We start from the raw sequence: 53,628 nt of genomic DNA, 5'->3' as shown, positions 1-53,628 counted from the left end.
CAGGTATGGGTGGTTTCCCTAGAATAGATATACCAGTTATCCATAACCTTAATTTCTAATACTTTATATTCGAATGTGGATGATAATAGATAAGATTAACCCTTGAATTACCTGTTAAAGTCATCTTATCTATTGCCATCTATTAACTTGTACCAACTTTCTTACATAACATCATTTATTCATAGCAAACCAATAGTGACTAGAGCTATATCTTTTATTGATGTACATTTTAGTTAATTTAAAATAATTATTAACTTAGGAGGATTTTAATTTTAGTAAGGGGGGATCATAAAGGAGTTAAGAGCTAGAGGTGTACATAACAGCGCAGATAAGGTTGAACAGCAATACCAATATATAACTCTAGCTAAATAGCAAAAACCCTAGCAGGGGAGCTAGGGCAGGGGATGGGGTATTAAGAATTGTTGATTCTATTAATGACGAATGACTTCTTCGAATGACCTTAGTCTAACACAGGAACTCGTGTATATGTGTTACGGAATTATGAACAATGGACAAGCTTTCGATTGTCGGAATATTCGGGAATCTATCATCATAACAACAATGTTAATCCATGAAAGTGGTGAATTTCTCGAAAGTGAGCCTTTAATTCTGCCAGCTCATCAGGCAAGGAGAGGCGGAGGGAAAGAATTTAATGCTCAAGGAGCAGGTTCAGCAATCACATATGCACGTCGTTATAGTTTATCAGCCATGTTAGGAATCGCATCAGAAAGCGATGACGATGGGAATGGTGCCAGTCAGAAAGGCAATAACAGACAAGGGCAAAATAAACAACAGAATAACAATAACGGTAAAGCATCTGAAAAGCAGTTAAAAATGATACACGCAAAAATAGCGCACATTTCAGCTTTAACAAAGACGGAAAAACAGACTATTGAAGATACATTGAAAGGCAACATTGGAACTGACAATTTAGAGGATGTTGTAGGAAGTTTCGATTACAAAGCAAAGAGCACAGCAGAGCAATTCCTAGCGAAGCCTAGCGTCATAACGACATACGCAGTGGATTTTTATAAGAATCAAAGACAAAGAATCGATTGGTTTGAAGCTAACAATCGTAATGAAGCGGAAGCTGTAGCGAAAGGAAAACATGGCTATAAAATACAAATCGTGAAAATTTACGTTTCTGACAGATCACTTAAAGAAATTATGGCGCTAGATTAGGAGTGGGAAAAATGTCTTTAAATCGTTGGTTAACTGGTGAGGAACGTGCAAGAGCAGTAGCTAGGAGGAAACATGAGCGAGCAAGACAGGTTAATAGAACGATTGATAGGCATGTATTTAAATTACCTGATGGCCGTGATTTATACGAAGGGTCATGCGAGGAACTAAGACTGTTATTGAAAGGAGATGAAGAAAGTAATGGCCGTAACAAGTTGCAATTACACGTACTGGGAAGATGCAATTAAGGAGTTTTACAGAAAGCAAGAAGCAGAAAGAGGTAATAAATTTAAAAGTCAAACTTGAGTTAAAAGCAGAAAAAGAAGGATTAACGTATGAAGGTTTAATAAGAAAAACATTGTTTGATTTAGTTAATGAATAGGCAAGTGATTTATAACAAAAGCGTTATTTTAAAATTAAAGAGCGCCCAAGGGAGCGCTCTTCGATCAAGACAATATTGAAAAATGCTCAGTAATATATGTAATCTTTTTAGCTTTGTAAGATTAATCAAAAGTTTTTCGACTTGTTTTTGGATGGTATTACATTTTGTTCTATTTTTTCGTAAATATTAAGTAATTGTTTGATGAATGTAATTTTCGGTGTTAACCAATATGAAAATAGTGCTGAAATAATTCCTATCAAAGCTCCTGTTATGACATCGAAAGGATAATGAACTCCTACCCAAATACGAGAAATAGCTACGCAGAATGCAAGTACAAGCCATAACCATCTAGCCTTTTTACGAACAAGCCAGAATGAAAAACAAATTGAAAAAAATAGAATCGTATGGTCGCTAGGAAATGAATTATCTACTGCATGATCGACAAGGTTATTAACATTAGGTAATACTGCAAATGGTTGATAATTCAAATGCAAATTCCCTGCTAATTTTCCAATTATTTCAGCAGTTACGAAAGCAACTATTGCTTGAATAATCATCATTTTGTTTTTTCTAGATTGAGTAAACCAATAAGCCATAATAATTAAACCTAAAAAATACACCATATATTCCGCCAAAAATACCATAGTTGAGTTTAGGGATGAATATTGCTTCCCTAAATCATTGATAGCTCGAAAAGCATCAATATTTAATTGAGAAAAAGACATTTTTAAATCGCTCCTTATTGTGTGTCCATAACTTTATTATGTGAAAAAGTTTTTAACTGAGGCTTAACGGTTTCTTAATTAATTCTTAGTTATTTCTTAACAATTCTTGTTTGTGTATAAGGAAAATTATAGTAAAGAGGTTATAGTGAAAAAATTGATTTTAGTGACATTAGTATTACAAAACTGTAAGGATTAGCTCATTAAAGATTTTTAATAAAATAGTTATTTGAATAAAAACTGAAACCGACATTTGAAATATTAATTGTATCTTGATATGTGTACGTAACTTCTGCAGAGCTGGGCATATCGATAAATATAGGGGTATGTACCAATTGTAATTTCGAGGACTATTCGTCTGAACAGCTTCGTACCCGTCACGGTCGGAAATTAAGATCCAACTGTGACGGATATCTGACTTATATTATTGAGGAAACAGGCCGGAAGGATGCTACGGTATTGTTGTAGGGTTCCAGACGGACCTGCGCGCTTACCCCAGCATTTGCGAGTGCAGTCACCGCATTCAAGATAGCAGTTCTGCTACCAGATATGAAGGCTGTGCTATAGTTCACGAATAGGGGATGAATGGGATGTTGATTGAGAACTTCTTGATGATAAATTGTTTTCATCGTGATGTTTTGGGGATGAACGGGGTGTTGATTTGGAATTACTTGATGATAAATTGTTTTCATCGTGACGTTCGCTGTCAGCGTGAAGCCTTCTGTAGTGATGCCAGTCAGCGAAGTCCCATTAAATGAAGTGAGTTTGACTGTAAGCATGTTACGCTTTTTTATATTTATTCCTCCTTTATTATTAGACTCAATTTATTTTATGCTTGTCCAGCAATTTAGTGTAGACACTTGCATCATAATAAGTTGAAAGATTTATGAGATTATATTTTAACAAGGCGTGGGGATTAAAAGCAGGAAGCTGAACAAAAACGCTATTTGAATAAAGGCTAGTGAACCAGTTTTTAACACTCACTGAAATTAAGAATCATAACATACTTTGTAATAATTTATATGGAAGTGAGTTGAATAATAATGTTTTATTCATATTTTGATATCCGAGCTAGAATGCGTCCGTACGGTACGGCGGGTATTACGTATAGCGGAGCACAAAGCACAATTCACGCTGTTCAACAAGCGTTACAAGCACAGCAGCAAATGCAGCAAGGTATACAACCATACTATTCATCTATGGAATATTATTACCCAATGCATCAGATTACGCCATACGGTATTTCTTTTTCAACAGTTCCATATGGAACTGTATACAATTTATAAAAATTTCAATTTGTATGTATTTGAAACACAAAAAGAGCACTTCATAAAAGTGCTCTCGTGACGAGATCATTTTTTTAAAAGAAAGGAATCACCATATGATATGAAGCTTTTCTGAAATGCGCTTGGGTGATTAATTTGTATTCATAAAAAAGAGCAGCTAGCAAAAGCTAACTGCTCATCTCCAAGGGGGAACAAGGAGAAAATCTAATGTCATATACATTATTGGCAGAATATTCGGTTTTATTCAAGAGAGAGAGAAAGAAATGAGAGAAGTTGAAATTAAGTTTCGTGGCAAGCCGATTGAAGATTATGGTGATACAAAATGGTTTTACGGTAATGCAGTTATAAATTACGAAGATAAACTAGCTTATATCGAAGCGGTAGGTCAAGGGTTCGTTCTGGTTGAATGGGAAACAGTTGGTCAATTTACAGGATTCACAGATTCATATAGTAATGAAAGTTATGAAGGCGATATCGTAGAGTATGGTGGGTGGTTTTACATCATTAAATGGGACGAAGAGGAAACAGGGTTTTATATGCATGATAAAAACAATTATGACGATGATCATTTAAGAATGATTGATATAAGTGTTGGTGAAATTATGGATAATATCTATGATAATCAAAACTTAATAAAATAATCCTTTGAATAAAAATGGGACAAGGAAACCGCGGTATGGCTTTCGAGAAGCTTATCAATCTATCGAATGAAAAATGTATCAACGCGAGGGAGTGGCGCTTATAAACAAGCGTCCGACTCCTGTGAAGGTATTAAAAATGGTTTATGGCCGTGTGAAAGAAGGTTATTACGTTGCAATGATCATATATTCAGAGTAAATAAAAGCATCCATAACGGGTGCTTTTTTCTTTGTTATATAGAAATTATATATTAAACCAGTGAACATTCTAATAAGACAAGCATATGATGAATCGTGGGGCGAGTTATCATATGAGGTGAAACTTGGAGCGCCATACTTATTTGTTGAAGGGTACCTAATGATGGGTACTCTTTTTATTTTGCACTTTTTAATAAGGACAAGCATATATTGGAGTATGGGGTAGCCCCACTTCATATATTTGAGCACCTGCAATCGTAAGGTGCTCTTTATTTTGTACAAAATGGACATTTGAATAGGAGGATGAATGCTGGAATTAACATTAGAAGGATTAGAACAGTGTTTTAATGAAGCGGCAAGTGAAGGCGCGGAATATGTGGCAGTTCAAATTGAGATGGATGGATTTCCAAGTGATGAAATTATTATTAATGACAACGATAATATCACCTCTAAATTAGCGTATTATAAGAAAACTTATAATGAGGAATTAGAACATAGATATGCTCCAGGTATTCGAATTGTAGGTTTCGCACATGGATATTCATTTTTAAACATTGAACATAAGTTAGGATTACTTGAGAAGAACAATGACTAAACCAATAGCAATTATCGTAGGCGCTGCCGTAATCTAGGTGGCGTCTTGTTTGTTGTTAAGGGATGAAATAGACTTGCAATTTGAAGATTAAATAATAATATTATTACTTTAAAATGCAGAAATTAGACTAGTAAACAAGCTGTTTTTGTTTTTTAGCATAGAATATGATGAATCCTAGAGTTAAGAGGAGGTAATTATATTATGGGATGTAATTGTAATTTCAGACGTTCCCGAGATTGTGATAGATTTTGGGATGATTTAATGTTCTGCAGACGCAGACATAGAGATTGTGATGACCGTTGTTGTAGACGTGACCGCGACTGTGATTGTGATGAATGTCGTCGTAGACGTAATCATGATCGTGACTGTGATTGTGATAAGCGTAAGGATTGGTAAAGTCCTTTGAATGAGTGCGTTTCTTCACAGCACTCTTTTTTTGTTTATGGGTTTTCTAAATTTATACTTATTAAATACGAAGAATGTAGTTGCAATTTGATTTAAGAACTAACAAAACAAACGAACACAACGAACGAAAATAAATGTCTTACTTACCTGTCTAAAAGTTGATACTTTTAGACGGTATCAGGGGGATGATTTTATGGAATTGGTGGGATATGCACGAGTTAGTACAAGAGAGCAAGAGCTAGGATTGCAAATTGAAAAGCTAGAAACATATGGTTGTACAAAAATATTCACTGAAAAGCAGAGCGGAGCGAAAAGTGATCGAGAAGAATTAAAGAAAGCATTAGAATATTTGCGTTCAGGTGATAAATTGGTTGTATACAAGATAGACCGATTAGCACGTTCTACTTTTGATTTGCAAAGGATTGTAAAAGAATTAAAGGAACGAGATATATCAGTTGTATTTATAAAAGAGCAAATTGATTTTTCTACACCTTCAGGAAAACTTATATTTACAATGCTGGGTGCCATTGCTGAATTTGAAAGAGACTTAATCAATGAGCGTACAGCAGAAGGAAGAGAAAGAGCGATAGCACAAGGGAAATATATGGGACGTAAAGGTCAAGATGAAAAACAAGTGAAACAAGCTATGAACTTATTTTTTAATAGGAAAGAAAATGGCCTGAGTGTAAATGATATTTCCAAAATGACTGGAGTTCCGCGTTCTACTATTTATGCAAAAGCAAAAGAATTTAAGTAGCGAATCCGCTGCTTTTTTATTTTGCATAGAAAAAGGAACCATAGTAGGCTCCCTAATTTGATTCAGAAGTTGTGTAGTTTTTCTTGATAATATCTTTTATGTTGATAATTAAGGATATAAGGAATCCAGCAGCTAGGATAGCGTTTAACCAGTAATATGTATTCCCTGATGTGAACTTTTTATAAAAAGAATCGACATTATAATATAATAAGCCTGCTGAAAGGACGGTAGAAATTACTAACGTACCAAAACTTTTCATATTTTTCACTCCGTTTCTAAAGATTAAGATTCTTACAAAAATTATACAGGGAAATTTATAGATTTAAAATATTTTATGAAAGAATTACCATATGGAGGGGTTATGACGAATTTCTTCCTACTAATTTTACTAATAATTAGAATGATTCATGTTTCATCGGAGTTAAAAACACTTTAAATTCAAACAAGTTGAAGCTCCCTGTGTATTCTTATTTATGCTAATTTAAGATGCATAAAGGTATCTATTTTTCGTGTTATATTGCTTTAAAAGGATTTACCTTACTCTTTCTCAAAATCCAATCAAACAACCAGAAATGCCCTTAGAATCGAAATTCATTTTTAAATTTTCAGAATAATCATTACGATTGTTGCGGTAATATTACAAATAGAGTATCCATGCATTCTCATTAAATAAAAATGAGCCTTACTAATATAAAAAATACAAAATTTTCTTTTTGGGGTATTTGCTTTTCTTAGCTTGATAGCGATGTGGTTTCGCCACATCGCTATCAAATTGAAAAATCTGTTTTTCCCAAAAAAGATAAAAATAAATTTCGGTGCTATAAAAGTACAAGATGTCAATTTAGGGGGTACTTTAAAATCTTAGCCGGATGGACATGGAGTATCGCTAGCATTTCGTAATCCACCCATGCTAGGCAAAAAATACAATGAGCTTCCCATATGGGGAGCTCATTTACATAATTATCGTTAGTGGAAGTCATTTTGAAATTCTACATGGGAACTTTTTCTTTGTTCCGACGAATAAGCCACCAAGCCAAAGCGAGAAGTAGTATGAGGAGCGGAATGGCTTGAATAAAGAGAAACCCTTTCCAAAAATCAAGTCTAGTACTGTCTGGAGGATCTGTTGCCATCACTCCTATAAAAAGTGCCAATGGACTTGTAAGTAAATTTATCCCTAAACCGACCATTACGAATGAAAGATTTTTCTCCCTAATTTTTCGTATCCCAGCCATAATAAACATAAATATGGCAGTACCAATTATAAGAAGCAGAACCCCATAATAAAATACCATATACTCCATCATATCCCTCCGTGGCTTTCATTGTACCAATAATATGGGGTGACTTGCTATATATCTATTAAGCTGAAATTTAGTTTGTTCATATAAAGAAAACCGGTTGCATGAGGAGAAGAAAGGATATAAGGAATCCTTTTATGCTTTGTCCTTTTTAAAAAAATCCTTGATCATTTTAGCGTCTTTAATGTTCACTGTCACACCTTCTACTTTATCTTTCTTCTCATCTTTAGCGATTGTAATGTTCTCCTTATTATCAACCCACACAAGAAATTCCTCTTTTGAGTCATCTTTATATGTAACGGTTATAGTAGAATGTGCAGATTGTTTCTTTTTTTGATCTAATGTGATTGTTTTAGGTGTTCCATTTTGAACGGCCGAAGTGATAGATTTTATCATTTCTTCATTGTCTGTTTGAGATTTGGAAGTAGTATTATTTGTTGTTTTAAGTATTTCAATGTCTGTAATATTTGCGGAGTTTAATTGAAAGGTATTTTGTGTATGTTCTTGCTTAACTTGTGAATCCTTATTTGTATTCGAGGTGCTTGTACAACCAATTAAGCTGAAAGATAGAACGGTTAGAGCACATACATAAGTGATTTTTTTCATTTTATCTCCTCCTTTAATTTAATTATAACAATTTTCTGTTAATTTAGGTAGTTATTGTAAGGAGTAATGTGTGATGTTTTACATTTAAAAATAATAGTGGAAAATTACACTGTTATTTCTCTATCAAAATCAAAATAATTTTTTCATATTTTATGTTTAACATTTTGAAAATGGGTGTACTACATATAATATAACAAATAATTCATTTTAGAGGAGGAAGTTAAAGATGGAAACGAAATATAGTAAACCTTTTGTATATTAATTTATTACGGAGAAAGAGGTCATGAATGCAGCGAATGATCTAGTGAAGAAAGGAATAGACCAAAAAGATATTTATGTATTAACACATGAGAAAGAAAGGACAGATAGAATCGCAGACAATGCAGACGTGAATACAATTGGGATAAAAGAGGAAGGACTTGGGACAAGTATTATTAACGTCTTTCAAAAAACGGGAGATCAGTTAAGAAATAAGATGCAAGAGTTAGGGCTTAATGAGGAAGAAGCTAACTTTTATGAAGAAAAGCTGGATGAAGGGAAAATCTTGTTATTCGTTAAGGATTTAGAAAGAGTCGGTGAATGGTTACAAGAAAGAAGATGCACGTATTCTATTTAAATTCATACTATTTAAATCTAAAAATCTATTACGAAAAGGAGATTGGAAATATGAGCGAGAGCGGGCTAAAAGAACAAATTACTGGTAAAGTTGAAAAGAAAAAGGGACAAGTAAAAGAAGGAATTGGTGAAGTTACAGAAGATAGAGAGTTGAAAAATGAAGGGAAGTGGGAAAAGACGAAGGGAACTATAAAAGAAAAAGTCGGAAAAGTGAAACAAAAGATAAGTGATGAATTGGATAACAAAGAATGATACATGTTTATCAAGCTTTGGTTAAACACCAAAGCTTGATAAATCCATTATAAAAATATATAGGAGGTCTAATTGTGGGACTTATTATTACGTGTATTGTAGGTGGACTTATTGGTATGCTAGCTGGAATGATTACAGGAAAAGACTTTCCTTTAGGTATAGTTGGTAATGTTATTGCTGGATTAATCGGATCGTGGGTAGGTAGTGCATTATTTGGTCACTGGGGTCCTGAATGGGGAGGTATTTTTATTCTTCCAGCGTTATTAGGTGCAATCGTCTGTATTTTAATTGTTACATTCTTCTCTAGAATGCTACGGAAAGCGTAAGTATTATAATGAATAGTAATCTTAAGTTTATTATATATAGCTATGAAGTTAATAAACTGATAAATATACATAAAAAAGCATCCAATTAGAATAATTTGGATGCTTTTTTTATGTAATCTGCATAGGAAAGAGTGGGAGATGAAGACCCCCACTGATTAAAGTTTCACTTTATATTAAACCATCGTTACTCTTTTACAATTATTTATCCTTACGACCTGCCTTGGTTCTATATGGGATAAGTCCTCGCTATTACCTATATCCACTACAATTGTATTCGTTAGTATGTTAATAATGGAACCAACTAATTTTGTAGCATGATCGTGTCGATAAGAAAATTGAACGAAATCTCCCTTTTTAAAGTTGTGCTCTTCCATAGATAGATCCCCCTAAAAATAATGTTTATACATTATACATACACAAATTTATAAGGTTTAAACATTTGGTAGTCTTTTTTTAGTGTTAAGCTGAGAAAGGTGTAGAAAATTTATTTATAATTAAAATAAAAAAATATGTTTAAAACTAATTTTTATGGGTAATTAACATAGTAGAAGTTTGAGATAAGGGGGCGGAAATGATGAATTTGGCAATTCATATTTTGCAAAATGATTTAGGTTATACGGTACAACTTAATGGTGAGATTGATGCGTATACGGCATCAGATTTGAAAAATAAGATCATGCCTATTGCAAGTGAGAAAGAGGTTCATATTGTAGTAGATTTTAATAAGGTAGATTATATGGATAGTACTGGTTTAGGCGTTTTTATAGCTTTATTAAAAGCAGTTAAGAAAAATGATGGAAAACTAGAGTTTATTGGTGTATCTAAAAGGTTAAAGAGATTATTTGATATTACAGGGTTAACAGAAATATTAAATTTGAATTCCGATTTTGAAAAAGTAGAAAGAAGGTGACTAGGGATGATGGAGAAATTTGAAACGATAGAAATGAAAATTCCTGCAAAAGCAGAATATGTGGCTATTATTCGCTTAACGATGGCTGGTGTTGCGAATCGAATGGGTTTTGCTTATGACGATATAGAAGATATGAAAATTGCTATTAGTGAAGCATGTACAAACATTGTACAACATGCATATAAAGAAGATGATGGAGAAATTACAATTATCTTTGGTCTATATGAAGATCGATTAGAAATTATGGTTGCGGATAATGGGGTTAGCTTTGATTTTACCGCCTTAAAAAGTAAAGTTGGTCCGTATGATATTAATAAACCAGTAGAGAACTTGCCGGAAAATGGTTTAGGTTTATATTTAATAAATACGTTAATGGATGATATACAAATCATGCATGATGAGGGCATGACAGTTTTAATGACAAAATATATACAAAGAGAGCAGGTGGAGAATGATGGAAATCCAATCTCAACCTACGAATCTTACTAAAGAAGATGTTATTAAATTAATTGCAGAATTTCAACAAAACCAATGTGATGAAGCACAGGAAAGGTTAGTTGATCATTATAAAAATCTCGTTTATTCCATTGCATATCGCTATTCGAAAGGCGGGCCGATGCATGAGGATATTATACAAGTAGGGATGTTAGGGCTCTTAGGCGCAATAAGAAGGTATGATTATTCGATAGGGAATGCTTTTGAGCCGTTTGCAATACCTACGATAGTAGGAGAAATAAAGAAGTATTTACGTGATAAAACTTGGGGGATTCATGTTCCAAGGCGAATTAAAGATTTGGGCGGGAAAATTAAACTTGCGATAGAGGAACTAACAGATCATTTGCAACGTTCACCGAAGATTATAGAGATTGCGGATCATTTAGGACTATCCGAAGAGGAAGTTCTAGAAATTATGGATGCTAAAAATAATTATCGAGTATCTTCCTTAGATGATGTAGTGGAAAATTCATCTGATGGAAGTTCGGTAGCGAGAATTGAATCTGTAGGTGAAGTAGAGCAAGGATATGAACAGACAGAAAGACGTCTCATTTTAGAGGATATTTTTAACGTATTAAATGAGACAGAAAAGAGTGTTATTCATTATATATTTGGAGAAAATCTAAATCAAAAGGATACAGGGGAACGGTTAGGTATTTCACAAATGCACGTTTCTCGTATAAAAAGACAAGCGATAAGTAAATTGAAGCAAGCGGCGTTTTTAGATACATAAAAATTTCAAATAATTATGTTTAAAACATGAGAAAAGGGGTACTTATTAAGTATAGGAGGAGATATGAAAATGTCACACGATGTGAAAGAACTAATCGAAGGATTGAATGAAGATTTAGCAGGAGAATACTCAGCGATTATTATGTATAACCATAATGCAGCTACAGTTTCTGGTATATATAGACAAGTGTTAAAACCTTTCTTTGAATCTGAAATTAGCGATGAACAAGGACATGCCCTATATTTAGCGGAGAAAATTAAGACGTTAGGTGGTACACCTACTACGATCCCTTTACCAGTGAAACAAGTAGAAGATGTTAGAGAAATGTTAGAATACGCTAGACAATCAGAATATGAAACAATTAAGCGTTATGAAACGAGAAAAGAACAGGCAGCGAAATTAAATATGACAGAGTTAGTTGTAAAGTTAGAAGATATGATTGCAGATGAAACAAATCATATGGAAGAATTGGATCGTCTTTTAAATGATAAAGCAATGGTGCTAAATTAAAAGTGGAAATTTATAGAGTGAAAGAACAAACTCTCATTTCTGGGGGTTTGTTCTTTTGCTGTATAAAAAATGTGTTTGAGTAGGAAATTTTCATTTTATAACTGAGTATGTAATACTAGAAAAATAGAAAATGATAATAGATTTACATTTTAAATAAGAAAAGGGGAAATAACTTGTGTCCATTTTAATTGTCGATGATAATCCGGTTAACATCTTTGTAATTGAAAAAATTTTAAAACAAGCCGGATATCAGGATCTTGTAGCGCTTAATTCTGCACAAGAGCTTTTCGAATACATTCATTTTGGAAAAGATTCTTCCAGGCATAATGAAATAGATTTAATTCTATTAGATATCATGATGCCTGAAATTGATGGACTTGAAGTTTGTAGGCGATTACAAAAAGAGGAGAAGTTTAAAGATATTCCTATTATTTTTGTAACAGCTTTAGAAGATGCGAATAAATTAGCTGAGGCTCTTGATATGGGGGCAATGGATTATATTACGAAACCTATAAATAAAGTTGAATTGTTAGCTCGTATGCGTGTAGCATTACGCTTGAAATCGGAATTAAATTGGCATAAAGAACAAGAAGAAAATCTTCGGAATGAACTAGATTTAGCTACACAAGTACAAAGAAACTTATTAAGTAGCCCATTAAGAGAAGAGCATATAAAAATTGAAGCAAGTTACTTACCTTCATTCAAACTAGCTGGAGATATGTATTATTGGTATAAAATCGATGAAAATCGCTACGGTATTATATTATTAGATGTGATGGGACATGGTATATCTGCTTCATTAGTTTGTATGTTTATTTCTTCTGTATTACGTGAAACGATTAAATGTTTAATTGATCCAGAACTCGTCATTAAAGAATTAAATAAATATATGACCCTTTTACATAATGACAATGATAATATTCCATATTATTTTACGGCGATATACTTAGTTGTTAATACAGAAGATAGAACGATTGAATATGTGAATGCAGGACATCCTTCTGGATATGTTTTAGTTGATGAAATAAATGTAGTTGAACTAGATCGCGGGAGTTGTGCGGTAGGGTTTTTTGATGAAATAAAAGTTGAAAAGACAGTTATACCTTTTGAGAAGAACGCTCAAATAGTATTGTTTACAGATGGTGTACTTGAAGCAATTGCAAATGATGAATTTGAGTCTGAAGAGAAATTACGTACTTTTACAGGAAGAAAATGGGGAGATTTAGAAGGAGAGATAGAAGGGTTTTACAAGGAAGAACAGAAACAAGCACAATCAGATGATATGTGTCTAATTATGATACAAACGAATGCGAAATAAAAAGCGTATGAAATNNATTTCATACGCTTTTTATTTTATTTTTTGATAGATTTGTTCTTTAGGATTAAATTGGATATAATGCGGCATTATATTTGAAAAACGAAGAGTTTCTTTATTCCCTAAACATAAAAATCCATTGTGACCTAAACTTTCATAAAATAGTTGCTGTACTTGGTTTTGAAGTTTACTTGTAAAGTAAATCAAAACGTTACGGCAAAGTATAATGTGAAATTCGTTAAAAGATTGATCAGTTACTAAATTATGTTGTGCAAAAATGATGTTTTGTAACAGTGAAGGATTAAAATAAGCAAAACGATTATCTGTTGAATAATAGTTAGAAAATGCTTTTGTACCGCCAGCTTGTAAATAGTTTTTCGTATAAGTTTGCATTTTATTTAACGGAAGAATACCTTGTTTTGCCTTTTCTAACACATTTGTATTCATATCTGTTGCGTAAATAACAGCTTTTTCACTTAATCCTTCTTCGTGAAGTAAGATGGACATTGATAATACTTCTTCACCAGTTGCACATCCAGCATGCCAAATTCTAATTTCAGGATGCTTTTTTAATTCAGGAATAACATGCTCTCTTAGCGCCTTAAAAAAGATAGGGTTACGGAACATCTCAGTTACATTAATCGAGAAATCATTTAATAACTGTTCTAAAACCCCTTCCTCATGAATTACTTTTTCAATTAATTTTGAAATGGTAGGGATATTAGAGAGCTGCATTCGATTACAAATCCGTCTATAAATAGATGTGCGAGCATATTGGCGAAAATCAAATCCTGATAGTTTAAATACCGCTTCCAATAGTAATTCAATTTCTAAGTTCGTAAGCTTATCCGTATCTACTGATGGATCAAAATTATAATACTTATTTTCCACTTAAACTAAACCTCACTTATTTTATTAACCATACACTCATTACCGAATAGAGTTGATGTAAATTTAATGGTTTACTTATATAATCTGAAGCGCCAGCAGATAAACATTTTTCTTTATCATTTGGCATTGCTTTAGCAGTTAATGCGATAATAGGTAGTTCATGTAACCCTAAGTTCATTCGGATATTTTCCATCGTTTCGTAACCGTCCATATTCGGCATCATAATATCCATTAAAATAAGGTCAATATTTGTATTGCTTTTTAGTATTTCTAAACACTCTATGCCGTTTTGTGCAGTAATAATGTTGGCATGTTGTTTTTTTAATGCATTTTGTAATGCAAATATATTTCGATGATCATCATCGACAATTAAAATGGTTTTCTCTTGGAAGACGTTATTTGTTTCTGGAGTAACGATAGTTTCCTCAACAACTTCAGCAGGAATAACGTCTTCTATCGTTGCTGCGACTTCTAAATTGGATACCTGTATATCATGTAATCCATTTGGAAGGTTAGGAATATATACCGTGAAAGTACTGCCTTCTCCTAATGTACTCTCTAACGTAATCCAACCACCTAATAATCTAGCAAACTCTTTACAAATAGATAAACCTAATCCTGTACCACCATATTTTCGAATCGTTGCTCCATCTGCCTGTTGAAAGGCTTCGAAAATAAGTTGATGCTGTTCTTTAGCGATACCAATACCAGTATCTTTTACTGAAATTGTAATCCAATCTTTACTGATAGACTGCATATCATGACTCAAATTGGTTGTTTCTATCGAATCGAAATGTAAAGAAACGGATCCTTTTTCCGTGAATTTAAATGCATTGGATAATAAGTTTTTAATAATTTGTTCAATCCGTTTTGCATCTGTATAAAATAAATCAGGAATCGTATTACTTTGTTCAATAGTAAATTCGACATTTTTTTGTGCAGCTATATGTAAGAAGTTTTGCTGCATATTTGCTGCCATGTCACTTATGTTCGTTGCTTCAAAAATGACGTCTAGTTTTCCGGCTTCTACTTTAGATAAATCTAGTATGTCATTAATTAAAGTAAGTAAATCCTTCCCTGATGAATGAATGACGGTTGCTAATTCAATTTCATCGTCGGATAAATGGTTATCATGATTTTCTCTTAACATTTCAGATAATAGTAAAATACTATTTAATGGTGTGCGTAATTCATGTGACATATTTGCTAGAAATTCTGATTTGTATTTTGAACTACGTAACAACTCGCTTGCTTTTTCTTCTAATTCTGATTTAGCAATTTGTAAGTCAGTTGTCTTCTGCTCGGCCTCTTCAGTTCTAGACTCTAATTGTTCATTCGTTGTTCGTAATTCTTCGGCTTGCATTTGTAGTTCTTCAGCTTGCGTTTGCAATTCTTCTGATTGAACTTGCAACTCTTCCGTCATTGCTTGTGATTCATGTAAAAGAGTTTGAACTCGCATACGTCCCATAATACTATGGATTGTTAGACCTAGGTTATCAATGGTTTGTTGAATTAAATCTTGATGTAAGTCTGAAATCTCAGTTACACTTACTAACTCAATTACTGCGATAACGTCATCTTCAAATAGGATAGGGATGACTAGTAGGTTTTGAGGACGTATTTCTAATAAGCCGCTAGTGACATAACGAAATTCTTCTGGTATTTCTCGAAGAATAAAGCTTTGTTTTTCTAAAGCACATTGTCCAATTAAACCTTCGCCCATTTTAATGGATTGTTTTCCAATATCAGAACCTTGATCGGCGAAAGAAGCTTTCTTTACATAGTAGACAGTTTCTTCAACTTCTTCACGTACATAGAATGCACCGCAAGAGATTTGCGTTTTTTGTATCATTCCACTAAGAATTTTGTTACCCAACATCTCAATAGAAGGTACACCTTGATACATTAAAATTAATTCGGCAAGCTCGGTTTGTAACCACTCTCTTTTAGATATTTCGTCTAGTAGATGGTTCGTTGTATGAGCAAGCTCTTTTATTTCATCATGGGTGTTTACATGAATTCTTTCCGTAATTTTTTCTTTGGAAGAAATGGATGTAATAGCTTGAATTACATTTTTAATCGTTTTTGTAATGGAATTCGAAATATAGAGTGAAATGATAATAGAAATACAAGAAAGTAAGAACAATAAACTGTATAACCAAATCTCTAATTTATTATTTTCAGTATCTAATTGTGCAGCTCTTTTTTTCGTTAGTTGCTCCTCAGTGCTACGGAAGTTAGTTAGCTGTGATTGCAATGATTGAATTTGAGTCGTGTCGATTGCTTGTATGCTATTACTATTATTATTTGTAATGATTGGGTGAATCTCTTTATTAATCCAACTGTTAATGTTTTCATTAATCTGTTTTAATTTTTCTTGCTGAGATGGATTATCCTCTAATAGAGAAAAAAGATCATGATAATGTTTTTCGTAATCTTTTTCGGCAGAGTTAAGGGATTGCACGTAATTTGGGTTATTAGAAATGATAAACCCTTTCGCTTTATTTTCAATTGATAGCAATTCTTTCTCGACTTGATTCGTTAAATTGAGAACTTTAAAATCATGATCAATAATAAAATTACGAGATTTTTGTAAATTGGAAATTTCATTATTTAACATAAGGAAAGAAATAAGTACAAACAAAATGATAACTAAATAACCAGCCATAATTTTATAGCGAATACTAAATTTTGTTTTCGATTTCATTAAAAATTCCTACCTTCAAGAGTATTAAAAGTTTTCTATTTTAAAGAATGAAAAATGTAATATATATTATATCAGTTTTCATAAGGTCAAACTAGAAATCCCCCTATTGTATTAGGGGGTTCGTTTTTAATAGAGGGAATCATTTTGAAGTATAAATACATATATGAAAAGCATCGGCCGAGGGAATAGAGGGATAGCAAACTTTTTAAGAAGGAAAGAGTGTTCTTAAAGCTCTTTTTGCATCTATTCCTTCAAAAATAAATAATACAAGATCTTTCTTTTTTACAGTAAGGAAAAAGGATACTAGAGTGCTTAAGTTTTTAATCGACGTTAGTGTTCCATGTTTACTTATAAACAAATTTGTTTGAAACGTTGTCATTAAAGCGTAAAAATGATGAATCTGAGTTATTGTAGGTGTTTCATTATAAAAAATAGTAGTAGAGTGAATGGCATTCATCGAAATATTCCTTTCCATATAGTAAGCATAACAATATAAACATACCCGTTTTAAACAATGTTAAACGTATAAAAAAGAAAAAATATAATTAAAGTTTTTAGGTTTAGGAAGAGTTAGGAAGGGTATGCATATACTACAAAGAGATTGATTGAAGATGGATTGTAAGATTTCTATTTTTAGTAGATTGGTCTATAAAATATATTTTTACTTTAAATAAAAAGGAGTCTGGTATACATGAATGAAATGATAATTGATATTACATTTGATTTAATTTACTTGTTAAGTAGTTCGCTTGTAATACTGTTACTATTAGCTTTTTTTGTAAATGGTTATGTTAATAAAAAGATTAGTGTATACAGAAATGAAGAAGAATAAAGATGCATTATATAAAAATAAAAGAGCATATATGTATATAAAACTTTAGGAGGTTAATAGTTATGGATGTAGATAGAAAAATAGTAGGTGTTTTTAGAACAATCGATGATGCAGCATTCGTTATTAATGAATTAAAAGATAAAGGATACTCGGCGGATAACATTTCAGCTATTGCGAAGGATAAAAAGGAAATTGAACATCTGGAAGAAAAATCGGGTGAAAAAGTGAATAATGAAACTGCACATAAAGCGGATATCTTTTCAGCAACAGGGCTTGTAGCAGGAGGAGTCGCAGGAGGACTTGGTGGTTTATTAACGGGCCTTGGTATCCTTGCCATTTCTGGAATGGGTCCAATCGTAGCAGCAGGTCCAATTGCAGCAGCTATTGGAGGAGCCGGTATTGGCGGAGGAGCTGGAAGTTTAATAGGAGCATTTATTGGATTAGGAATTCCAGAAGAACATGCTAAAAAGTATGAAGAATATATTTACGATGGAAATATATTAATTTTAGTAGATGCAAAATTAGATAATAAGTTAGAAATATATAAGGTATTCGATAAGCATAACGCTTATAACTCTAATTTCTTTAAATAATATTTACTCCACATATCAATTATGAAAAATGTAGACATAGTGAATATCGCTTTTGATCTTACAACTTTGGCGCGGCCGAGGAGTCGTATGACTATAAGAGAGGAAGGGCTTATAGTAAAAGATCAAGTTCTATTATGTTATTTAAAAGGGAAGAGGTGTCTTTTAGTGATTGTAAAAATATTAAAGGATAGTAGTAATAGTTTCCTTTGTACGATTCAAAATAAAAATGGAGATAAGTATGTGAAAAAATGGTTTAGTAAACATGAAAATAATGAAGAATTAGGGCGACCAACCTTTAAAGAAGTAGAAAAGGATTGGAAAGAAAATAGAGAATCGTTTGCTTATCCTAATATTAAAGCGCTTTATTAAATATTATGCGCGTTTTATTTTTATCCTCCTCAAATTAATTTCAAGGATTGGTTAATAAAATGAATTGCCATTCTTACAAAATTGTCATATTCTTGTAAGGTAATTCAATAGATTAGTTACTTTTTCCATGTCATAATAAAGACATAAGAAAGCGAATGAAAAACAACAACTTATTAGGAGAGTGTCAGTCATGATTGTAACAACAACTTCTGGAATTCAAGGTAAAGAGATTATTGAGTATATTGATATTGTAAATGGTGAAGCTATTATGGGTGCAAACATTGTCCGCGATTTATTCGCTTCAGTTCGTGATGTTGTCGGTGGTCGTGCTGGTTCTTATGAAAGCAAGTTAAAAGAAGCTCGTGATATTGCGATGGATGAAATGAAAGAACTTGCAAAACAAAAAGGTGCGAACGCTATCGTTGGTATTGACGTAGATTATGAAGTTGTTCGTGATGGAATGTTAATGGTTGCTGTAAGTGGTACAGCTGTACGTATATAATTAAATGAAGAATCTCCTCGAAGCTTATGCTTTGAGGGGATTTTTTTAATAACTACTCAAAAACACTTTCCCTTTTGCTTTTTCAGCAGATTGAACAACATCAACCGCGGTTTTCACACCTGTTAAGTCATACGTAGAATGTACCCTCATAAAACGTAATTGTTTATTTTCTACTAAGCGGATTAAGTGACGAAACGTTTCTTGCCATTTGTGTGGTGACACGTCTTTATTCCAATGCCGTAAATGAAATATGTTAGCATGCACCTTAGCTTTTGTGACAATCTCTGCCCAGTTTACTTGTACGCCTGATAGAAGACCGATAGTTAAAAAGTGTCCATTTGGGCGTACGCAAAATGCTAATTCATTTCCGTCGGCCCCTCCAATAGAATCGATCGCAGCATCTGCCCCGGTCCCCTTTGTTAACTCCATAACTGTTTCGTGAAGCGGAGCAGTGGAAGTATCTATTACATAATCGGCACCAAGCTGAAGTAATTCTTCTATATGTTTACTATTTCTTGTCACTGCAATTAATCGGAAGTTTAAAATTTGCGATAACTGAGCAAATAGATGTCCAATAGCGGATCCGCACGCATTCACTAATAAAACGTCATCCCGTTTTAAGTTTAGCGTTTCTGTACACGTAACCCACGCTGTAAGGGGATTAATATACATTTGTGCCGCTGTGAAATCATCAATGGAATCTGGAATAGGGACTACAAAATCAGCCGATGTTGTCACATATTCTTGCCAAGTACCATCTCCGCGTAAAGGTAAAACACGTTTGCCGATCAAGTCTCTAGAAACGCTCACGCCTACATCTTCTACAATACCAACACCTTCATAACCAGGTATGTTAGGTAAAGGGATTCTATGTGCGTACGCTCCGGTTATTGGAATTAAGTCAGAGGGATTAATCGGTCTGACTCGCATACGAACGAGAACTTCATTATCTTTTAATGGTTCTATATTTTTATATTCAACTTGCAATACATCTTTTGGATTGCCAAACTCATGGAATTGAATGTGTTTTCCGCGCAAAATAATTGATCCCCCTTAGTGTGATTGGGTTTATTATAGCACTTTGGTTGGATTGTTTATTTTGTTACATGTATAAAAGGGAATAGAAATATTAAAGAAGGAATAAACATGCATAAGTAGCTCAATAAAAACTACAGTTAAAGGCATCCGAAAGAGTGCTTTTATTTTGTTTTTACCAATATGATTTAACAATTATACATAAATGGGGGAGTCAGCATGAACAAAAAGATAATCGGAGGGATTTTAGGTGTTATCGTAATTATCATAGCCCTTGTGAGCATGAATGTATTACAAAAAAACGCTAAAGAAGCAGAAGAAAAGAAGAAACGTGAAGCTCGTTATGTTCAAGCGGCAGCGGAATTTTATAATAATAGCGAACTAATGGGATTTGTTGCTCAGATGGTTTTGCCGGAGTATTCGGATACTTGGTCTAAAGCTATTGATAACCGTCGAGATTTTAATATAGCGGTAAATGCTAAGAAAAAATCATATGATTCAATGATTTCTCAAGCTTCTGTAATATATAGTGGTATGGAAGGTCAATTAAAAACTGTTTCTGAAGCTGCAAAAGAAAATCCAGATAAGTATAAAGAACTTTATGATGAATACAAAAAAATGTATGGGACTATTACTTCTTTAAAGGAACAAACTGAATCACCTAGTGGAACTTTGGTGACATTTAACCAAAATGCAAGTATGTTATTCCAAGAATACAAGAAATATAAAGGGAATATAGATGTGGCTATATCTGAGGATATAAAAAATGAAGTTGAGAAGATAAAAGAAAGAAGCAAAAAATAATTAAACTATATATGACTTGAAACAATAATATGGAAGAGCATGTCATTCGCTTAGGATATAATTAGTACAAATGATAGGGACTTGTTCAAGTAGAAGAAGCCACTTTAAAAGTAGCTTCTTCTATTTTCTATTAAGCCGAAGCCTTCTTCATTCTCTCAAGTAAACTAGACAACACATGTGTACGATATGATTCTAGTTTTTTACCTTCATAAGTACGAATACCTAATTTTTTAAGTTCTTTTACATACCAACCTTTGCTTCCGAAATACATGTGATCGCTCCCCTTCAACTTTGTTTTTATTTGTTCTGATTGTACTTGGAGGTACAGGTAATATAATGAAGGAAATGAATTTCGCGCGAAAATGGTTAACTTTGTTGCAAAAGACATATATACTAAAGATAGTATACAACGAGGTGGGCAAGACGTGATTATAGAGAAGCACGAAATTCAAATTGACCAAATTACGAGCGGTAAAGTGAATATCTTTACTTTCTATAGAAATAGAAAGCAAATTGATGATCATTTTTTACGATTGCAAGAACCGTCGCTTACAGCAAACTACTTCTTCCATTTTCATTTTGATGCAGAGAGCTTGCATCTACTGCAGAAAGAGTTTCCGAGCGTATATCCGTACGACGGCAGTGAAACGATTCACGACTGGACGGAAAAGATGAAAGCGGAATTGCAACATCAGATCCAAACAGGTAAATGGAATAAACGCGTACGTATCGGTAATCGCATTCTAGATGTGGCGTTTACGTGGTGTGACGAAGATATAGTAGAGTGAAAAAGAAGCGGATGACGCTTCTTTTTTTAGCGCTGGAATAAAACGAGCTTACCTGCAGAAGATGTGCAGCGATGTGTTTTTTCGTACAATCCTTTTTCTTGTAAAATAGATTCACCTTTTGCTTTCGCTTCTTTTTCAGTTGCCGCCTCGAATGATTCGTCTAATGCTTTCGAACCATCTTTTTCAAAGACTGTTAGAACGTATACTCCCATGACAATTCCCTCCAATGATTAAAATCAGAATCTTATAACTATTTTGGCATAAATCACTAGAATATGCAAAGAAATATATGACATTGCGTGGTAAAATAAAACTTTAATAACAGGAGAGTTTTTTATATTATTATTAATTGTTAATATTGATAAAATGAAACTTTTGAAATATAGAAAGGATCGTTATTTGTGAAACAAGTGAAGTTTATACATGCGGCTGATTTGCATTTGGATAGTCCGTTTAAAGGAATGGAAATGAATGTGGCGCAGTCTGTTTGGGAGAGAATGAAGCAAAGTACGTTTGAATCATTTGAGCGTATTGTTGATAAAGCGATTCAAGAGCGTGTTGATTTCGTATTACTAGCCGGGGATTTGTATGATGCGGAGACGAGAAGTTTGAGGGCGCAAGTGTTTGTGCGTGAGCAAATGAAGAGACTTTCGCAGTACGATATTCCCGTTTTTATTATTCACGGTAACCACGATCATTTAGGGGGAAGCTGGGCAGCGATTGAGTTTCCGGAAAATGTTCATGTGTTTACAGAGCCTTATGTAGAAGAGAAATCATTTTATAAAAATGGTGAGCTATTAGCTTCTATTTACGGGTTCAGTTATTTGCAGCAAGCGGTAACGGATAATATGACAGCGCAGTATACGAAAATGAGTGATGCGCCTTTTCATATTGGCATGCTTCACGGAAGTGTGGAAGGAGATGCAGAGCATAATCGTTATGCGCCGTTCCAAATTCGTGAGCTGAAAGAAAAGCAGTTTGATTATTGGGCTCTTGGCCATATACATAAACGTGAAATTTTATCAGAAGAGCCTTACATTATTTATCCAGGGAACATACAAGGGCGTCATCGTAAGGAAACGGGAGAAAAGGGTGCGTACCTTATTGAACTCACGAAACAGGGATCGCAATGTTCATTTTTCCATACTGCGGATGTTGTATGGGATGAGATAGAAGTGAGTATTGATGGACTTGAAACGGTTGATGAACTTATGACGGCAGTGTCAACTGCGATGAATGAGTGCCGAAGAGAAGAGGAAGGGACACTTTTAACTGCCGTATTTACAGGACAGGGACCACTTTCTCCTTATTTACGTGATGAGAAACGCGCGGAAGAGATTTTTCATATTTTAGCAGCTGGCGAAGAGCGAAAAGATTTCGTATATGTGATGAAGTGGAAAAATGAGACGGTTTCTTTTGCGGAAATTGAACGTTTGAAAGAAGAAAATCATTTCGTTGGTAGTGTGCTGAAGGAGTTAGAAGCGTTCACCAATATGGACGGAGTGTTGCGCACGATTTGGACATCTCCTATAGCGCGTAATAGTATTGAATCTTTTACAGAAGAAGAGAAGAGAGAGATTCAAAAGGAAGCGGAAAATATTATTTTAGAACAATTATTCCAGCAAGAGAGGGATAAGAAATGAGAATTGAAAAACTCCATATTTATGGGTACGGAAAGTTAGAAAATGTGGAAATGGATCTTTCATTGCTGACGGTGTTGTATGGTGAAAATGAAGCGGGAAAATCGACAATTCGCTCGTTTATGAAAAGTCTTTTGTTCGGTTTTCCAACGAGAGGACAGCGCCGTTATGAGCCGAAAGAAGGCGGAAAGTATGGCGGAGCGGTAACTGTACAAACAGAGAAGTACGGCCGTTTGAAAATTGAGCGTTTGCCGAAAACAGCAGCTGGTGAGGTGACCGTTTATTTTGAAGATGGGAAGACTGGCGGCGAAGAGATTTTAAACGATATATTAAGCGGTATGAATGAAAATTTATTTGACTCTGTTTTTTCATTTGATATGCATGGCCTTCAAAATATTCATCAGCTTGGCGAAGCGGATATCGGTAATTATTTATTTTCAGCAAGTGCAGTTGGTAGTGATGCGTTATTGCAGCTTGATAAAAAGTTAGAAAAAGAAATGGATCAGCGCTTTAAGCCGAGTGGTCGTAAGCCAGAAATTAACGTGTCCTTGCAAGAGATGAAGAAGCTTGAAGAGAAGATGAAAGAGTGGCAAGGGAAAATTGGCACGTATGAAAAACAGGTCGAGCAGTTAAAAGAAAGTGAAGAGAAATTGGCGTCTGTTCGCGCGGAGAAAGAGAGTGCGGAAAGACGAAAGCAAGATTATGAAATATTAGCAGCACTTGAACCGCTCGTTATTGAAAAGCATGCACATGAGAAAGTGTTAGAAAACGAAAACGGGCAATTTCCTGTAAACGGGACGGCGCGTTATGAGGCGATTAAGGCAAAAATGGAGCCGCTTCAGTTGCAAGTTGATTCGCTTCATAAAAAAATAGAGACGGTACAATCGGAAATTGAATCGATTCAAATAGATGAAGAGTTTTTACGAAAAGAAAGTTACGTAGAAGAACTTCGTATGCAGCATTTGTCGTATGAAAATGCGCGCCAAGAAATGCGTGATATGACGGGAAGTATTGCGAATATAAAAGAAGAAATCGCAGAGCTAGAGCAACAAATTGGTGCTGCTTTTGAAAAAGAAACGGTTCTTTCGTTTGATATGAGTTTGGCGACGAAAGAGCTAATTACGCAAACGGTGCAAAAGGCGCGCGAGTTAGAAACGCAAAAAGCACAGCTCGATGATCATTTCAAAGTAGCGCAAGAGCAATTAGAAGAACAAGAAGAAAATATAAGACAGATCAAGAAACAAATGTTAGCGGATGAAGAGCGAACTGCGTTAGGCGAGAAAGAAAAGTCGTTCCAAGATGCGGCGTTTATCGGTATGGGCGCAGAGAGAATGAAGCGTAAGTATGAGGAAAAAGCAGGAGCAGCGGTGCAAAAGAAAAAGCAATGGCAAAGAGTTTGTCTTCTGTTACTTCTTATTAACACACTTGTTTTATTCACGAGCTTATTTATAGATAACCGAGAGCTCTTATTTATGAGTGTGATTATTTTTGTAGGGATTGTCCTTTCGCTTGTTTTATATAAAGATCCGTCAAGCGGATTACAAGAAGAGCTCCTTACCCTTCAGCAAAGTGCTGGCGGGAAACAAGGTGAAGAAGCGATGTCCGTTCGTTATCAGTTAGAAAAAGATGAAGAGATTCGTAAGCTATTTGAGCGTGAGTCTTATAAGTTACAGCAAATGGAACGAGCGTATGATAAAGTCGTTTCATCGTATGAGGAATGGGAGAGAGAAACATTCCGCGCCAGCGAACAAGTAGACGCATATAAAACGCGCTATATGTTCCCTGAATTTTATACGTATGCGCACATATTGCCAGCGTTTGAGCGTATTGAAAAAATGCAGCAATTATATCGTGAATTAGAGAAGAAAAGCACGCGGAAATCATCATTATATGAAATGATTTCGCACTTTGAACATAAACTAGAAACAGTTATCGGTAGCGCGGAGTATAGTAAACTGCATGAAGCGCAAAGTCGTATGCAAAATGAGAAAGAAAAGCGCCAAACTTGTAAGCAGCTGAAAGAGAAGATAGCTGAATGGCAAGAAGAATATGAGTTCATGCAAGAGCAACTGAAACAACTGTTAGTAGAACGAGATAGTTTATGGCATATTGCAGAGGCTACAGATGAAGAGATGTTTTTAGAAGCAGGTAAACTGGCAGAAAAACGTGAAGATGCGGATAAGCAAGTGGGGCGTTTATTACCACAAATTGATTTGTTAGAACAGCGTTTAACGAGTTTATCATTAGCTGAACATTATGAAGCTGGTGGTTATGAGGAAAAATTAAAGCAAGAAATTGCAATCGTGCAAAACTGTCTTACAAAAGAAAAAGAACTGACGGAGCGTATTGCGAAACATCGTATAGAAATTGCGAATTTAGAAGAAGGCAGTACGTACGGTGATTTACTACACGAATGGGAAATGAAAAAAGCGCAAGTGCGTGAACAAGTGAAAAAGTGGGCTGCGTACGCGGCCGCAAAGACAGTGTTAACGAAAACGAAGCAATATTATCATGAAGTACATTTGCCGCGTATTTTACAAAAATCAGAAGAGTATTTTGTCTATTTAACAGGCGGAAGATATAGTAAAATCTTTTCACCGTCAGAGGCGGAACCTTTCATTGTTGAACGTAACGATGGCATGCGTTTTTACAGTCATGAACTAAGCCAAGCGACAGCAGAGCAGTTATATTTATCGCTGAGATTTGCGTTAGCGAAAACATTTGAACATGATTATCCATTTATTATTGATGATAGTTTCGTGCACTTTGATGCGGTACGGACGAATCGAACGATTGAACTTATCAAAGAAATTGCGAAAGATAGACAAGTAATCTTCTTTACATGTCATGCGCATTTACTATCGTTCTTCACAGAAAAACAGATTATAAAATTAACGCATATGCGTAAAGAAAATGAGTTGTAATATGCTATACTAAAAGTAACTGATTTGGTGGAGGAATTCGAATGAAAAAGAAAATTGCAGAATATGAAGTTGGTGAACAAGTCGATGTTTTCTTGTTAATTAAAACAGCGACAAAAGGTCTCGCAAGTAATGGAAAGCCGTTTTTAACAGTAATCTTACAAGATCCAAGTGGAGATATTGAAGCGAAGCTATGGGATGTATCACCAGAAGTTGAGAAACAATATGTGGCAGAAACGATCGTTAAAGTAGCTGGAGATATCCTAAATTACAAAGGCCGTATTCAATTACGCGTGAAACAAATCCGTGTTGCGAATGAAAATGAAGTAACGGACATCTCGGACTTCGTAGAAAAAGCACCAGTGAAAAAAGAAGATATGGTTGAAAAAATTACGCAATACATATTTGAAATGAGAAACCCAAACATCCAGCGTCTAACAAGACATTTATTAAATAAGCATCAAAACGAGTTTTTAGAATATCCAGCAGCGACGAAGAATCATCACGAGTTCGTATCTGGACTAGCTTATCACGTTGTATCGATGCTAGATTTAGCGAAAGCAATTGCTACGCTATACCCATCGTTAGATAAAGATTTACTATATGCAGGCGTGATTTTACATGACCTTGGTAAAGTATTCGAACTATCTGGCCCAATTTCTACAACGTATACGTTAGAAGGAAATTTACTTGGCCACATTTCGATTATGGTGAACGAAATTGGGAAAGCAGCAGATGAACTGCAAATCGATGCAGAAGAAGTATTAATTCTTCAACACATCGTTCTTTCTCACCACGGAAAAGCAGAATGGGGTAGCCCAAAACCTCCATTAGTAAAAGAAGCAGAAATTCTGCATTACATCGACAACTTAGATGCAAAAATGAACATGATGGACCGCGCATTAGGACGCACAAAACCAGGCGAATACACAGAACGTGTCTTTGCCCTTGATAACCGTTCGTTCTATAAGCCGACGTTCCATAATTAATAGTGTGAATAAAGTGGCCTCATTAAGTGTTAATAAGCTTAGTGAGGCTGTTTTTGTAGGAAGTAAATAATACGATACAAAAAAATATCTCGAATTTGAGATAAATCACTTGATTTTTAATCACTTGAGATGTAAAGTGATAGTAACGAAAGCGATTGAGTCATATGAAAAACATACACTCAGTTGCTTTCGATTTACAAAACAAAGTAACTTATTCAGTAAAAACTAAGATGAATTTACAAAACAAAGTAACTTATTCAGTAAAAACTAAGATGAATTTACAAAAAATATAATGAGAATAAATTGAAAAGCTTAAAAACATATTATTTGTGGGAAATGTTATTTTTTAGTTATCACTTGACTAGTAAAATGAAGCGGAGGAATGAACGATGTATGAAATTAAAGGGCATCATCACATTTCAATGGTTACGAAAAATGCAAATGAAAATAATCACTTTTATAAAAATGTGCTTGGTTTACGTCGTGTGAAAATGACGGTAAACCAAGATGATCCGTCAATGTATCACTTATTTTATGGAGATAAAACAGGAAGTCCAGGTACGGAGCTATCGTTTTTTGAAATTCCTTTAGTAGGAAAAACATATCGCGGTACGAATGCGATTACTCGAATTGGGTTACTTGTTCCTTCAGAGGATAGCTTGCATTACTGGAAAGCGCGATTTGAGAAATTTGATGTGAAACATAGTGAAATGACAACATATGCAAATCGTCCTGCTTTGCAATTTGAGGATGCTGAAGGTCTTCGCTTAGTACTACTCGTTTCAAACGGAGAAAAAGTGGAGCACTGGGAAACTTGGGAGAAATCAGAAGTTCCTGCAAAGCATCAAATCCAAGGAATGGGTTCTGTGGAAATGACGGTTCGTAGACTTGATAAAATGGCGAGTACACTTACAGAGATGTTTGGTTATACAGAGGTTAGCCGAAATGAAGAGGAAGCAATTTTTCAGTCCATTAAAGGAGAGGCTTTTGGAGAAATCGTTGTGAAATATTTAGATGGTCCTACTGAAAAGCCGGGCCGCGGTAGCATTCACCACCTAGCAATTCGTGTGAAAAACGATATAGAGCTTGCTCATTGGGAAGAACAAGTGAAACAAAGAGGTTTCCATTCTTCAGGAATCATTGACCGTTTTTACTTTAAAAGCTTATATTTCCGTGAATCAAACGGAATCCTTTTTGAAATCGCGACAGATGGACCAGGATTTACAGTTGATGGAGATGTAGAACATTTAGGAGAAAAACTTGATTTACCACCGTTCCTAGAAGAGCAGCGAGCAGAAATTGAAGCGAATTTAGCACCTATTGAAGAGAAGTAATAGAAGAGAAAAGAAAAGATAAAATTTAAAACTATTGGAGGAATATAAAATGAACCAATTAAAAGGAATACACCACGTCACAGCGATTACAAGTAGCGCAGAAAAGAACTATGAATTTTTCACTTACGTGTTAGGAATGCGTCTCGTTAAAAAAACGGTAAACCAAGATGATATTCAAACGTACCATTTATTCTTTGCAGATGATAAAGGTAGTGCCGGAACAGATATGACTTTCTTTGACTTCCCGGGCGTTCCAAAAGGTGTACACGGTACAAATGAAATTTCAAAAACTTCATTCCGCGTTCCAAGTGATGCAGCATTAGCATATTGGGTGAAACGTTTTGATCGTCTGGAAGTGGAACATACAGGAATTAAAGAGCAATTTGGTAAGAAGACTCTTTCTTTCGTTGATTTTGATGATCAACACTATCAATTGATTTCAGATGAATTGGATAAAGGGATCGAATCAGGTACACCGTGGCAAAACGGTCCAGTTCCATTAGAATACGCAATTACTGGTTTAGGACCTGTATTTATCCGTATCGCGAACTTTAGTTTCTTCAAAGAAGTGTTAGAGAAAGTTCTATTATTTAAAGAGATTGTGCAAGAAGGAGAATTCTATTTATTTGAAGTGAACGAAGGTGGAAACGGTGCTTCAGTCATTGTAGAACATAATACGGTTCTTCCTGAAGCACAACAAGGTTTTGGTACAGTGCACCATGCTGCATTCCGCGTAGAGGATCGCGCTGTATTAGAAGAATGGATTGAGAGAATCGGTAGCGTTGGACTTCCTTCATCTGGATATGTAAACCGTCACTTCTTTGAGTCATTATACGCACGAGTTGCACCGCAAATTTTATTCGAGTTTGCGACAGATGGCCCTGGTTTTATGGGAGATGAGCCATATGAAACACTTGGAGAGAAGTTATCTTTACCTCCATTCCTAGAGCCAAAGCGTGAAGACATTGAAAAATTAGTTCGCCCAATTGATACAGTGAGAAGTACGAAGGAATTTATTAAAGAGTAAAAATAGAGATAATAAGTAGAAGAGCAAGTAGTTTTAGCGAATAGCTAGAATTGCTTGCTTTTTTCATGGATCAGCAAAAACAGCTGATCCATGAAAAAAGCTTACTGTTGAAGCTTACCATTTATATCCCTTTTCTTGAAAAGCAGTTTATAAATAAACTTTATAACTAACTCTAAAAGATAAATCACTATACCACAGCATAGCATTACTAATAGAATTTCTATAAATTTAGTTAATGAAGAACTAAAAAATCTTTCTATCATTTCATTAAGTAAAATCATGAAAGCAAAAGATAAAAAACTTACTAATATACTAAAAATAATTATTTTTATAATGTCCATTTCTTGTTTAATTTTCATATAAGAAAAAATAAAACAACACCCTAAAAGAATCGGTAATAATCCTAGTTCTATTACATTACTTAAATAAATAAAAATACTCTCAGCTAAAATGAAGTATAAAATTTTTTTGAAAACCAATTTTATCCCCTCCTTTAATTAGTATTATACCGTTTTTGAAATTCAGTATTTATAATTTTTAGAAAATAAAAGTTGGATATGTCTAAAGGAGGAATATTTTATGAAGAAAATCAAGGATAAAAGGAAAAAGTAATCAAATTTGTTTTGATTACTTTTTTCGGAATTATAATAAAGGGGAAATTAGACGCATTAGGGATTCTAGTATTCGTTTTTGAATGCTACGTTTTTGAAATGATTTCCATCGGATTTCAGAAGAATGGTTAAAGTCCTCTTCAAAATCACGTTTAATAGTAAGAACTGTCTTAGATTCATAAAGTACGCTAATGATTTCATAATTTAGTTCAAAGCTACGGACATCCATATTTGCTGTGCCAATTGTTGCAATTTCATCATCTACAAGTACAATTTTAGCATGCACAAAACCATCTTTATAGCTGTAAATTGAAGCACCGGCTTTTAGAAGTGGTGTGAAGTATGATTGAGATGCGAGATCACTAATGAGTCTATCTCTCTTACCTGGGTATAGAATACGGACATCTATTCCAGCTATTGCACTTAAACGTAGTAATGTTAATGTTTCTTGGTCCGGAATGAAATAGGGTGTTGCGATCCAAATTGATTTCTTAGCAGAAGCTATAACAGCAAGTAAAGTATTACGAATGTTTGTATCATCTGAACTTGGTCCACTTGCTACAATTTGAACAGCCCCTTCTGCATGAGAATTTTCTTTACCTGGAAAGTATTTTGCATTCATAAATTGATTCCAAGAATGAGTGTTTAAACCATTAGTGGCATAGAGCCAATCCTCAAGGAATATTGCTTGTAATTTGTACAATGCTTTTCCTTCTATCCTTAAGTGGCTGTCACGCCAAATGGGGAATTTTTTAGAACGACCAAAATACTCATCGCCAACGTTGAGCCCACCTGTAAAGCCGATTTCTCCATCTACAATGACAATTTTACGGTGGTTACGATAATTTACTGTTTCAAGTGGCCATGACGAAAAAATAGGATCAAATGCCACAACCTCAATTCCTACATCTTTCATAGGTTGTAAGAAACGATTTCGTAATGAATTGCTTCCGATTCCATCATAGAGAAAGCGTACAGTTACACCAGATTTTGCTTTCTCAATTAATGCATCGCGAATTTTTGTACCAATTTCATCTGCTCGATAAATAAAGTATTGAATGTGTATATGATGTGTAGCATTTTCAATAGCTTGTATAATGCTTGTAAATGTTTGATCACCATTTGTTAAGAGTTTTGTTGTGGTATTATTGGCAACAGGACCGCCACCGAATTTTTGTACAACCTGTGTTAAATAAGTAGAGCGCTCACTTAATGAGGAAGTGAATGATAAATCTAGGTGTTTTCCTTCTAAAATCTCACGGAATAATTTTCTTTGCTCTTCTGAACGATGTAGATGCTTCTTTCTTCTCCAACGACTTCGGCCAAAAAGAGAGTACAACAGTACACCAACAACAGGAAGAAGTGCTAATACTAAAAACCACGCTAAAGTACTTTGTGGGGAACGGTTTTCGATAAAAATAATGAAGGCAATGCCTACTATTGTGATAAACCATAGTACGTCGACAAAGTTGTATAGTGAGGTAATGGATGTATTCAGCAGAAAGAGAATGATAGAGACAAGTGTAAATATACATAATAATTGAACTTTAGGGTTTTTCATCTTTATAAAATTCACCTATTCTTTCTTAAATATAGGGTTCGTATATGGAAGCTGTAACCTAGCTTTTCTATTAAGGAGAATCACAAGTTGCTACTCTAGTTCGTGATATCATTTATATAAAATATAGTGGATTAATAAATTGTGAGGTTTCTAAGGCCCGTTTCCTCAGATGTTCTCTAATGTATTATCCGATAAATGGGATTTTGTGATATTTCATTTCCTTTTTAATGATGCTGAATAAAGGCGAGCTCATGATAGCCAAAGAGATACAAGGGGAATTCCTTGTATCTCTTTGGCTATAGATCTACTCTCTCTACACTGACTCAGTAGATAAAGAACCTTTTTGTTTATCTTTCCCTTTGAATACAGCTAGTATCATAATGATAAGAGATACAAGTCCAAGAAGCCCCATCGTCTGAACATATGAATCTACCCTGTACCCTCCAAAGAAGAAGCTGCTACGAAATGCTTCTACACTGTACTTAAAAGGAGTCCAAGAATACAACCAATGTTTTGTCACATCCGGAAGAAATTCGTGTGCCAGCGATAAGACTGGCATAGAAAAGAAGAAGACTACCATTAATATTGGTACCCCGACACGCCCAATCCAGTTGAGTACTGCACTTTGCAGAAGGAAGAACATGAAACCAAAGAAAAGTAACAATAAGAAAATTTCTCCTTCGTTCGGTATATATACATCGAGTATAGTATGAGCAATGAAAAGGGTTAAACTTGCAATTACTGTCATGAAAACAGAACCTGCAAGGACCTGTGATAAGACTGATTTTCCTGTAACGCGTCCGTTTGTAAACTTTTGGACAGCTATAAATAAGACTAAAGAACTGATAAGAGTAGTAATCCATAAGATTTGCGTCAGCATAATAGGGATATTTCCATTACCTGTGTGTGCTTGAACTGGATGAATCAACTCCGTTTTAATAATAAATGGGTTGGCTAATAACTTTGCCTGTTCAGTTGTTAGTGTCATATTGCTTTGTGAAATCTGATTAAATAAGGTGTTACGGATATTTTCGTTTATCGCTCCAATGAACTTATCAATCATTTGGCTCGAAACCGTTGCGGCAGTATAGTTCATTCCTTGATTCACCAAGACTTGTACCTCAGGTTGTTCCCCCTTAGGTGTGGTCAGCGATACAAGTTGCTGGGACATTTCTGGTGGAAACATAATGGCAGCATAATACTTCTTATCCTTCATCCCTTGCAATACATCTTCTTGTGTTTGTAAGAACGTCCATTTAACTTGGCTTTGCTTATTTTGTAGAATTTGCTTTTTTATTTCATCTCCTAAATTTACACTTCCTTGTCCTGGTAAGTTCACACCTGTATCCTGTATTACTATAGCGATTGGCAAGTTTTTAGGTACAGGGTTAACAGTTGATCCCATAAAAGCAAAACTAGCGATGGTAACAGCAACCATAATGCCTAACAAGCCACCTAGAACCATCTTTTGTTTGAAAAATTGCCTTATTGTAAGCATTTAAAATTATTCCTCCTAGTATTTATTTAACAAAATGATAGATAACAAACAATGTGTAGTTTATAATAAATGCATGTTGTTTACAGTGTAATTATATCGTTTTTATTAAACAATTCAATTTACAATTAAGGCGGGAATGTACGATAAAAAACAAAAGAATGAAATCTGTTGTTTATAATGGCAATAACGAACAGGGAGGTATAAGGTGTTGAAAAAAGCGGATCTGCGGATTATTCGGACAAAGAAATTTATATATGATGCTTTTATTAAACTGATAGCGGAAAAGGGATACGATGCTATTACCATTCAAGACATCACTGATGAGGCACTTATTAATCGGGCGACATTTTACTCACATTACAGGGATAAACAAGATTTGTTAACAAAGCTTAGTGAAAATGTACTAGGAGAATTGACAAGTAAGATGGTTCTATATACTCATGTGCAGGGACAGCAAATAGATTTTTCGGAATTTGAGGGAATTTTACAATCCATATTTGAGTGTATATTAAAGCATGCAGACTTTTATAAAAGCATGCTTGGACCTCATGGCATTCATGATTTTAACCTGAAAATGCAGCAGACTATTATGGATAATCTCGAACAGAATTTCATTGAGCTTAAAATTGAAGATCACGACTTAGATATTCCAAAGGATATGGTATTCCATTTCATCACTTCCTGCGTTGTTGGGATGGCAATTTGGTGGCTTCAAAATGATATGAAATATTCACCGAAATATACTGCAAAACAATTAGTGAAGCTTATGACGAAAGGCCCCTTGTATGCAGTTGGTTTTACTTTGTTTAATGAGGGCTAGAAGGAGCAACTGTACTGGGAAGTGCAAAGTGGTTTCTAATAAATATAGTAAAGAAGAAACACGAAGTTTTTTACTTCTGTGTTTCTTCAAATTTTCGCTAACGGATTGCTGGAGTTAAAACTGGCTACAAGTTTAGACATAAGTCTTGCATCCCTACATCTGGACGATATAATTTTTGTGCATGAATGGCTTTGAACCTTAGTATCATTTGAAAGTCTAGTAAATGATAAGAAGAAAAAGCCACTTTACTTTGTACCTAGTTACAGCGACGCTTGTACTAGGTCTATCCTATTGAATGAAATAATTGACTTGCTTTTTATTTGTAACTATAATGGTTACAAAATAACCATCAGTAATAGAAATGAGTCGTATTTTTTTAATATAACTGTAACTAATATGATTACAGTTAAAAAGAAAACATAAAACAACCAAAAAATGTAAAAACTTTAAATAGCAACAAGAGAAAGGAGACGTAAATTTGAAACGGTTTAAATTTTATATGATTAGCGGTATTGTGCTCGTTTTGCTTATAGTATGTAACTTCGTCGATAAGCCAATTGCGAAGGTCGAGGAAGTGAAAGATACTGTTATGATGAAGCTGAATACGAAAGAGAGTATGGCGCAGATTGATGGACAGACGATTTATTTTAAACAAATTGGCGCAGGGAAGCCGCCTTTACTTATGCTGCACGGGTTTGGTGGTTCTTCTGATGGGTTTAGTGATATTTATCCGGAACTTGCACGAGACCATACGATTATTGCGGTTGATATTTTAGGGTTTGGGCGTTCTTCTAAGCCGATTGATTTTGAGTATTCGTTTCCTGCACAAGTGAATTTATATTATAAGTTAATGAAGAAGCTCGGATACGATCAGTTTGCGGTGCTCGGTCATTCTATGGGCGGAGAGATGTCCCTAAATTTAGCGTATTTATATCCGGAGGCAGTGACGCATCTTATTTTAGCGGACTCTACAGGAATTGAGTCTTTCCAGCAAAAAGAAAGTTATGCAGTGCCGCCGCTATCAACAGATTTACAAACGGTAACAGAGATTACGGATTATAATAAAGATGCAGTGAAAAATAGTCGCGATGATAAAGAGCATTATGATCAGCTTACGAAAATGAGAGAACGCCGCATTGCGATGGAAGCAGATAAAATTAAGGTGCCGACTTTAATTTTATGGGGCCGACATGATAAGAGTGTTTCTTGGGAAACTGGCGAACTGTATCACCAGTTATTTGCAAATAGTACGTTTCATATTATTGAAAAAGGATACCACGCACCGTTTCGTCAGGAACCAATCGAGTTTATGGAATATGTACAAGCGTTTTTCGCGAAGCATCCACAGTAAAAATTTAAGCATAAATCCACTCCTTTCCTCATACAGTGAAACTAATAAGGCTTGTCTAAGGAAAGGAATGAACGAAAGTGGAAATTTTACCATGGTGGATTTATCTTGTAATCGTTGGGATTGTATTGAGTGGCTACATGGTTTTATATACTTCGAAAAAAGAGCAAGAGATGGATAATGAGTTTATTGAAAAAGAAGGCGAAGTTTACATGAAACGCTTAGAAGAAGAACGCGAGAAACGTAATCAGAGTAGTGATAAGGATTCGGTACTGCTTTAATAGAAATTTTGAAAGGCTACCACCTAGTAGAACTTTACATCTAGGTTGGTAGTCTTTTTTTCTTTTGAGGGGAGGAAGTACATGTCCATCAAGTTAAGTTTATAGAAGTTTAATTTTACATATATACGAGATTCATCATGAACTTTTATTGATGGTATTTATATACAATGTGTTGAATAGACAATGAAAAAAGGCTTTTTTATTTTTCCCCAGAATGAACAGTAATATATAATCTAATGTCTTTACATGTAGCAAGGAGGCAGTCGAATTTGAATAGGGGAATTTGGTTTATATTTACTTTTTTAGCTATTTTAGTATCTAGTTATGTTGTTGTCCAATATTTTATTATGGATGGGTTTCAAACAGGACTTGTAAAAATGAAGCTTATGTATATATCTAAACTAAGTAGTTTTTGGTATATTATGTTATTTATACATATTACTACTAGCGTAGTAGCATTAGTAATTGGTCCGTTTACATTATCCAAAAAATTTAGAGAAAAGAATATCAACCGCCATCGGATAGTTGGGAGGATCTATATGGTTGGTATATTGTTAGGAGGCGTTTCAGGACTGTACTTAGCTTTTTACGCTACGGGGGGATTGGTAGCAAAGCTTGGCTTCGGCCTGTTATCCGTATTTTGGCTAACATCAGCATATCAAGCGTTAATTAGAATTAAGAATAAAAAAATTCAAGACCATAGGAATTGGATGATCAGAAATTATTCCTTAACCTTTGCGGCAGTTACATTATTTATAAGACAAAGACTTGATAAAGGGCAATACCAGGAAAATGAGGATTTACATTTTTGATGCGAATCTGATGTAATGTTGAGGACAGAATGCTTCAATAATTCAATAGTAGGTGGGTCTTTTTTACGATTCAAATGTAACCATCCAAAGCCCAACTCATACACTATGATGGAGGCTTTTTACTTCATAATCGGATGAAAAAGGAGCGTTACGATGAAAAAACGTACTGTTAATGAAGCGGGAGGGAGTGTACCACAACCAATCCGCAGCGATGGAGCAGGTGCGATTGATTCTGGACCACGTAATGTTATGCGGGATATTCAAAATCCGAATATGCTCGTTCCACCTATAACTGATGCTGGATTAGTTCCTAACTTGAAGTTTTCATTCTCAGATACTTCTATGATTTTAAAACAAGGCGGGTGGTCTCGGGAGATTACGGTTAGGGAACTGCCGGTTTCGACTACAATTGCTGGGGTAAATATGAGTTTAACGGCCGGAGGAATACGTGAACTTCATTGGCATAAAGAGGCAGAGTGGGCGTATATGCTTTTAGGACGGGCACGAATAACGGCAGTTGATCAAGATGGGCGAAATTTCATTGCTGACGTTGGCCCGGGTGATCTTTGGTACTTCCCGCCTGGCATTCCGCATTCCATTCAAGGGCTGGAACATTGTGAATTTCTACTTGTTTTCGATGATGGACATTTTTCTGATCTTTCCACTTTAGCTATTTCCGACTGGTTTGCACATACGCCAAAAGAGGTTCTGTCTGCTAACTTCGGCGTACCAGAAAGTGCTTTTACTTCTATCCCTTCAGATCAAGTTTATATTTATCAAGGAGAGGTGCCAGGCTCGCTTGAAAGTCAGGAAGTTCAGTCACCAAAAGGCGAAGTTCCTTTAACATTTAAACACGAACTATTAAAACAAAAACCGATTAAGACCCCTGGTGGTAGTGTCCGAATTGTAGATTCTACAAATTTTCCTATTTCAAAAACAATTGCAGCAGCACTTGTTGAGATTGAGCCTGGAGGAATGAGAGAACTTCATTGGCATCCGAACAATGACGAGTGGCAATATTATTTGACGGGGCAAGGGAGAATGACTGTGTTTCTTGGAAATGGTATAGCTCGTACATTTGATTATAGAGCTGGGGATGTCGGATATGTACCGTTTGCGACGGGACATTATGTTCAAAATACAGGTGATGAAACATTATGGTTTTTAGAGATGTTCAGAAGCAATCGCTTTGAAGATGTATCGTTAAATCAATGGATGGCACTAACTCCTAAAGAAATAGTGGAGAGTAATGTACATGTTGGCCCGCAATTGATGGATTCTTTGCGCAAGGAAAAGTGGCCTGTTGTGAAGTATCCGGGATTTTCATATAATCCGAAAACGGATGGATAAAGATGGATATGTGCGCTGTTCTTTCTATAGAAGTATAGGAAGGGATAGCGTTTTTGTTTATGTGAGTAAATTGAAAAAAATTTCCCTACACTAGCTGTTCTTTCCACTCAAATTGTGTACTATAAAGAATAGACGGGAAGGGGATATATAGAATGGAATTTCATGAACAAAAGATTTTGCCGGCAGTGAGGCAAATTAAAGATTTGGAAAAGCTATTACATAGTTCGTATGAGTATATTGTTATTTTAGATATTCATGTCGGGCAATTGAAGAGTGTTGTGTCACTTGCGAAGCAGCATAATAAAAAGGTATTTTTACATGTTGATTTGATCCATGGATTACAAAGTGATGGGCATGCGACGGAGTTTTTATGCCAAGAATATAAACCATACGGGTTATTATCGACAAAGGCGAGCGTAATTATGAAGGCGAAGCAAAAGGGTGTTGTCGCAATTCAGCGCATCTTTTTAATTGATTCTAGTGCGATGGAAAAGAGCTGTAATTTGCTAGAAAAAACGAAGCCGAATTATATAGAGGTACTTCCTGGAGCGTTAACGGATGTGATTGCTGAAGTGAAAGAGCGTACTGGTGTGCCGATTTTGGCGGGTGGTTTCATTCGTACTGTCGGTGATGTGGAAAGAGCGTTAAATGCTGGTGCGACAGCGATTACGACATCGAAGAAAGAACTATGGAAACATTACCAAAAAAAGTGACGGAAATGTGAAAAAATTCTGTTGACACCGCTTTCACGAGAGGTTAACATTATAGACAAGTTAATAAACGTGACGGAGAAAAGAAGAGATCCACATTTTATTGTTTCTATATACTTTTATATAGAAGCATGTAAGCTGTGGGTCTTTTTCTTTTGAAAAAAACGAATGGCCATTCATTTTACTTCTATCACATTTGAAAATGTTTAAATTGATTGCGGAGGGATACTATGTCAGCATTTTTAGGAGAGTTAATAGGGACTGCGTTGTTAATCTTACTTGGTGGCGGCGTTTGCGCTGGTGTAAGTTTAAAGAAGTCGTTTGCAAAAGATTCTGGTTGGATTGTTATTACAATGGGCTGGGGCTTAGCGGTAGCGGTAGCAGCGTATGCAGTTGGATCAATTAGTGGGGCACATTTGAATCCAGCTTTAACGATAGGACTTGCTTTTAAGGGAGCGTTCCCGTGGAGTGACGTACCAATGTACATCGCAGCACAAATGATTGGGGCAATTATCGGGGCAGTTCTTGTATATTTACATTACTTACCACACTGGAAAGAAACAGAAGATCCAGGAACAAAGTTAGGTGTATTTGCAACAGGTCCAGCAATTCCGAACACATTTGCAAACCTTTTGAGTGAAATGATTGGAACATTCGTTTTAGTATTTGGTATATTAGCAATTGGAGCAAATAAATTTGCAGATGGTTTAAATCCATTTATCGTAGGTTTCTTAATTGTAAGTATTGGTTTATCATTAGGTGGAACAACAGGATACGCAATTAACCCGGCTCGTGATTTAGGTCCGCGTATTGCGCACTTCTTCCTTCCGATTGCAGGAAAAGGCGGTTCAAACTGGAAGTATGCATGGATTCCAGTAGTAGGTCCGATTTTAGGTGGATCGCTTGCAGGTTTATTCCATCAAGTTGTATTTGAAGGAAAACAAAATGCAGCACTTATTTATGTGATTATTGCAACTGTGATTGTACTAGCAATCTCTTATATGACAAGTAAAAAAAGCGAAAGTAATACAAATAGTAGAAAAGTAGCATAAGGGGGAAACCGATATGAAAAAATATATTCTTTCATTAGACCAAGGAACAACAAGCTCACGTGCAATTCTATTCAATAAAAAAGGTGAAATTGTTCATTCAGCTCAAAAAGAGTTTACACAACATTTTCCAAAGCCAGGTTGGGTAGAGCATAACGCACAAGAGATTTGGGGATCTATTTTAGCAGTTATCGCAACTTGCTTGAGCGAAGCGGATGTAAAACCAGAACAAATCGCTGGTATTGGTATTACGAACCAACGTGAAACAGCGGTTGTATGGGATAAAGAGACTGGCAAACCAATTTATAACGCAATCGTATGGCAATCTCGTCAAACAGTTGAAATTTGTGATGAGTTAAAAGAAAAAGGTTATAGCGAAATGGTTCGCGAAAAAACAGGTCTTTTAATTGATGCATACTTCTCTGGTACGAAAGTAAAATGGATTTTAGATAATGTTGAAGGTGCTAGAGAAAAAGCGGAAAACGGCGAGCTGTTATTCGGAACGATTGATACGTGGCTTGTATGGAAACTATCTGGTGGTAAAGCGCACGTAACAGATTACTCAAACGCATCACGTACATTAATGTTTAACATTCACGACTTACAGTGGGATGATGAGCTTCTAGATATGTTATCAGTACCAAAGAGCATGCTTCCAGAAGTACGTCCATCATCTGAAATATATGGAGAAACAGTTGATTATCACTTCTTCGGCAAAAATGTACCGATTGCAGGTGTAGCTGGTGACCAACAAGCGGCATTATTCGGACAAGCTTGTTTCGGTGAAGGTATGGCGAAGAACACTTACGGAACTGGTTGCTTCATGTTAATGAACACAGGCGAAAAAGCAGTTGCTTCTGAGCATGGCCTATTAACAACAATTGCATGGGGTTTAGATGGTAAAGTAAACTACGCATTAGAAGGAAGTATTTTCGTAGCAGGTTCTGCAATTCAGTGGTTACGCGATGGAATGCGCATGTTTAAAGATGCAAGTGAGAGTGAAGTATACGCATCACGCGTTGAATCAACTGAGGGCGTATATGTTGTACCAGCATTCGTAGGTTTAGGTACACCGTACTGGGATAGTGAAGTACGCGGCGCTATGTTTGGTGTAACACGCGGTACGACGAAAGAGCATTTCATTCGTGCAACGCTAGAATCTTTAGCTTACCAAACGAAAGACGTATTATGCGCGATGGAAGCAGATTCAGGTATTGAACTGAACACATTACGTGTTGATGGTGGTGCAGTTAAGAATAACTTCTTAATGCAGTTCCAAAGCGATATGTTAGACGTTCCTGTAGAGCGTCCGGTAATCAACGAAACGACAGCTTTAGGTGCAGCGTATTTAGCTGGTCTTGCGGTTGGCTATTGGAAAAACCAAGACGAAATTAAAGAACAGTGGCATATGGATAAACGCTTTACACCAGCAATGGAAGCGGAAACAAGCGAAGAGTTATATGCTGGCTGGAAAAAGGCAATTGCAGCAACTAAAGCTTTCAAATAATCATAAACAGTGTTATAATGATGACAAGTTAATAATTCGGTAGGAGATTTGGAGAGACCACAACGCGCTATAGAGGCGAAATCTATAGCGGAGTTTGTGGTCTCTTTTTTCGTTATCAAAGGGAGGAATTACCATGAAATTTTCAAGTAAACAACGTAAAGACGTATTAAACGAAGTAAATAAGCAAGAGTTAGATGTGATCGTAATTGGTGGAGGTATTACTGGTTCTGGTATTGCATTAGATGGGGCAACACGTGGTTTATCAACAATTGTGTTTGAAATGCAGGACTTTGCAGCAGGTACATCAAGTCGTTCAACGAAACTTGTACACGGTGGTCTACGTTATTTAAAACAACTTGAAGTGAAAATGGTAGCAGAGGTGGGGAAAGAGCGTGCAATCGTATATGAGAACGGTCCCCATGTAACAACACCAGAGTGGATGTTACTTCCGTTCCATACAGGCGGTACGTTCGGATCATTCAGTACATCAATTGGTCTTCGTGTATACGACTTCTTAGCAGGCGTAAAACGAAGCGAGCGCAGAAAGATGTTTAACCGTGAAGAAACATTAAACAAAGAGCCTCTTGTGAAAAAAGAAGGATTAAAAGGCGGCGGTTACTACGTAGAATATCGTACAGATGATGCGCGTCTTACAATTGAAGTAATGAAAGAAGCAATTGAGCATGGTGCAAAAGCTGTTAACTACGCAAAAGTAGACAGTTTCTTATATAAAGATGGAAAAGTATGCGGAGTACGTGTAATCGATTTACTAGACGGAGAAGTATACGAAGTTTACGGTAAGAAAATTGTAAACGCAGCTGGCCCTTGGGTAGATACACTTCGTGAAAAAGATAATTCGAAAAAAGGGAAAGTACTTCAGTTATCAAAAGGTGTTCACTTAGTAATTGATCAAAAACGTTTCCCATTAGGCCAAGCAATTTACTTCGATACACCAGACAAACGTATGGTGTTCGCGATTCCGCGCGGCGGGAAAACGTACGTAGGTACAACAGATACGTTCTATGATAAAGACGCAGCTGTACCACACATGACAACAGAAGATCGCACATATATCATTAATGCGATTAACTACATGTTCCCAAGTGTAAAAATTACGGAGAAAGACGTTGAATCAAGCTGGGCTGGTGTACGTCCGTTAATTTATGAAGAAGGTAAAAATGCATCTGAAATTTCTCGTAAAGACGAAATTTGGACTTCTGAATCTGGTTTAATTACAATCGCAGGTGGTAAATTAACAGGATACCGCAAAATGGCTGAAATGGTAGTAGACTACGTAACGAATTTACTACAAAAAGAAGGACATAGCGCATATCCGAAGAGCGACACAAAACATATGCCAATCTCTGGTGGACATGTAAGTGGTTCACACGGATTCCCAGCATTCGTTGCGAAAAAAGCAGACGAAGGTACGAAATCTGGTTTAACGAAAGCACAAGCAGAAGAATTCGCGAAGTTCTACGGTTCTAACGTTGACGTACTATTCGACTTAGCGAAAAAACATAAAAACGAAGCGAAAGAATACAACATGCCGCTTGACGTTCTAATCCCGCTTGTATACGCAATGGATTACGAAATGACAGCAAAACCAGTTGACTTCTTCGTACGCCGCCGAGGCGCTGTATTCTTCAACATTCACTGGGTATACGAGTGGAAAGAAGCAGTAATCAACTACATGGCTGCGAAACTAGGCTGGAGCAAAGAAGAGCAAATGAAATACACAGCTGAACTAGAAAAAGCATTAACAGACGCTGTCATTCCTGTAGATCAACAAGAGCAGGCAGCTGCGTTAGCGTAAGAAAGAAAACCACCTGAAGGGGAGCCTTTAGGTGGTTTTTTTATGGGCTATTCAGATGTTTGTGAATTCATTATATGACGTTTCTAGGGTGGGGCGTTGAATCATAGTAATCCTAATATGGGCAGATGAAAATCAAACAAAATCGTTATTAAAATTAAAAAAGCAGTTAGCTTTTGCTAGCTGCTTCACTCCCTGGAGAGTGCCCGTTATATAATTTAGATAAAGATACTAGCTATTAAAAATACAGCTCCTATCAAAATTAAAGAATCAAATAAAATCAAGAACTGGCTTCTCTGCGGCTTTCGAAATTCCTTAATTAAGCTAAAAACCGCACTCATTCCGAAACAGATGTATAACAAAATCATTATTGTTTCTGACACAATTAACACTCCTAATATATTGATAATTTAATTATACAACGAAAAACAGATGCATGTAAGTTTTTGACAAAATCCTTATTTAGAGTGATTTTATAAATAGAATTTAATAAAAAAATCCCTGTCCTTAATAAGGACAGGGAAATGGTATAACAGCTTTCAGGAAGCTTATATTTAATATACTAAAAGAGTAAAAAAATGTATTTATGTAAAATTTGGTAATTGGTGTTGGTGAAATGAAAACAAAATCGTTATTGGAGAGAAAGGAAGAATAATGTGATATTCCACGAGGTAAATTCGATATAATTGCGGAAGCGATGGCAAATGAACCACAATTTACAGATAATCTACTTAATTTTACGAATGATCACTTTGAAACATTTGCAGACAACTACTGGGACGGATTTTAAAACAAAGATGCTAATTTAGTAGGAAGAGGAGGAGATGAAGCGAAGAGCTAGACTATGATGACGTGTATAAAACTTGAAATAAAGGTTTAACAAAACGGTATGGACATTACCATCCGTATTTTTTTATGTATTTATAAAACTTTTCCATAGAGTGCGTCGTCTAATATATGGGAAGGAGGAAATGATGTGGATGAATTAACAGTAGAGATGTTTGAAATAGAAGATAAGGAGGACCTTATCGATGAAATAATGAACAAGTATGGACAAGAGGTCTTACAACTTGTGTATTCATATGTGAATAATAAAGAGATTGCGGAGGATTTAACGCAAGATATATTTGTTAAATGCTATAAGTCTCTTCATACATATAAAGGAAAATCGAATGTGAAAACGTGGTTGTGGAGAATCGCGATTAATCATTGTAAGGATTATATAAAAAGTTGGTACAACAAAAAGGTAATCGTTACAGAGGATGAATTTACGTATATCGGGAGTCAAAAAGAAAGTGTTGAACAAACTGTTATTCAAAATGCAGAGGATAATAGGCTTGCTTCTGCAGTAATGAGTTTGCCGATAAAATATCGAGAAGTCATTTATCTATTTTATTATGAAGAGTTATCAATTAAAGAGATTGCGATTGTAATAGAAGTGAAGGAAAATACGATAAAAACGAGGATGAAAAAAGCGAAGGAGCTTTTGAAGAAAGGATTGGAGGAATAATCAAATGGAAGATCGATTAAAAGGCCTGCGAAAATCAATGGAGAATACAACGTTTAAACATTTGCGTTTTTCTGATCAGCACCGGAAGCAGGTACGCGAAAAAATCAATGCATCAAAAGAAAAGGAAGAAGATATCTCTTTAGCGGTGCTGCAACTTCTTATGAATGAAAAAACAGGGTACGAACTGGCGCAACTATTACGAGGGAGAGGAATTCAAAAATTCGAAGGGAATGAAGGTTTTTTATACACCTTATTACATCGATTAGAACAGAACCGTTTTATCCAATCTAGCTGGGATCATTCAGGAGCGAAATATTATCAATTAAGTGATAAAGGAAGAAAAATGTTACGCAAAGCGGAGAAAGATTCTACAAAAGCACGATTTATATTAAAAGGCTTAGTACAGGAGTGAGAAAAAATTGAACAAAAAAGGGGAGCGTTTTGTAAGCGAAGTTACCAATCATATTAAATCAAAAGAAGCAAAGAGCTTTGTGGCAACTGAACTAGATTTTCACATGAAACAGGCGAAGAATATGTGGATGGAAAAAGGGTTAAGTGAGGAAGTTGCTGAAGATAAAGCTGTTGAACAAATGGGAAGTCCGGTCAAACTTGGGCAAGAACTTAACAAACTTCATAAGCCAAAGGTTGATTGGTTTTTGCTTATTTTATTAGTGGCTGCTATGGGGTTAGGTTTTTTACCGATAATTGCTCTTGGGCATACGAATGATTTACTAATGAACAAAGTAATTTTTGTTATTCTCGGCATTGTAACAGCTGTTGGTATGATGCTACTTGATTATCGGAAGTTAGAGAAAATGGGAGGGCTGTTTTATACAATCGGAGTACTCATTCTGTTAATGATAAAGTATTTTTCAAATGATTCAATGAATGGAGAAGCGTTAATCAAAATTGGTCCTATTGCCATTGGATGTTTAATGGCAGTACCATTCTTTCTATTAGCCTGGGCTTCTTTTTTCAATAACGGTAGGTTAAAGATTAGGCATCTTCTGATTTTATATTTATTTTCTTTGTATTTATTTTTAACTGTATCGGTTCTTTCGCCAATTTTTATCTATATCACGATGGTATTCGTTATGCTTTGGTGGAGTAAGTTAGGGAAGAAAACGGCATTGATTATTACAAGTGTACCAATTTGTTTATTTGTTATCAGAGTGTTCTATTCCTGGTCCTCGGTAAAAGAATACCGAATGGCTAGAATTTTAGGGTACATAAATCCAGAACAAGATGCAGGTGGCGCAGGGTTTATTTACATTCGTTTAAAAGAGATAATGTCGTCGGCAGATTGGTTTGGTACATATGGAAATATAAAGTCTATCCCTGCTGCCCATACTGATTTTGTATTCGCGAGTTTGACTTACTATTATGGATATGTACTTGCGCTGCTTCTTGTCTTGATTCTTTCTCTTTTTGCAGTGAGAATAATGACCATATCGTATAAAATAAATGATGGTTATGGTAAATTGCTACTCGTTGGTGGAGTAACTCTTTTTGTAGTCCAGTTTATTTATAACGTTGGCATGATTCTAGGCTTATTGCCGATTGCTTCTATATCATTACCTTTTATTAGCTACGGATTGATACCAACTCTATTTCATGCATTTATAATGGGGATTGTGCTGAGTGTATATCGACGTAAAGATATGTCGTTTAGAATGAGAAAAACACCTTGATACTTATATAAGCTGTATATAAAAAAATCATTATTATGATTAAGTACAAACGTAAATAGATAGTAGAAGAGGGGTATGATAAATAACCCTCTTTTCGTGTTTAAATAAGTGCACTCGCTTTAATAGAAGTACATAATTCAGAACGAGAAAGTGTTTCGATTAATTGTTGTAAATAGGAGTATTCTTCCGCATCTTTTTCGGAAGTGTTAGGATCCAATAAAGGTGAAGAGAGAAGTACATCAAGCGTAAGTATGCCTGCATCATGAGAGATGATGTTATAACCTGCAAATACCGGTCGTTTTAAGTCTTTTACTTTTTGAATCATCTGATGGAATTTCGTAACACTTATATTGATATGGGCTAATGGAAAGCATTTTTGGTTAGGATTCTCGATGGTTTTTCTAATTTTATAGTCATATACGTAATAGTACTTTTCTTGTTCTTCTAGTTCTTGTAACTTTCTCGTTAATAAGTGGTATTTGTCTGTAAGTCCAGTTGTGAGTGTATCGTTTTCTTCGCCAACTAATAAAGTGAATGGTCTTGGTGATGAAATTGAAATGGTGCGGACGTTTAGGTTAGTAAAAGTGGGATTAGATTGTAAAATAGTATGTAATTTTTGGTCAGGAAACACGCCATCATAAATGGCGATGAAATAATGATTCATCTTTTCACTCCTTAACTTTTTCTAAAATGATATATTCTATTTTTTAGTTGTAAGTCCTGCATAAAAAAGAAACACCTTGATTTATATCAAGGTGTAATAAGTTCAAAACTCTCCAAATCAGCCCCGGTTACAAAAGGACTAACCTCGCCAACGCTATACATATGCAACTCATGCATTGCACGCGTACAAGCAGTGTAAAACAGTCTACGAACGCTCTCATCGCTGTACACATCTTTAGAAACATCGTAAATAATAACAGCGTCAAATTCGATACCCTTCGCTAAATAAGCAGGGATCACGACAATGCCTTGCTCATACTCGGCTGAGTTACTTTTCACAAGTTTAATATTCTCGATATGGCTAAGTGCCTCGTATGCAGCGGCGCTTTCAGCTGCGGATTTACATATAATTGCGATCGTATTGTGCTGTTGTTTTTGTAGTTCTGCGACTTTGGCACTGATCTGGTCATGCAGTTCATTGTAATCAGAAACGCTAGTCAATGTAGGTTTCTCACCGTCACGTTCAAATGCGTTGATTTTCTTTCCTTCTGGTACGAGATTTCGTGTGAATTCAATAATCGGTTTTGTTGAGCGATAGCTACGAGTTAAGTTAATGCCGTTTGTTTCGTCTGGACCGTATAAATTCGTAAGTGTATTGAAATCAACTGTTTCACTTGCATGAGCGAATATCGCTTGGTTGAAGTCTCCGAGTACCGTCATTTTTGCGGCAGGGAAGAGACGTTTTAAAAACTCGAATTGAAACGGAGAGTAATCTTGCGCTTCGTCGACGAGTACGTGTTTAATCAATCTGTTCGTTTGGAAGCCTTCAATTAACTCTTTTAAAAGTAAAAATGGAGTCGCATCCTCGTAATATAGCTTTCCTTCCTCTAACATGTTTACGGTTAGTGAACAAATGTCGTCCCATTCTTTCGGTTTTTCTCCAGTAACCCATGATGCATCTGTGAAGAGTTGTTTATATATTCCTGTGAAATTGATGAAACGCAATGTTTGAACGCCTTTACGAAGCGGCTTCAATTTTTTGCGGACAATCATTCGTCCGAGTACTTTCGTTTCTTGCTCATAATCATTAAAGGAATTGTCGTCAAACTCGCCTTTTTTCTGCAAGTATTTATAAGCTTTTTGATATTCATCTTTACTAAGTAGTTCAATTTCTTCTTCTACCCAAGGCTTTTTCAGTTCTGTTTTTTCAAGTTCATCTATTTGTTTATTTAGCCAATCTGTTAACTTCTCAATTCGGCTATGGAAGCGGAGGGAGGAGTCGGTATTGTAAAATTGTTCTGTAATTTGTTTAGCAGAGACAATTGGTTTTCCTCTAAATTTCATTCCTCTAAATAACATGCCTGAAGATTCAAGAGATTGTCTGTACGCTCTAATCATCTCAAAAAATTGAGTAGATGCTTTAAAGCGAATGCTCGCATTTCTCGTTTTATAGGCAGGACTATTCGTTTCAGTTAGCATATATTCTAATTGCTCGTAAGGATCTTCCACATCAAATGACTTACTCAGTCTATGGTTTAAATATTCCTGGAATGTCACTTGTTGCATATTCTCTTCACCTAGTTCTGGTAATACGTTAGAAACGTAGCTATTGAACATGGAGTTAGGGGAGAAGAGAATAATTTGGTCTGCTTTTAACCATTCGCGATATTTATATAGTAAATAGGCGATTCGTTGCAGAGCAGCCGACGTTTTACCACTACCAGCAGCTCCTTGCACGATAAGTAGTCGTCCTTCATCGTGCCTTATAATTTCATTTTGCTCACGCTGGATAGTCGCAACGATGCTTTGCATATGTTTGTTTGTACCTTTTCCGAGCGCTTGTTGTAGGATTTCGTCTCCAATTGTAAGGCTCGTGTCGAACATAGAATCAATCACGCCGCCTTGAATAATATATTGTAATTTTTTTTCTACCGTTCCGTTAATGACACCACCTGGCGTATTATATTTAGCTGGCCCTGGTGGATAGTCATAGTAGACACTTGAAATAGGTGCACGCCAATCGTATATGAGAAAGTTTTCGCCGCTTGCATCGGTAAGGGTAGCGACACCGATATAAATTTGCTCTGCGGCAGGATCGCCTTCTTCTGTAAAATCAATGCGTCCGAAGTAAGGTGCTTTATGCATACGTTTTAGTGCAGCAAGTCGATTGAAAGTGTGCTTATGTGTAATTTGTGTTACAGCGAGTGACTGAGCTTGTTGTCTTAAATTGATAACCGTTTCAAGATAATCATCAAAAGTATCAGTATTAACTTTCACATCATCCCAGAAATGTTTACGGATGTTGATTACTTCTGCTCGGCGTCTGCCAGTTTCATTTTCCAACTTATCAATTTGTTCTGTAATCGTTTCGATTACGGTATCCAATCGTTTTTGCTCTAAATCAAGTTTTTTATTCATATACGTAAGCACTCCTTTAAAAGTGAAAAATAGAGGTTGACTGAAAATAGATTTTGTTGTACAATTAAGATACGGATAAATACGTTATTTATATCTTGATAAATGTGTTTCTGTACTAATTTAACATAGTTTTTGAATTTAATCAATAATGATGAGATAAACCTTGGTTCCGTGCTGCGCGAATCGAGGTTTTTTTGTGTTGAATGGAATAAGGGCGAGGGGTATATCACTTTATCGATAAACAAAAATGAAATGATGCTGTAATCAGTGGGGAAGACACTACTAAATAATAGCTGTATCTTTGAAATAAAGTTTGATTAAAAGTATGCTACAATCCAGTGTTTTATAACAAATAGAAAGCAGCTATTTTGAAAAATAGATTGATAATTTTTTTTCATTTCCGTACACCTTTTTAGCATATATTCTTGCCAAACTGTGTGAAATTATCCTACGCGTTAGTTCAGTAGGGCGTATGCTATGAAATAGGTCTTTACGTTAACTATTTTTTAATGTAGATGTTCGTTCCCGTTGCAATATTTATATAACGATCTAAAGAGGGGAGAGTCTTGCTGCTGCTACCTAAAATAACTTAATTAATGCAAAATAAAAAAGCTTGGGGTATCCCAAGCTTTTTTCACTTCATTATTTCTTTTCTTCTTTTTTAGCGTCAGCTTTTGGCTCTTCGAAAAGATCTTTTAAATCTTTATCGTCAACTTTTACGTCAGCTTTTTTGATTTCTTTCATCATAAGATCGTTCATAAATTGTGCATCTTGCTTTTTCTTCTGAACTAATTCTTTTTTGATGTCAGCTTTTGATTGATCGAATGATTTTTCTGGTTCTTTAATGTCTGTTACTTTAATGATGTGGTAACCGAATTGTGATTTTACAGGTTCGCTTACTTCATCTTTTTTCATTTTATAAGCAGCATCTTCGAATTCTTTAACCATTTGACCTGGTCCGAAGAATCCTAGGTCTCCGCCTTTTTCTTTTGAACCAGTATCTTCAGAGTATTGTTTTGCTAACTCTTCGAAAGATTTACCTTGTCCAAGTTCTTCTTTAACCTTTTTCGCAGTCTCTTCATCTTTTACAAGAATGTGGCTTGCTTTAATTTGAGGCTTGTAGTTGTCTTTTAGTTCTTTATCAGTGATTGTTTTCTCGATAGCTTTTTCTTGAGCTAATTCAGCGCGAACACTATTTTTTAACGTTTCTTCTTTAATACCTTGTTGTTTTAATAGTGTATCGAATTGATCACCGACTTGCTTTTTCATTTCATCGTACTTTTTGTCTACTTCTTTGTCATCAACTTTGTAGTTTTTAATAAGTACTTTTTCCATAACCATGTTATTTAGTACTTGTTTACCAGCTGTTTGCTTCATTTGAGTGTAGAACTCGTCTTTTGTAATGTCACCAGCTTTAGATGTAACAATTTTGTCTGATGATGATGATGTTCCACATGCTGATAAGGCGAATACACTTGTTGCGGCTAAGGCAAGCATAGCTTTCTTCATTCAATAAACACTCCTACTATTATGTATTTTTAATTTATCCTACACCAATGAATTTTGGTTCATAAGAGCCCGATTAAGTCTCACTGATACTTTTGCTTTTGATATTGGTAAAGCGCGCTTAACAGGGCTTACCGAGGCTGAGGATAAAGTTAAGATGCGTGTCATTTATTTCATAGTATAAGCAATATGTACAAAATTTAATATATCATATTTCGACTCGTTTTCCTATTGATAAAGAAATTTTAACCAGTTCGTGTCAGATTTTGAAAGTGTGCCATATTGGGCGAATGTCGCATATACAGAATAGAGGAGGGGGATGGGGATGAATTCTCAACTTATTTTATTACTTGTACTGTTTATTTTATTGGTTATAGTAGGTATAATTTGCTTATAGAGGAAAAAAGTGAGGAAGGGGCTTTCCTTCCTCACTTTCCATGAAATATAATTTCTATATAACTAGAAATTAATAAAATTGTTATACATACATTAATAACCCGAAAGACACCAGGTTGGCGGCTCGCAGATATTTGTTTTCGTTCGCACAGTGTATGTGTCATGAAATTCGTGTAAAATATAACAAGAAGTGCGAATGCGACAAAAACAACGGTTATAAGAGTCATGAGGCGAGACCTCCTTTTGGCTAAAATACATATATATATTGTATCACACGATATTTTGTTCGTGTTACAAAATTCAGAAATAGAAGACTTTGTGTTAGAAAGTGAGGGAGAAAATGGACGTTGTAAGAAGATTAGAACAAGCTGAATATTACGTAGACCTACTATTTAAAATGATTGATGAAGAAAAGTGTCCATTTTATTCTTTGATCATAAAGAAAAAAGCCCGTAAAAAAGATATTGAATGTATACTGAAACTTTGTGAAAACCTGAACGAACAATACGTAGCAGAGAAAGCAGAAGGCCTTTTATTGTTCGATGCGCTGTTAGATCAATTTGAAAAAGCGCTTCCACATCAGCTCGAAGTACACGAAACTGCGGAAGCGCTAGCAAAACAAGGTTTATTTAAGCCACTTATGAATGAATTCTTAAGCATGATTGCGAAAAAATAAATAGATTATTTCTTAACTAACTTCTGATCGGATTCCGTAAAGTTCTCCTCAATACTTTCTAACGATTTCTCAAAAATATCGATGAAGTCTTGTCCGTAAATATTACGCAAGATTGCAATCAGCTCGATATTTTCTGGGAACTTCCCATAAAAATTACGAAGTGCAAGAGCCCCATTAAACACAGAATTATTTTCAGGGTCATACTCCTCCATTAAGCGAAGTAGCAATTCTTCCCCTTTGTCTGTAATTTCAATGTACGTATTTCGTTTATCATCTTCTTTTTTCGAGAATACAAGATAGCCGCGTTCTTCTAGCTTTTTAGAGAAGTTAAACGCCGTTGATACGTGCATAACTCCAAATTTAGCAATCTCAGAAATAGAAGCCCCTTTTAAATGATAAGCGATTGATAAAATGTGATGCTCATTAATGTTCAAATCGTAAGGTTTAATCCACTGTTGCCAATCTTTCTCTACACATTTCCATAATGCTTTTGATAATTGAGCAATGCGTTGGCTGAAAATCATCGCTTCTTTTACCGAGTAATCTTTTTCTCCACTTTTCATTTACTCACCCACTTTAACATTCTTTTTCATTACTATCTATTATGCCAGTAAAATAAAAATTAATAAAGTCTTTTTGTGAGAATTGTGAAAATTTTTTGGAAAAACGATATTCTATACAAATCATGCATAACGATGGAAGCGGTTTATGAGTCTTGAATACATGTGTTGTCCATACGTGTTAGGTGATAACATATATTGTAAATGCATAAAAACACGGCATATCTAAGTGATATGCCGTGTTAAGGTCAATTTATCTAAAAAATATTTGTTATATGCAAAAAACTAAGCAGGAATCTGTTTACGCTTTTTCTGGAACAGCTTCTTGTAGTTTCTCGATTGATTTTTGAATGTCCAAAATTTCTTTCTCGATATGGCGCTTGTTTTGAGAAATATCTTGCTTCCAGTTAGAAAGCGTGTCTTGCATATCGTCTTTTAATTCTTGAAACACTTCTTTACCTTCTGAAGCAGTTTCAACGATTTGACGTTTTAATAATTGTGTATCAGCTGTAATATCAGCTAAAGTCTTTTTCATATCATTTCCTTTTTCTTTCAGCTTACCGCGCATGTCTTTACCAGAAGAAGGAGTTGAGAAAAGAACAGCTAGTCCAGCAACTGCTCCGCCGCAAATGACACCTGTAATAAAGGATTTAGCTTTTGACATAAAAGGAGACCTCCTTATTTTTTGTTCGTATTCATGATGTGAAAAAATATGCATATCTTTAAGACAAGGGAAAGAAAAACGTGCTATATACATTCCCCGGCATCTTGAGTGGAGAAACAAGCCGTGCAATATTTAATCACTTTAGGAAATTGGCTTGTTATGTATTACTTCTTATTATAGTGTCACTATTTCACACTATTTGCAATTGTGCTTGCGATATTTTGTAAGCTTTCCATTGTGTATTCATTTTGGTGTGATTTCCAAACAGCACCGAAACCATCGTTTTCACCGTAGCGTGGAATTAAATGAAGGTGGAAGTGGAACACAGTTTGTCCAGCTTTTTCACCGTTATTGTTAAGTAGGTTAAAGCCAACTGGATTAAACTCTGCTTTGATTGCATTTGCGATTTTCGGAACGACAGCAAAGATGTGAGATGCAATTTCTGGCGTTAACGCAAAAATGTCTTGTTTGTGTACTTTTGGAATGACAAGTGTATGTCCTTTTGTCACTTGACTAATATCTAAAAATGC

59 protein-coding genes and 3 pseudogenes (1 of these 62 only partly in view) are annotated in these 53,628 nt (G+C 35.3%); 41 read left to right on the top strand and 21 right to left on the bottom strand.

Annotated elements, in window-relative coordinates:
- Positions 1-441: 441 nt before the first annotated feature.
- The 3 genes and pseudogenes from COI75_RS26845 to COI75_RS27620 form a co-directional block, all read left to right on the top strand.
- Positions 442-810: pseudogene (locus tag COI75_RS26845) on the top strand (ERF family protein); the annotation flags it as partial.
- A 93-nt stretch (positions 811-903) separates the two neighbouring features.
- Positions 904-1,182, top strand: coding sequence for a hypothetical protein (locus COI75_RS26840; protein WP_000677978.1), 279 nt, complete (start codon positions 904-906; stop codon positions 1,180-1,182).
- Between the two features lie 101 nt (positions 1,183-1,283).
- Positions 1,284-1,427 (top strand): Fur-regulated basic protein FbpA, encoded by a 144-nt coding sequence (locus COI75_RS27620; protein ID WP_141530827.1) that lies wholly within the window; start codon positions 1,284-1,286, stop codon positions 1,425-1,427.
- 259 nt (positions 1,428-1,686) lie between these two features.
- On the opposite strand, the gene COI75_RS08875 is transcribed toward COI75_RS27620, so the two are convergent.
- Positions 1,687-2,286, bottom strand: coding sequence for an undecaprenyl-diphosphatase (locus COI75_RS08875; protein WP_000010616.1), 600 nt, complete (start codon positions 2,284-2,286; stop codon positions 1,687-1,689).
- 1,040 nt (positions 2,287-3,326) lie between these two features.
- Here COI75_RS08875 and COI75_RS08865 point away from each other — a divergent pair.
- The 6 genes and pseudogenes from COI75_RS08865 to COI75_RS08840 all read left to right on the top strand — a co-directional run bounded on the left by COI75_RS08865 (position 3,327) and on the right by COI75_RS08840 (position 6,162).
- Positions 3,327-3,569 (top strand): DUF3947 family protein, encoded by a 243-nt coding sequence (locus COI75_RS08865; protein ID WP_000500086.1) that lies wholly within the window; start codon positions 3,327-3,329, stop codon positions 3,567-3,569.
- Between the two features lie 263 nt (positions 3,570-3,832).
- Complete coding sequence (locus COI75_RS08860) at positions 3,833-4,210, top strand: YopX family protein (protein WP_001209425.1); 378 nt, start codon at positions 3,833-3,835, stop codon at positions 4,208-4,210.
- A 14-nt stretch (positions 4,211-4,224) separates the two neighbouring features.
- Positions 4,225-4,385 (top strand): annotated as a pseudogene (locus tag COI75_RS08855) (Holliday junction resolvase RecU); the annotation flags it as partial.
- Positions 4,386-4,715: 330 nt separating this feature from the next.
- A complete protein-coding gene (locus COI75_RS08850; RefSeq protein WP_033657188.1) occupies positions 4,716-5,000 on the top strand; it encodes a hypothetical protein in 285 nt (94 codons plus the stop codon).
- A 201-nt stretch (positions 5,001-5,201) separates the two neighbouring features.
- Positions 5,202-5,396 carry a hypothetical protein gene (locus tag COI75_RS08845; protein ID WP_002095865.1) on the top strand — a complete coding sequence of 65 codons (195 nt, stop codon included), beginning with the start codon at positions 5,202-5,204 and terminating at the stop codon, positions 5,394-5,396.
- Positions 5,397-5,598: 202 nt separating this feature from the next.
- Positions 5,599-6,162, top strand: a complete 564-nt coding sequence (locus tag COI75_RS08840) for a recombinase family protein (protein WP_000424249.1) — start codon at positions 5,599-5,601, stop codon at positions 6,160-6,162.
- Between the two features lie 52 nt (positions 6,163-6,214).
- On the opposite strand, the gene COI75_RS08835 is transcribed toward COI75_RS08840, so the two are convergent.
- The 3 genes and pseudogenes from COI75_RS08835 to COI75_RS08820 all read right to left on the bottom strand — a co-directional run bounded on the left by COI75_RS08835 (position 6,215) and on the right by COI75_RS08820 (position 8,066).
- Positions 6,215-6,421, bottom strand: coding sequence for a hypothetical protein (locus tag COI75_RS08835; protein ID WP_000834525.1), 207 nt, complete (start codon positions 6,419-6,421; stop codon positions 6,215-6,217).
- Positions 6,422-7,160: 739 nt separating this feature from the next.
- Positions 7,161-7,463, bottom strand: a pseudogene (locus COI75_RS08825) (hypothetical protein); the annotation flags it as partial.
- Positions 7,464-7,595: 132 nt separating this feature from the next.
- On the bottom strand, positions 7,596-8,066 hold the full coding sequence (locus tag COI75_RS08820) for a hypothetical protein (protein ID WP_098448321.1): 471 nt from the start codon (positions 8,064-8,066) through the stop codon (positions 7,596-7,598).
- A gap of 265 nt (positions 8,067-8,331) precedes the next feature.
- On the opposite strand from COI75_RS08820, the gene COI75_RS08815 reads away from it, so the two are divergent.
- From COI75_RS08815 to COI75_RS08805, 3 genes are all read left to right on the top strand, one after another.
- Entirely contained in the window at positions 8,332-8,682 is a 351-nt protein-coding gene (locus COI75_RS08815; RefSeq protein ID WP_255265673.1) for a general stress protein, read from the top strand.
- 50 nt (positions 8,683-8,732) lie between these two features.
- Complete coding sequence (locus tag COI75_RS08810) at positions 8,733-8,933, top strand: CsbD family protein (protein WP_000004262.1); 201 nt, start codon at positions 8,733-8,735, stop codon at positions 8,931-8,933.
- A gap of 74 nt (positions 8,934-9,007) precedes the next feature.
- Positions 9,008-9,259: a GlsB/YeaQ/YmgE family stress response membrane protein gene (locus COI75_RS08805; RefSeq protein ID WP_000522905.1), complete on the top strand. Its 252-nt coding sequence runs from the start codon at positions 9,008-9,010 to the stop codon at positions 9,257-9,259.
- 173 nt (positions 9,260-9,432) lie between these two features.
- Here the strand turns inward: COI75_RS08805 and COI75_RS08800 are convergent, their stop codons facing one another.
- Positions 9,433-9,633 carry a hypothetical protein gene (locus COI75_RS08800; protein ID WP_000391009.1) on the bottom strand — a complete coding sequence of 67 codons (201 nt, stop codon included), beginning with the start codon at positions 9,631-9,633 and terminating at the stop codon, positions 9,433-9,435.
- Positions 9,634-9,830: 197 nt separating this feature from the next.
- Between COI75_RS08800 and rsbV the strand changes: the two genes are divergently transcribed.
- The 5 genes from rsbV to COI75_RS08775 all read left to right on the top strand — a co-directional run bounded on the left by rsbV (position 9,831) and on the right by COI75_RS08775 (position 13,225).
- Positions 9,831-10,169, top strand: a complete 339-nt coding sequence (gene rsbV / locus COI75_RS08795; protein ID WP_002095864.1) for an anti sigma b factor antagonist RsbV — start codon at positions 9,831-9,833, stop codon at positions 10,167-10,169.
- A 6-nt stretch (positions 10,170-10,175) separates the two neighbouring features.
- Entirely contained in the window at positions 10,176-10,658 is a 483-nt protein-coding gene (gene rsbW / locus COI75_RS08790) for an anti-sigma B factor RsbW (RefSeq protein ID WP_000970217.1), read from the top strand.
- Positions 10,621-11,397, top strand: a complete 777-nt coding sequence (gene sigB / locus COI75_RS08785; protein ID WP_002095863.1) for an RNA polymerase sigma factor SigB — start codon at positions 10,621-10,623, stop codon at positions 11,395-11,397. The genes rsbW and sigB overlap by 38 nt, the downstream gene beginning before the upstream one ends.
- A gap of 69 nt (positions 11,398-11,466) precedes the next feature.
- Positions 11,467-11,907 carry a ferritin-like domain-containing protein gene (locus COI75_RS08780; RefSeq protein ID WP_000017756.1) on the top strand — a complete coding sequence of 147 codons (441 nt, stop codon included), beginning with the start codon at positions 11,467-11,469 and terminating at the stop codon, positions 11,905-11,907.
- Between the two features lie 175 nt (positions 11,908-12,082).
- Positions 12,083-13,225, top strand: a complete 1,143-nt coding sequence (locus tag COI75_RS08775) for a fused response regulator/phosphatase (protein ID WP_000025525.1) — start codon at positions 12,083-12,085, stop codon at positions 13,223-13,225.
- Positions 13,226-13,255: 30 nt separating this feature from the next.
- Here COI75_RS08775 and COI75_RS08770 read toward each other — a convergent pair whose 3' ends face one another.
- The 3 genes from COI75_RS08770 to COI75_RS08760 all read right to left on the bottom strand — a co-directional run bounded on the left by COI75_RS08770 (position 13,256) and on the right by COI75_RS08760 (position 17,277).
- Positions 13,256-14,113, bottom strand: a complete 858-nt coding sequence (locus tag COI75_RS08770) for a CheR family methyltransferase (RefSeq protein WP_000429047.1) — start codon at positions 14,111-14,113, stop codon at positions 13,256-13,258.
- A gap of 16 nt (positions 14,114-14,129) precedes the next feature.
- Complete coding sequence (locus COI75_RS08765; protein WP_000837843.1) at positions 14,130-16,820, bottom strand: ATP-binding protein; 2,691 nt, start codon at positions 16,818-16,820, stop codon at positions 14,130-14,132.
- 205 nt (positions 16,821-17,025) lie between these two features.
- Positions 17,026-17,277, bottom strand: coding sequence for a hypothetical protein (locus COI75_RS08760; protein ID WP_000991329.1), 252 nt, complete (start codon positions 17,275-17,277; stop codon positions 17,026-17,028).
- Between the two features lie 234 nt (positions 17,278-17,511).
- On the opposite strand from COI75_RS08760, the gene COI75_RS26835 reads away from it, so the two are divergent.
- The 4 genes from COI75_RS26835 to COI75_RS08740 all read left to right on the top strand — a co-directional run bounded on the left by COI75_RS26835 (position 17,512) and on the right by COI75_RS08740 (position 19,116).
- Positions 17,512-17,652: a hypothetical protein gene (locus COI75_RS26835; RefSeq protein WP_001004550.1), complete on the top strand. Its 141-nt coding sequence runs from the start codon at positions 17,512-17,514 to the stop codon at positions 17,650-17,652.
- A gap of 62 nt (positions 17,653-17,714) precedes the next feature.
- The gene (locus COI75_RS08750; protein ID WP_098448320.1) at positions 17,715-18,245 is read left to right on the top strand and encodes a general stress protein; all 531 of its coding nucleotides are present in this window, start codon (positions 17,715-17,717) and stop codon (positions 18,243-18,245) included.
- Between the two features lie 165 nt (positions 18,246-18,410).
- Complete coding sequence (locus COI75_RS08745) at positions 18,411-18,614, top strand: DUF4028 family protein (RefSeq protein WP_141535091.1); 204 nt, start codon at positions 18,411-18,413, stop codon at positions 18,612-18,614.
- Positions 18,615-18,804: 190 nt separating this feature from the next.
- On the top strand, positions 18,805-19,116 hold the full coding sequence (locus COI75_RS08740) for a YbjQ family protein (protein WP_000637510.1): 312 nt from the start codon (positions 18,805-18,807) through the stop codon (positions 19,114-19,116).
- Positions 19,117-19,161: 45 nt separating this feature from the next.
- On the opposite strand, the gene COI75_RS08735 is transcribed toward COI75_RS08740, so the two are convergent.
- On the bottom strand, positions 19,162-20,154 hold the full coding sequence (locus COI75_RS08735) for a zinc-dependent alcohol dehydrogenase family protein (RefSeq protein WP_141535090.1): 993 nt from the start codon (positions 20,152-20,154) through the stop codon (positions 19,162-19,164).
- Positions 20,155-20,370: 216 nt separating this feature from the next.
- Here COI75_RS08735 and COI75_RS08730 point away from each other — a divergent pair, with 216 nt between their 5' ends.
- Positions 20,371-20,955, top strand: coding sequence for a hypothetical protein (locus COI75_RS08730; RefSeq protein WP_098448317.1), 585 nt, complete (start codon positions 20,371-20,373; stop codon positions 20,953-20,955).
- A 130-nt stretch (positions 20,956-21,085) separates the two neighbouring features.
- On the opposite strand, the gene COI75_RS08725 is transcribed toward COI75_RS08730, so the two are convergent.
- The gene (locus COI75_RS08725) at positions 21,086-21,226 is read right to left on the bottom strand and encodes a YflJ family protein (RefSeq protein WP_000273536.1); all 141 of its coding nucleotides are present in this window, start codon (positions 21,224-21,226) and stop codon (positions 21,086-21,088) included.
- Between the two features lie 154 nt (positions 21,227-21,380).
- Between COI75_RS08725 and COI75_RS08720 the strand changes: the two genes are divergently transcribed.
- On the top strand, positions 21,381-21,743 hold the full coding sequence (locus COI75_RS08720; RefSeq protein WP_000582784.1) for a hypothetical protein: 363 nt from the start codon (positions 21,381-21,383) through the stop codon (positions 21,741-21,743).
- 26 nt (positions 21,744-21,769) lie between these two features.
- Here COI75_RS08720 and COI75_RS08715 read toward each other — a convergent pair whose 3' ends face one another.
- Entirely contained in the window at positions 21,770-21,955 is a 186-nt protein-coding gene (locus COI75_RS08715) for a YhzD family protein (RefSeq protein ID WP_000539551.1), read from the bottom strand.
- Between the two features lie 189 nt (positions 21,956-22,144).
- Here COI75_RS08715 and COI75_RS08710 point away from each other — a divergent pair, with 189 nt between their 5' ends.
- The 5 genes from COI75_RS08710 (at position 22,145) to COI75_RS08690 (ending at position 29,654) form a co-directional block, all read left to right on the top strand.
- A complete protein-coding gene (locus tag COI75_RS08710; RefSeq protein ID WP_098448316.1) occupies positions 22,145-23,386 on the top strand; it encodes a metallophosphoesterase family protein in 1,242 nt (413 codons plus the stop codon).
- Positions 23,383-26,307 (top strand): ATP-binding protein, encoded by a 2,925-nt coding sequence (locus COI75_RS08705; protein WP_001217622.1) that lies wholly within the window; start codon positions 23,383-23,385, stop codon positions 26,305-26,307. Before COI75_RS08710 ends, COI75_RS08705 begins: the two co-directional genes overlap by 4 nt.
- A 41-nt stretch (positions 26,308-26,348) precedes the next feature.
- A complete protein-coding gene (gene yhaM, locus COI75_RS08700) occupies positions 26,349-27,293 on the top strand; it encodes a 3'-5' exoribonuclease YhaM (RefSeq protein ID WP_000726646.1) in 945 nt (314 codons plus the stop codon).
- 389 nt (positions 27,294-27,682) lie between these two features.
- On the top strand, positions 27,683-28,627 hold the full coding sequence (locus COI75_RS08695; RefSeq protein WP_000272956.1) for a ring-cleaving dioxygenase: 945 nt from the start codon (positions 27,683-27,685) through the stop codon (positions 28,625-28,627).
- Positions 28,628-28,676: 49 nt separating this feature from the next.
- Positions 28,677-29,654, top strand: a complete 978-nt coding sequence (locus COI75_RS08690) for a ring-cleaving dioxygenase (protein ID WP_001072587.1) — start codon at positions 28,677-28,679, stop codon at positions 29,652-29,654.
- Between the two features lie 101 nt (positions 29,655-29,755).
- Here the strand turns inward: COI75_RS08690 and COI75_RS08685 are convergent, their stop codons facing one another.
- The 3 genes from COI75_RS08685 to COI75_RS08675 form a co-directional block, all read right to left on the bottom strand.
- On the bottom strand, positions 29,756-30,133 hold the full coding sequence (locus COI75_RS08685) for a DUF4029 domain-containing protein (protein WP_000231410.1): 378 nt from the start codon (positions 30,131-30,133) through the stop codon (positions 29,756-29,758).
- Positions 30,134-30,296: 163 nt separating this feature from the next.
- Positions 30,297-31,826, bottom strand: coding sequence for a cardiolipin synthase (locus tag COI75_RS08680; RefSeq protein WP_000795360.1), 1,530 nt, complete (start codon positions 31,824-31,826; stop codon positions 30,297-30,299).
- Between the two features lie 313 nt (positions 31,827-32,139).
- Positions 32,140-33,324, bottom strand: coding sequence for a YhgE/Pip domain-containing protein (locus COI75_RS08675; RefSeq protein WP_098381225.1), 1,185 nt, complete (start codon positions 33,322-33,324; stop codon positions 32,140-32,142).
- Between the two features lie 205 nt (positions 33,325-33,529).
- Here COI75_RS08675 and COI75_RS08670 point away from each other — a divergent pair, with 205 nt between their 5' ends.
- The 12 genes from COI75_RS08670 to COI75_RS08605 all read left to right on the top strand — a co-directional run bounded on the left by COI75_RS08670 (position 33,530) and on the right by COI75_RS08605 (position 46,215).
- A complete protein-coding gene (locus COI75_RS08670; protein ID WP_000913194.1) occupies positions 33,530-34,144 on the top strand; it encodes a TetR/AcrR family transcriptional regulator in 615 nt (204 codons plus the stop codon).
- A gap of 478 nt (positions 34,145-34,622) precedes the next feature.
- On the top strand, positions 34,623-35,495 hold the full coding sequence (locus tag COI75_RS08665) for an alpha/beta fold hydrolase (protein WP_000819474.1): 873 nt from the start codon (positions 34,623-34,625) through the stop codon (positions 35,493-35,495).
- Positions 35,496-35,572: 77 nt separating this feature from the next.
- The gene (locus COI75_RS08660; RefSeq protein WP_000404438.1) at positions 35,573-35,773 is read left to right on the top strand and encodes a sporulation YhaL family protein; all 201 of its coding nucleotides are present in this window, start codon (positions 35,573-35,575) and stop codon (positions 35,771-35,773) included.
- Positions 35,774-36,042: 269 nt separating this feature from the next.
- Positions 36,043-36,585 carry a DUF2306 domain-containing protein gene (locus COI75_RS08655; RefSeq protein ID WP_001079324.1) on the top strand — a complete coding sequence of 181 codons (543 nt, stop codon included), beginning with the start codon at positions 36,043-36,045 and terminating at the stop codon, positions 36,583-36,585.
- A gap of 153 nt (positions 36,586-36,738) precedes the next feature.
- Positions 36,739-37,935 carry an oxalate decarboxylase family bicupin gene (locus COI75_RS08650; protein ID WP_000747524.1) on the top strand — a complete coding sequence of 399 codons (1,197 nt, stop codon included), beginning with the start codon at positions 36,739-36,741 and terminating at the stop codon, positions 37,933-37,935.
- Between the two features lie 152 nt (positions 37,936-38,087).
- Positions 38,088-38,648: a glycerol uptake operon antiterminator GlpP gene (gene glpP, locus COI75_RS08645; RefSeq protein ID WP_000394291.1), complete on the top strand. Its 561-nt coding sequence runs from the start codon at positions 38,088-38,090 to the stop codon at positions 38,646-38,648.
- A 227-nt stretch (positions 38,649-38,875) separates the two neighbouring features.
- Positions 38,876-39,697 carry a glycerol uptake facilitator protein GlpF gene (glpF, locus tag COI75_RS08640; protein WP_001272185.1) on the top strand — a complete coding sequence of 274 codons (822 nt, stop codon included), beginning with the start codon at positions 38,876-38,878 and terminating at the stop codon, positions 39,695-39,697.
- Between the two features lie 13 nt (positions 39,698-39,710).
- Complete coding sequence (gene glpK / locus COI75_RS08635; RefSeq protein ID WP_000759985.1) at positions 39,711-41,201, top strand: glycerol kinase GlpK; 1,491 nt, start codon at positions 39,711-39,713, stop codon at positions 41,199-41,201.
- A gap of 133 nt (positions 41,202-41,334) precedes the next feature.
- On the top strand, positions 41,335-43,017 hold the full coding sequence (gene glpD / locus COI75_RS08630) for an aerobic glycerol-3-phosphate dehydrogenase (protein WP_000672794.1): 1,683 nt from the start codon (positions 41,335-41,337) through the stop codon (positions 43,015-43,017).
- A gap of 973 nt (positions 43,018-43,990) precedes the next feature.
- On the top strand, positions 43,991-44,524 hold the full coding sequence (locus COI75_RS08615; RefSeq protein ID WP_098448315.1) for a sigma-70 family RNA polymerase sigma factor: 534 nt from the start codon (positions 43,991-43,993) through the stop codon (positions 44,522-44,524).
- A gap of 4 nt (positions 44,525-44,528) precedes the next feature.
- Positions 44,529-44,936 (top strand): PadR family transcriptional regulator, encoded by a 408-nt coding sequence (locus COI75_RS08610; protein ID WP_098448314.1) that lies wholly within the window; start codon positions 44,529-44,531, stop codon positions 44,934-44,936.
- A gap of 7 nt (positions 44,937-44,943) precedes the next feature.
- Complete coding sequence (locus tag COI75_RS08605; RefSeq protein ID WP_098448313.1) at positions 44,944-46,215, top strand: FtsW/RodA/SpoVE family cell cycle protein; 1,272 nt, start codon at positions 44,944-44,946, stop codon at positions 46,213-46,215.
- Positions 46,216-46,315: 100 nt separating this feature from the next.
- On the opposite strand, the gene COI75_RS08600 is transcribed toward COI75_RS08605, so the two are convergent.
- The 4 genes from COI75_RS08600 to COI75_RS08580 all read right to left on the bottom strand — a co-directional run bounded on the left by COI75_RS08600 (position 46,316) and on the right by COI75_RS08580 (position 51,425).
- On the bottom strand, positions 46,316-46,879 hold the full coding sequence (locus COI75_RS08600; RefSeq protein ID WP_098448312.1) for a hypothetical protein: 564 nt from the start codon (positions 46,877-46,879) through the stop codon (positions 46,316-46,318).
- A gap of 86 nt (positions 46,880-46,965) precedes the next feature.
- Positions 46,966-49,296 (bottom strand): RNA polymerase recycling motor HelD, encoded by a 2,331-nt coding sequence (gene helD / locus COI75_RS08595; RefSeq protein ID WP_001035424.1) that lies wholly within the window; start codon positions 49,294-49,296, stop codon positions 46,966-46,968.
- A 642-nt stretch (positions 49,297-49,938) separates the two neighbouring features.
- The gene (prsA, locus tag COI75_RS08590) at positions 49,939-50,805 is read right to left on the bottom strand and encodes a peptidylprolyl isomerase PrsA (RefSeq protein WP_000710040.1); all 867 of its coding nucleotides are present in this window, start codon (positions 50,803-50,805) and stop codon (positions 49,939-49,941) included.
- A gap of 425 nt (positions 50,806-51,230) precedes the next feature.
- Positions 51,231-51,425, bottom strand: a complete 195-nt coding sequence (locus COI75_RS08580) for a hypothetical protein (RefSeq protein WP_000172692.1) — start codon at positions 51,423-51,425, stop codon at positions 51,231-51,233.
- Positions 51,426-51,538: 113 nt separating this feature from the next.
- Between COI75_RS08580 and COI75_RS08575 the strand changes: the two genes are divergently transcribed.
- Positions 51,539-51,874, top strand: coding sequence for a DUF1878 family protein (locus COI75_RS08575; protein ID WP_000383645.1), 336 nt, complete (start codon positions 51,539-51,541; stop codon positions 51,872-51,874).
- A 5-nt stretch (positions 51,875-51,879) separates the two neighbouring features.
- Here COI75_RS08575 and COI75_RS08570 read toward each other — a convergent pair whose 3' ends face one another.
- The 3 genes from COI75_RS08570 to COI75_RS08560 all read right to left on the bottom strand — a co-directional run.
- The gene (locus COI75_RS08570) at positions 51,880-52,437 is read right to left on the bottom strand and encodes an HTH-type transcriptional regulator Hpr (RefSeq protein ID WP_000834922.1); all 558 of its coding nucleotides are present in this window, start codon (positions 52,435-52,437) and stop codon (positions 51,880-51,882) included.
- A gap of 298 nt (positions 52,438-52,735) precedes the next feature.
- On the bottom strand, positions 52,736-53,098 hold the full coding sequence (locus COI75_RS08565; RefSeq protein WP_000030305.1) for a YtxH domain-containing protein: 363 nt from the start codon (positions 53,096-53,098) through the stop codon (positions 52,736-52,738).
- Between the two features lie 185 nt (positions 53,099-53,283).
- Positions 53,284-53,628, bottom strand: the 3' portion of a protein-coding gene (locus COI75_RS08560; protein WP_001016831.1) for an HIT family protein. It continues 90 nt past the right edge of the window; only the last 345 of its 435 coding nucleotides appear in the window; the start codon falls outside the window, past its right edge; the stop codon is at positions 53,284-53,286.

The organism is Bacillus cereus, from assembly GCF_002564555.1.
Lineage (GTDB): Bacteria > Bacillota > Bacilli > Bacillales > Bacillaceae_G > Bacillus_A > Bacillus_A cereus_K.
The sequence above is the reverse complement of the archived record's forward strand: the minus strand, read 5'-3'. Positions and strand labels throughout refer to the sequence as shown.

Excerpts from the sequence above, each read along its gene's own strand:
- COI75_RS08680 (WP_000795360.1), bottom strand. The coding sequence starts at position 31,826 with ATGAAAAACCCTAAAGTTCAATTATTATGTATATTTACACTTGTCTCT.
- rsbW (WP_000970217.1), top strand. The coding sequence starts at position 10,176 with ATGATGGAGAAATTTGAAACGATAGAAATGAAAATTCCTGCAAAAGCA.
- COI75_RS08760 (WP_000991329.1), bottom strand. The coding sequence starts at position 17,277 with ATGAATGCCATTCACTCTACTACTATTTTTTATAATGAAACACCTACA.
- COI75_RS08705 (WP_001217622.1), top strand. The coding sequence starts at position 23,383 with ATGAGAATTGAAAAACTCCATATTTATGGGTACGGAAAGTTAGAAAAT.
- glpK (WP_000759985.1), top strand. The coding sequence starts at position 39,711 with ATGAAAAAATATATTCTTTCATTAGACCAAGGAACAACAAGCTCACGT.
- COI75_RS08840 (WP_000424249.1), top strand. The coding sequence starts at position 5,599 with ATGGAATTGGTGGGATATGCACGAGTTAGTACAAGAGAGCAAGAGCTA.
- sigB (WP_002095863.1), top strand. The coding sequence starts at position 10,621 with ATGATGGAAATCCAATCTCAACCTACGAATCTTACTAAAGAAGATGTT.
- COI75_RS08695 (WP_000272956.1), top strand. The coding sequence starts at position 27,683 with ATGTATGAAATTAAAGGGCATCATCACATTTCAATGGTTACGAAAAAT.
- COI75_RS08675 (WP_098381225.1), bottom strand. The coding sequence starts at position 33,324 with ATGCTTACAATAAGGCAATTTTTCAAACAAAAGATGGTTCTAGGTGGC.
- COI75_RS08575 (WP_000383645.1), top strand. The coding sequence starts at position 51,539 with ATGGACGTTGTAAGAAGATTAGAACAAGCTGAATATTACGTAGACCTA.
- COI75_RS08600 (WP_098448312.1), bottom strand. The coding sequence starts at position 46,879 with ATGAATCATTATTTCATCGCCATTTATGATGGCGTGTTTCCTGACCAA.
- COI75_RS08650 (WP_000747524.1), top strand. The coding sequence starts at position 36,739 with ATGAAAAAACGTACTGTTAATGAAGCGGGAGGGAGTGTACCACAACCA.
- COI75_RS08765 (WP_000837843.1), bottom strand. The coding sequence starts at position 16,820 with ATGAAATCGAAAACAAAATTTAGTATTCGCTATAAAATTATGGCTGGT.
- COI75_RS08740 (WP_000637510.1), top strand. The coding sequence starts at position 18,805 with ATGATTGTAACAACAACTTCTGGAATTCAAGGTAAAGAGATTATTGAG.
- COI75_RS08565 (WP_000030305.1), bottom strand. The coding sequence starts at position 53,098 with ATGTCAAAAGCTAAATCCTTTATTACAGGTGTCATTTGCGGCGGAGCA.
- glpP (WP_000394291.1), top strand. The coding sequence starts at position 38,088 with ATGGAATTTCATGAACAAAAGATTTTGCCGGCAGTGAGGCAAATTAAA.
- COI75_RS08810 (WP_000004262.1), top strand. The coding sequence starts at position 8,733 with ATGAGCGAGAGCGGGCTAAAAGAACAAATTACTGGTAAAGTTGAAAAG.
- COI75_RS08750 (WP_098448320.1), top strand. The coding sequence starts at position 17,715 with ATGGATGTAGATAGAAAAATAGTAGGTGTTTTTAGAACAATCGATGAT.
- COI75_RS08610 (WP_098448314.1), top strand. The coding sequence starts at position 44,529 with ATGGAAGATCGATTAAAAGGCCTGCGAAAATCAATGGAGAATACAACG.
- COI75_RS08865 (WP_000500086.1), top strand. The coding sequence starts at position 3,327 with ATGTTTTATTCATATTTTGATATCCGAGCTAGAATGCGTCCGTACGGT.
- COI75_RS08715 (WP_000539551.1), bottom strand. The coding sequence starts at position 21,955 with ATGGGAGTATACGTTCTAACAGTCTTTGAAAAAGATGGTTCGAAAGCA.
- rsbV (WP_002095864.1), top strand. The coding sequence starts at position 9,831 with ATGATGAATTTGGCAATTCATATTTTGCAAAATGATTTAGGTTATACG.
- COI75_RS08690 (WP_001072587.1), top strand. The coding sequence starts at position 28,677 with ATGAACCAATTAAAAGGAATACACCACGTCACAGCGATTACAAGTAGC.
- COI75_RS08845 (WP_002095865.1), top strand. The coding sequence starts at position 5,202 with ATGGGATGTAATTGTAATTTCAGACGTTCCCGAGATTGTGATAGATTT.
- helD (WP_001035424.1), bottom strand. The coding sequence starts at position 49,296 with ATGAATAAAAAACTTGATTTAGAGCAAAAACGATTGGATACCGTAATC.
- COI75_RS08725 (WP_000273536.1), bottom strand. The coding sequence starts at position 21,226 with ATGTATTTCGGAAGCAAAGGTTGGTATGTAAAAGAACTTAAAAAATTA.
- COI75_RS08875 (WP_000010616.1), bottom strand. The coding sequence starts at position 2,286 with ATGTCTTTTTCTCAATTAAATATTGATGCTTTTCGAGCTATCAATGAT.
- COI75_RS08570 (WP_000834922.1), bottom strand. The coding sequence starts at position 52,437 with ATGAAAAGTGGAGAAAAAGATTACTCGGTAAAAGAAGCGATGATTTTC.
- COI75_RS08730 (WP_098448317.1), top strand. The coding sequence starts at position 20,371 with ATGAACAAAAAGATAATCGGAGGGATTTTAGGTGTTATCGTAATTATC.
- glpD (WP_000672794.1), top strand. The coding sequence starts at position 41,335 with ATGAAATTTTCAAGTAAACAACGTAAAGACGTATTAAACGAAGTAAAT.
- yhaM (WP_000726646.1), top strand. The coding sequence starts at position 26,349 with ATGAAAAAGAAAATTGCAGAATATGAAGTTGGTGAACAAGTCGATGTT.
- COI75_RS08835 (WP_000834525.1), bottom strand. The coding sequence starts at position 6,421 with ATGAAAAGTTTTGGTACGTTAGTAATTTCTACCGTCCTTTCAGCAGGC.
- COI75_RS08580 (WP_000172692.1), bottom strand. The coding sequence starts at position 51,425 with ATGACTCTTATAACCGTTGTTTTTGTCGCATTCGCACTTCTTGTTATA.
- COI75_RS08820 (WP_098448321.1), bottom strand. The coding sequence starts at position 8,066 with ATGAAAAAAATCACTTATGTATGTGCTCTAACCGTTCTATCTTTCAGC.
- COI75_RS08780 (WP_000017756.1), top strand. The coding sequence starts at position 11,467 with ATGTCACACGATGTGAAAGAACTAATCGAAGGATTGAATGAAGATTTA.
- prsA (WP_000710040.1), bottom strand. The coding sequence starts at position 50,805 with ATGAAGAAAGCTATGCTTGCCTTAGCCGCAACAAGTGTATTCGCCTTA.
- COI75_RS26835 (WP_001004550.1), top strand. The coding sequence starts at position 17,512 with ATGAATGAAATGATAATTGATATTACATTTGATTTAATTTACTTGTTA.
- glpF (WP_001272185.1), top strand. The coding sequence starts at position 38,876 with ATGTCAGCATTTTTAGGAGAGTTAATAGGGACTGCGTTGTTAATCTTA.
- COI75_RS08800 (WP_000391009.1), bottom strand. The coding sequence starts at position 9,633 with ATGGAAGAGCACAACTTTAAAAAGGGAGATTTCGTTCAATTTTCTTAT.
- COI75_RS08860 (WP_001209425.1), top strand. The coding sequence starts at position 3,833 with ATGAGAGAAGTTGAAATTAAGTTTCGTGGCAAGCCGATTGAAGATTAT.